This is a genomic window from Geobacillus sp. JS12, assembly GCF_001592395.1.
Lineage (GTDB): Bacteria > Bacillota > Bacilli > Bacillales > Anoxybacillaceae > Geobacillus > Geobacillus zalihae.
Map to the genome: position 1 here is coordinate 1,323,035 of NZ_CP014749.1, position 57,671 is coordinate 1,380,705.

Genomic DNA, 57,671 nt, shown 5'->3' on the forward strand with positions numbered 1-57,671 from the left:
TCAACAAATAAAATCATTATAAATAAAAAAGAGAAATCCAAAAAACCCTAGAAAATAAAAGGTAATCTGTACAGATTACCTTTTTAATTTAGAATTTATTAAGAATTTATTAAACAACTCAAACAACTTTCATACCAGACGTCAATGCAACAATCACAGACCCAATAATCAACAGGTTAATAAGAGTTTGTTTCCATTTCATAAATAAACTCCTCCCTTAATTTTTATTGACTCGCAGGAGCACCCGTTGTTTCTTCAGCATCATCTGCTCTATGCCGCGGTGCGCTGAGCATCAGATGCTGGATGAACAAGAACGCCCCTACGTTCATCACGACGTCGCCGATGCTGATGACTTGTTGGCGCGGGTACGGCGGAGACAGCGGAATGATGTCGCCGAGAAACGGCAGAAGTGTATCCGATGTGATCGCCTGGTGCTTGCCGTACAGACCGGCTTTTAACGCTTCGATGTATTCGCGGCCGAGAAATTGGGCGGCTTCGATCGATACCGGCATCCGTCCGCCGTTTACGGCCATGACGATAAAGTTGAGCAAGACGCCGGCGAAGATGACCGGAAACCCCGGCTGATGGCGGTTTAGCCATAAAAACGCAAGCCCGGTGATGTAGACGAGGAGAAAAATGCCGTTGCTCATTTTGGAGATCCATGCGACCCGCTCTTGCAGGAAAAAGACCGCAAACTGCACCGCCAATAAGATCGGGAACAACCAACCGCCGCGCAATTTCATGTTGGCCAACCCTTTCAAACTTCCGCCGCGAAACCAGCCGATCAACAACGACAAAATGATTCCATCGTAAACCATGATGCTGTCCCCTTGATAAACAGAATTTTCTTTTTTTTCTAAACTGCCGTCCTCACTTCTATTTTTACCGTTTTTTTCATTCCATGTAAATAGTCCGTTCGTCCTAACTACAAACAAATTTTGATGAATATCGTTTCTTTCTTTTCTTTTTCGTCATTCTTTGAAACAAGAAACGACAAAAACAGCGTCATGTATATCCATTGAATAGCGAAAAAGAACCTACCCTCAATGGAATGATCCCCGACTGCGCAAACACTTAGCGGCAGGAGATTCTTGGGCGCGCCTGCCCACAGCCAGCAAGCCGTACTCGTTCATCTCACCGTTTTGCTTCCGCGCTTATGCGGATTGGCTTCACGGCGCAAGATGCGCAATGAATATCCCTCATTCATTCTGCAAGACAAAGATATTTGATAAACCCACTAAATCCCCCAAGCGATAATAAAGATAGCCGTCGTTGATCCGTTCCGTGACGCGGCTGTTTCATGTTCCACTGCTTGGCGCTTCCGACCTCACTATGTCCGGCATGGCATAACACACAGACGGTATATCCGTACAAGCTCACTTTATGCGCCACTCCTCTTTCCCTTCTAACGACATCGATTCTAAAAATGCGGCATGCGTTTTTCTCGTTGAAAGACAAAAAGCCTTTTTTATTATTCCGTATTGCTTTTCGAAAGATTATTGTTATAATTGTTTATACAGTAATAATTTTATGGATAAAAACATCCTTTTTGTCCATATTATGGAAAGGAGATGGAAAGGAAATGGACGCGGAAATGTTGGGAAGCAAGGATGACAAAACGTATACACGTCGGATTAGCCAAGTCGGGAATAGTTTGTCCGTTAGCATCCCGAAAGATTTAGCCACGATGCTAAACCTAAATAAAGGCGATGAAATCGAAATATATTACGACAAGGAACGAGGGGAAATCGTGATGAAACGCGCAAACCGAATTCCAAAAGGAGTCCGTCCTGAAGTCGTGATGGCGATGAACCGCGCGATCTCCAAATATGACGAAGCGCTGCGCAACTTGAAATATAGATAAAGGAGCAGCCGGAGGAAAACATGGTTTATTATTTGACAGCGGAAGAAATCATCTTTATCCATTACACGGTCATGGAAATGTACGACGACGCAGAACAAGCGGGGATCCAATTCCCCGATAAATTCGCGTGGATGTTGGAAAGGCCGAAAACGAAATTGTTCGGGGAGGAACAGTTCCCTTCGATTATTGAAAAGGCGTGCTGCTATTACCATTCCATCGCGACAGGTCATATTTTCCACAACGGCAATAAGCGGACGGCTTTAACCGTATTCGTCACGTTCCTTGATTTGAATGGATATGAGTTCACGATGACCAATAAAGAAGCGGAAGATTTCACGGTGTACCTTGTCGAGGATGCCAAGTTCCGAGGAAATGATTGCATCCAGCATCTTGCCCACGAATTAGAGAGTTACATCCGTCCCATCCAAAAACGAAAAGAATGAGGAAAAGAGCGGGCCAAAGCCGGGTCAAGTTCAATTATTGCGTGAAATTCCATCGCCAACCCAGTAAACTTGGATGACAGGACAACAACATCGTTTTTTGCTGCTTTGTTTTTACACAACTGTGCGCACCTTGATCCAAAGCCGCCTTTTCGCTATTCGCAGCTTTTCATACTTTTACCTTGCGGCAGGTATTGGGTATTGTCAAAAGTTTATCCTCCACACTCACGGTCTTCCCTTGAGTTTCAACGGTTGAACGAAAAAAGCTTTCTACCCCCGATGTTTTCGGCCATCATTGAGGCAACAACACCCAACAGCCAAAACAAAGGGCGGCCTGATCTTTTGTCCTCCAGAGCCCGTTGAAACGAAAGTTTGCCCATTCATCCCCCTTATTTTTTGGCTATCCTACAACATGGAAGCGAAAGTCTTTCGTCGGAAAATGAAAAAACGGATTCCGATCATCGTCAGGAATCCGTTTGTCTTGAACGGATTATCTCTCCGTCCCGCAGCTGCCTCGGCAATGGTCCGCTGCATGGCATGACGCGCACGCCCCTTTGGCGCTTTTTTTCACGTGTCGGACCAGCGTCCAGCCGGCGTAGGCAAAAATCGCTCCGCCAATGATGATATTCGCCATCATCATATTCTCTCCTTTCATGGAAAACCTAATATCTTTCCAGCTTGGTAGACAAGAAGTGAAATCATATAAGCAACCGTTAAGGCGATGCCGATCGACAACAGCGTCCATTTCCGCGACCCGGTTTCTTTGCGAATCGCCGCCACCGTCGCTAGACACGGCGTATAAAGCAGGACGAACACCATAAAGCTGAACGCCGACAGCGGCGTAAACTGGGCGGCGATCACTTCCTTCAGCCCGTTTGCTTCATGAACGTGGTAAATAATATTCATCGTGGACACGACGACTTCTTTCGCCAAAAAACCGGTGATCAACGCGGCGCCTGCCTGCCAGGCGCCAAAGCCAAGCGGGGCGAGCAGCGGAGCGATGAGGCCGCCGATGGCGGCGAGAAAGCTGTCATCCATCGCGACGCCGACCCCGTGCGGCCCGATGTACGTCAACAGCCAAATGGCGACCGAACCGCCGAAAATAAACGTTCCGGCTTTGCGGATGAATCCTTTCCCTTTTTCCCATGTGCTCCGCCATAACGTGAGCGCCTGCGGCACGCGGTATGGCGGCAGTTCAATGACAAACAGCGAACTTTCGTTTTTCAAGAACGTCGATGAGAACAACTTGGCAAGCCCCAAAGCCACTACAATGCCAAGCACGTAAAGCGAAAACACGACAAGCGCCTGCTCGCGGACGAAAAACGTGCCGGCAAACAAGGCGTACACCGGCAAGCGGGCGGAACACGACATAAACGGCAGCGCCAAGATCGTCAACAGCCGTTCTTTCGGCTGCTCGATGGTGCGCGCCGCCATCACCCCGGGAACGTTGCAGCCAAAGCCGATGATCATCGGGATGAACGCCTTGCCGTTTAACCCGATCGCTTCCATCATCCGATCCATCACCATCGCCACGCGCGCCATATATCCGGAGTCTTCGAGAAGCGAGATGAAAAAAAACAAAATGAAAATTTGCGGGACAAACACAAGCACCCCGCCGACCCCGGCAACGATGCCGTCCAAGATGAGCGCCTTGATAAACGGCGACGCCCCCGCCCAGTCGAGAAGACGGGACAGCCAATCCGCAAGCGGCCCGGAGAAAAACGCATCAAGCCGATCGGCAAGCGGCGTCCCAAGCCAGTTAAACGTGAGCATAAACACCACATACATCAGCGCCAAAAAAATCGGCAGCCCGACATAACGGTTTGTCACAACCGCATCGATTTTTTCCGTTAGCGTCAGCGGTTTTTGCTCAAACTCGATGGCCGTCGCAGCGATTGTTTCACTGATCCAACGGTCACGCGTTTCATAAATATGCTTGGCTGCCTGACAGCCGAGCGCCTGTTCCGTCTCCTCACGGATCGCCAACAACGGTGACAAATCGAATCGCCCGCGCAAATAGGCGGCGATGCGTTCATTCCCCTCCAAAAACTGCAACGCCACCCATCGTTTGTTTCCAGGCACATCGTCCGGCAACTGCTCGGCAATGCGCCTGATGGCGCCCTCCACCTCGGCGCCGTAATCGATTGCGATTGCAGGGTGCGGCTTGTCTTTTGCCGCCAAAACGGCGTGAACCAATTCGTTCGTTCCTTTTCCTGTTCGGGCGATGACCGGGATAACAGGAACGCCAAGATACTTCGACAGTTTAGCGGCGTCCACTTGCACGCCCCGTTTTTCCGCCACATCGACCATGTTGAGCGCGATGACAACGGGACGGCCAAATTCCAGCAGCTGAACGGTCAAATGCAAATTGCGGCGCAACTGCGACGCGTCAACGATATTGACAATCGCTGAGCACGGCTCGGTCAATAAAAAATCGGTCGCCACTCCTTCATCACGCGACAGCGGCTGAAGCGAATACACGCCGGGCAAGTCGACCACCGAAACCCCGTGCTGGCGGAGCACTCCGATTTTTTTCTCGACCGTCACCCCGCTCCAGTTGCCCACATATTCATAAGACCCAGTTAAGCAGTTAAACAATGACGTTTTGCCGGTGTTTGGATTGCCAAATAAAGCGATGTAGGACATTTATTTCACCTCGATCGATGACGCCTCTTTGCGCCGCAAGCCGATTGCCTGCCCATCGACTTCGACCATCACCGGTCCGCCAAACGGCATCGCCGCTTTCAACCGCACCGTTTTTCCTTCTTTCACCCCTAGATGAAGAAGACGCTGTTTCAGTGCCTCCTGCTCAATGGCCAGCCGAACAACGACCGCTGTTTCCCCTTTATGCAAATCAGTCAGCACCATGATCATTTCCCCTGTTTTTCTATCCGCTCTCCTGTGGTTCAATAATGATTCTTCTTCTCAATTTCAATCATACCATAAGCTAAGAAAAAAGGAGTGACATTTTTCACGATCATTCCTCATTGTCACCATTTCTTCAAAATTCGCCACCTCATCAGTTGAATTTTTCTGAAAAGTGTATATAATCTTTTGTATATCTTTCCCATCTTTGCTCAAGGAGGAAGCTCAATGAACACACTAGGAAAAATCAGCAACTTTGTCGGCAACACCTTTGCCATCTGGGTGCTTCTGTTTGGAGCGCTCGCCTTTTTCGCTCCCAGCGCATTTACGTGGATCGCTCCGTATATCGTGCCGCTTCTAGGCATCGTGATGTTTGGCATGGGATTGACGCTGTCAGCGAACGATTTTAAAGAGGTGTTCAAGCGTCCGCTTGATGTGTTAATCGGCGTCGTTGCCCAGTTTCTCATCATGCCGCTTGTCGCGTTTTTGCTCGCTTACTTTCTGCCGGTTTCGCGTGAAGTGGCGCTCGGCATTATTTTAGTCGGCTGCTGCCCGGGCGGAACGGCGTCCAACGTCATGACGTATTTGGCGAAAGGGGACACGGCGCTGTCGGTCGCCGTCACCTCGGTTTCGACGATTTTGGCGCCGATTTTGACGCCTTCGCTCATTTTGCTTTTAGCGGGAAAATGGCTGTCGGTGTCCGCTGCCGCCTTGTTTTGGTCGATCGTTAAAGTCGTGTTGATTCCGATTCTTTTAGGGCTCATCGCCCAAGCGTTGTTCCAAAAGCAAGTAAAAGCGTGCATCCCGGCGCTGCCGCTCGTTTCGGTCATCGCCATTGTTGCCATCGTCGCCGCCGTCGTCGGGCAAAACCAAGCGGCCATTGCCAAAAGCGGGCTTCTGATTTTTCTTATTGTCGTTGTTCATAACGGATTGGGCTTGCTGCTTGGGTATTGGTTTGCCAAACTGTTTCGCCTGTCGCCGCCAAAACAAAAGGCGATTTCCATTGAAGTGGGCATGCAAAACTCTGGGCTTGGTGCGGCTTTAGCGACCGCCCATTTTTCGCCGCTCGCCGCCGTTCCAAGCGCTATTTTCAGCGTCTGGCACAATATTTCCGGTCCGATTGTCGCAACGTACTTCCGCAAACAAGCAGACCGCCAGGCAACGGATGAACAAACGATTTCCGCTTGACCTCTCTCACGCTTTGTTTAGCCGCAAAAAAGCTGTCTCCCGAAATGAAACGACCGTTTTTCGGAGACAGCTTTTCTGCCTATTATCACGCTGTTTTTCCGCTCTCGGACGATCAGGCGCTCTTTGGAAACAAAAAGCGGACATCCGCCCTCAATCTCATTTCACAACGCCCCTCAAACGGAAACACCATCCTTCCCGCTAGTTCCGGGAAATCAATGAACGGATTGCGGTTGCCTTGGATGAAGAAAATGGCGCTGTTGCGATGATGCTCATACACCGTTGGCGGAAATTGTTCGTGCCAACGGACAAGGAGCGGAATATCGATTTTGCGCCGAAACGACTTTGCGATCGCCTTCGGGTAGCGAAGCAGAAAGTAAAGCATCGCCCTTGCCGCCGTCCCTTTGCCGTATTCCGGCTCGAAATAGCCGTTATGGACGACGCCGCAGCGGTTTTGGATTTGTTCGTCGGGATCTTCCGGATTGTAAAACGGGAAATCCGCGTACGGAAAATTCGACCGCATCGTATTGCACTCCGGCTGGCAGACGAACAAATGATGCAAATCGCCTTTCATCGGCTCGCGGGCGCCAAACCACGACTGCGGGACAACATGTTCCGCATTGAATTTCCATTGCTGCTCGATCGTGTTCACCCGCTCGTGCACATCGCCCCATCCATTTTTCGTCCTTCTCAACAGTTGACGAAACTCTTCATAACGCCGCTTCATCGTTTCCACATCTTGAACGATCAGTGTTCGTGGATCTTTCCGCTCGCCGGAATACAAGCTGCGCACCGTTCCGTCCGGGTGCAAGTCGACCCATGTGTACAAATACTCATCCTTGCTGAAAAAATACGGAAGCCGCCGCTTATGGGTGTGCGCCGCCAGTTCATGATAGCGGACAAACAACATCAATCCGTCCCCTTCAAGCGGCAGATGGCGGTAATACCGTTCGCGCGCCCTCTCATCTTCTGCGGCCCGATAATACGCATCCTCCACCGCGAGCCGCTCATTCAGCTGCTCGAGCCGTTCTTTCGGATCTTCCTCCCGCCATTGGCCGAGCTCCTCAAGCCGCCGTTCCGCCTCTCCCATCAGCGTTCCCCTTTCTTTTTTCTTTTAGTGTATCACGGAAGGCGAAAGAGGGCGATAACGGCGTTAATGCAAAAGAAACGATGTCGCGCCGAACAAAACGGCGGCGATGCCGGCGGCGATCAACGACGGAATCAGCTTCGTTCGCGCGTATTCCATCACCGGCAAATCCAAAATGGTGCAAAGCGTCACCGTATTGTCGCTAAGCGGCGACGCAAACGCCCCGAACGTCCCGCTCGCAAACACCGCGCCGATGACCGGCAAAATGTTCGTTCCCGACTGGCTCGCCAGCGTCACACCAAGCGGCATCAACATCCCCCACGTCCCCATGACGAACCGATGAAGTAGGAAATAACGGCGCCAAGCAAAAACAAAATCGGGGCGACAAAAAACGGCGGAATCCATTGTTTGACATGGCCCGTAATGTATTGCGAAAACCCTAAATCCTCCGCCACAGCCGACAGCGCCCAAATGAGCGCCAGCATTAAAATGACGGAAATCAGCTCATTGCCGCCTTTGACAAAATGCGTCAACAAATCGTTCAATTTGAATCGCTGCCAAAGGAAGAAAGCAACTGTAATGATGACGGTAAACAACAGCGCCTCCAACATCGCGCCGAGCGCATCGCTTTGCAAAAACGCCTGCCAAAACGTTCTTGCCCCCGGCGGCCGTCCCACCAGCTTAAAAACAACGTCAAGACAAGCACGATCGAAAGCGGAACGATCAAATTCCACGGCTTGACCGGCGTTTCTTTTTGGTAGGCGCGCGGGCATGTCTGCATCGCGTCTCCTTCTTCCCCTTGCGCTTCATTGGGTTCATGGTCAGCCGGCCGCTGTTCTTCCGCCATTTCGAGCGCCAACCGCTCGTTCCAGCTCCGAATCGGCGCCTCTTTCCGCTTTTCACTTACTGCTGCTTGTTTTTTGCGCGAATAGACAAAAAAACTGTAGTAGAGCCCGACGGCAATGATGGCATACGAGAAAAAGTTAAACGGAATGCTTCGGACGTACACGATGTACGGCTCCGCTCCGATGCCAGCCGTATCAAGCGCCTTGTCAATGACCGACACCATATAGCCGACAAAGGCGGTGGCAATTGGGATGAGCGCGACAACCGGGTTGGATGTCACCTCAATGGCAAAGCCGATTTGCTGGGACGACAGCCCAAGCCGTTTGCGCAGCGCCTTCATGATCGGCGCGACGGTGACGATGCGAAAATCGGGGTCGCTAAACGTCACCATCGTCGACATCCACGTCAGCAGCATGGCGGTTTTGGCCGATTTCACTTTTTGGCTGACGAGATGGACGAATCCTTTGATTCCGCCGGTGTATTTGATCATGCTGACAAGACCGGCGAACACATACAAGAAAATGATGATGCGAATGTTGTTCGTCTGCATTAAGTTGTCAACAACGTAATGAAGCATCGTCCGCAACCCGCCAAGCAAGGACGGGGTCATCAAATAACTGCCAACCAACAGCCCGACAAACAGCCCGGGGATGACTTGCTTCGTCCAAATCGAAATCGGGATGACAACTAAAAATGGCAAGAGAGCTTTCCACGACGGTTCCATTGGCCATTCACTCCTTTCTTTAAAAAGTATGGCGATGGTTTCCCTTGTCTATGCAAACTGTCATTGATTTTCCCCAACAACGGGGAGACGAGTCCACACAAAAAGCGCGCCGCATGATGGCACGCGCAAGCGAAACCGCTTTCCTACCTAAAAAAATAAAAAGCTGCCAATTAGACAGCTTTCACCGCTTCTCTTCGGGACGAGAGCGCCAACAAGTGGAGCGTCACTTCCGGCTTCGAGCCAATCCGGATGTTCACCCCGGTTTGCCCAAGCCCTTCGTTGATATAAAACGGTTTTCCCTCCCATTCATGATAACCTTTGATCATGTTCCGCTCGGTGAGCGTTTTGCTCATTTTCGCCAAATGGTACGGCTTTGGCCAATGAATTTGCCCGCCGTGGAAATGGCCGGACAACAAGTAGTCAAAATGATAGTCTTTCATATGCGGCACGATGTCCGGATCGTGCGTCAACACGAGGTTGATGCCGTCTTTCACGCCCGCGTATGCCTTTTCAATGTCGCTGCGCCCCGTGTAAAAGTCATCGATGCCGATGATATTGACGGTTTGACCGTTGACGGTGATCGTTTTCGTCTCGTTTTGCAAGACGACGCAGCCGTGCGCCTCAAGCGTCGCTTTCAAGCGCGCAAACGGTTCGCCTTGAAGCACGTAATCGTGGTTGCCAAACACCGCATACATGCCGTACGTCGGTTTCAATGCATTCAGCGCGGCCAAATACGGACCGAGCTTGGCGATGCTTTCCTCACGGTCCAAAAAGTCGCCCGTCAACGCGATCAAATCGATCGCTTCCTCTTTCAGCTTTTCGTATAAATCGTCCGGGGTGATCGACAGTTTTTCAAGATGCAAATCCGATAGCTGCAAAATCCGAAGGGCTCCGTCTCCATCCTCTGAACGACCGACTTGGACTTTATGCAAAACCGCTTCATACGTATTGCGGTGGGCTTTGCGAATGACAAAAGCAAGCAATGACAAGATTGCAAGAAAAACAAAAAAGAATGTCATCGTCTTCTCTCCTCCCTCGATACCCATTATAGTGAAATGGAGGAGAGAAGAAAGAGGGAGTTAGTGGATGAGATGGCAGCCGTACAACGAAAACAATTTTCCCTTTGACATCACCAAATATTTCGGCGGACGGACAAGCGGCATGAGACGGTGTTGGGCCACTGTCATCATCGGCCAATGGGATGCCATTTTAAACCAACGGTAAAATGAATTGCCAATGTTAATGACATCAAATCCGAGTCTCTCACAACCTTTGTTTAACATCGTCACGCCGATAATCCCTTTTATGCTGGCGGACTGTTCGTGATGGTAAAGATAATGGGCAACATACGGCAAACTGGCCTTCACCTGTTCGAAAATATAACGTCCTTTTTGAATATCGCCTCGATACTGCATCAGTTCGCGAAGCAGACGAACATTATGAAGGTGAATTTTCAACAGCCAGTCATTGGCCGCAATCGTCGTTCCGTCCGAAAGGTGAATGGTTTCACCCTTGTATCGAAGCAAACGGACGCGAAAAATGGAACGACAGCCGTTCTCTTTCCCACCAGCATATTCAAGGCGGGAACATGCATAATAGAGCGGATCCATCAGTCCCCATATAGACAACAGCCACTGCGTCGCTTTGCTTCTCATTGGCGGCATCCTTCCCCTGCTCGTTCTATCCATTTACATTATGGAATCGATCGAGCGGCATTATAAATGGAGAAAAAAGGAGAAAAGATCGCTGCATAACCAGTCAGGAGACGCGCGTACTGAAGTCACATCTCTGTTTCCTCGCCCTAATCGAACACTTCCCCTGTACAAGCAGTTTTTAGCCGCCGTTCCGAATGAATCAAGCACCACAGCTGTTTCGATCAAACAAAAGATGTGTCAGAAAGCGCCTTGCCCTAGAAGGACGGTGAAAAACGGCTGCCACGAGCAAATCAGCGGCATTTCACCAAAAAAGAAGGCTGATTTCGCAAGGTTTCTCTAATTGAGAAAAAGATGGAATAGCGGCATTTTGTACTAAATCACCGGCCCTCTAGAGGACTGGTGAAAAACGACCGATTTCGCCGAACCCGTTGCTTTCGGCTGAAAGAGAAGCGTTGATGTTACAGGACTTCTCCATTTGAGAAGAGATTCCGTTTTCTGCGACTTTTCACTAAATCACCAGCTTTCTAGAAGGGTAGTGATTTCATGCAAAAGGCGGATCATTCCAACCCTATTCCAATTGGAGAAACATTGTCAGATCTGCTCTTCTTTCTGATCAACTACCACCCGAATTAAATAAAAAGATTGGTTGTCACCAACCTTTTATGAAGAAAGACAGAAAGAGCCCCCCTGAACGGCACCAAAATGCGCCTGCCTTCCCCGGATCGCGAAAGCAGGCGCCATTTAGCGGCGGGTGCTTACCGTGACGAATACGAATTTGTCATACCGATGGCGAGAAAACGAGTATTCAAACGGCTCCCCGTTGTTCAAAAAACCAACCTGCTCCAATTCCAGCACTGGATCGTCGGGCGCGCACTGCAAGTACTGGCGATCAAGCTCATTCGGTTTATCTGCGCGGATTTTCCGGTGCGACCCTGCAATCGTTAAGCCGAGCTCGTGAGTGATGTAACGATAAATCGAGCCATGAAGCACCGTTTCATTGAGCCCCGGGATCAAATGGACGGGCATATACGTCCGTTCAATGACGTACGGCTCCCCATCAACATTGCGCAGCCGAATCAAGTGGTACACCGGTGTGTTCGTGTCAATGCACAAATGGGCGGCTACTTCATCGGATGGAAACAATACTTCGAACGTAATGATTTGGCTTGTCACCTTTCGCCCTTTCAATAAACTCGTCAAGCCAAGTGTTTCGTTGCTGACGACATTCACCAATCCGTCAAGCATGGCGGATTTTACAATAAACGTGCCATGACCGCGCTTTCGATACAACAGCCCTTCGGATACGAGCACATCAAGCGCCCGCTTTACCGTCATCCGGCTGCAGCCAAACTCCTCGGCGAGCGAGATTTCGTCTGGAATCGGCGCGTCTAGGGAATACACTCCCTCTTTAATTCGTCTGCGGATCTCATTCGAAATTTGCTCATATTTCGGCATCGTTTTCATCCCTTGTCATTATCCTATTTTCATTGTACGAACAATCATCTGTTTGCACAATAGTCAATGCGGCTTTCTCCTTCACCGATTTCGCCGTCCTGGTTTCCCGACCGACAAAAAGCGCCCCGCTGTCCGGGACGCCTTTTCTTTCACTTAAAACCCATTGTTTTCCGCCACTGTTTTCAACCAGTAGCCGCTCTTTTTGATCGTCCGTTTCAAATGATTGTCCAGGTCAACAGCGACCAATCCGTACCGATTTTTGTAGGCATTCGTCCACGACCAGTTGTCCATAAATGTCCAAAGGTGGTATCCTTTCACATTGACCCCTTCTTCAATCGCGCGATGCACCCATTTTAAATGCCCGCGGATGAATTCAATCCGGTAGTCGTCATGAATCATGCCGCTTTCATCACGGAACCGTTCTTCTCCTTCAACGCCCATGCCATTTTCGGAAATAAAGCACTCAATGTTTCCATAGTTTTCCTTGATATTGATTAAAATATCATAAATGCCTTTTTCATAAATTTCCCACCCGCGATACGGATTCATCTTCCGCCCCGGCATGGCATAATAATCGAAAAACCGTTCCGGCAAAAATGGGGCGTCCGGGTTGGGCAGATGTTCTTTCGCCTTCACACGTCGCGGTTGATAGTAGTTGATCCCAAGCAAATCGATCGTATTTTCTTTGATGAGTTCGCGGTCACCGACTTCCGTCACCGGCAAAAAACGGTGTTCAGCCAACAACTCGATTAAATCTTGCGGGTATTCTCCTTTTACCGCAGGATCTAAAAAACTGCGGTTAAACAACAAATCAGCGATATGCGCTGCTTTCACATCAGCCGGATGTTGGCTGCGCGGATAAGACGGCGTTAAATTCAAAATAATGCCGATCTTTCCACCCTGTATCGCCGCCCTGCGGAAGGCGGCAACCGCTTTGGCATGGGCGATCATCGTATGGTAAGCCACCTGCACGGCGCGGCGGAAGTCAACTACATTCGGATAGTGGAAATCGTACAAATACCCGCCTTCTACAGGGACAATGGGTTCATTGTGCGTAAACCATGTTTTCACCCGATCGCCAAACAGTTGAAAGCAAAGGCTGGCATAGCGGGCATAAGCATCGATAACCTCGCGATTTTCCCATCCGCCAATGTTTTGCATCACCAGCGGCATATCAAAATGGTACAAATTCACAAACGGTTCAATCCCATTCGCCAGCAATTCATCGATGACCGCATTGTAAAACCGCACCGCCTCCGAGTTGACCTCACCAACCCCATCCGGAATCAAGCGCGACCATGAAATGGAAAACCGGAATGAATTATGGCCGATCTCCTTCATTAACGCAATATCTTCTTTGTAACGATGATAAAAATCGGATGTCACTTCTGGGCCGACGCCTTGAAAAAAGCGATGAGGCTCTCGCTCATACCAATGATCCCAAATGTTCTTTCCTTTTCCGCCTTCGTTTGCCGCCCCTTCAATTTGCGTCGCGGATGTCGCACTCCCCCACCAAAATCCGGCAGGGAAACGATATGTGATTGGTTGCTTCGATTGTTGTTCCATCGCGATTCACCTCATTTGCTGTATCGTTATGATGCACTTTTCGCGGCGTCTTGCCCCTCTTCCCGCTCTTTTTGCAAATTCATCCGGTCAATGAACTTTAAGAATGGAAACCAAATGACAAGCACAATCAAGAAGTTGACCACTTGCAGCAATCCGCCGGCCAGCGAGTTCGTCGCCATAATGCCGTTGATGAAAATCGGCACCGTCCATGGCACCGCTACGCCGTTAGGCGGCGGGACAAGGCCTGAGGACATCGCCAAATACGTCACCAACGTAACGACCATCGGCGCCAAAATCCATGGGACGATGACGAGCGGATTCATCACAACCGGCAAGCCGAAAATAATCGGTTCATTGACGTTAAAGATTCCCGGCCCAAGCCCGAGCTTCGCCACCTGCTTCATTTGCTTGCTCCTCATAAAAAGCAAGATGGCAAAAATAACAGCGAGTGTCATGCCCGTTCCGCCCATGCCGACCGTGTAAATTTCGATGAACTGCTTGCTGACGACATGCGGAACTTCCCCCGTTTTCGTATACGCATTTAAGTTTTCGAGCGACAGTGTGTTCCAAATCGGATCCATCACCGAATTGATAATGATTTGCCCGTGCAGCCCGAAAAACCACAAAATTTGCGTAACAAAAATCGCGATGAGCGTTGGAATAATGCCGCTTCCGAGCCCAACAAGCGGAGCTTGCACTGCATTGTAAATCACATCATGCATGTTAGTTTTAAAAATTTGTGTTACAATAATGTTGACGACGAGAAAAAAGGTCAGGGTGACCACCGCCGGAATCAACGCCGCAAACGATTTCGCAACCGCCGGCGGCACCCCGGCCGGCATTTTGATAGTAATATTTTTTTGCACAACTTTCCGGTAAATCTCCCCAGCGAGAAAGGCCGTAATCATGCCAAGAAACATCCCTTTTGCCCCTAGTCGGTCGAGCGGTATGACTCCTTGCACAGCCTCTTTCCCTCAACCTGCAAAACGAATGGCGTTAACAAGAGAAAAGAAGCTAACGCGATTGCACCGCCGAAAATCCCTTCGACTTCATAACTTTTCGATAAATAGTAGCCAATGCCGAATACAACGAAAATCGTCATCACACCCATTGTTGCATTTGGAGCAACGCCGAGCATCTCTTTGAGCGTATGGAGGCTGTTTTCACTCATCACCTTGTCCAAAAACGGCAAGTTGGCGATGACAACTGCGATTGAACCGAAAATCGTCAGCGGAAACGCCAACATAAAGGCATCGCGCAACACTTGTAAATAACGGCTATTGTTCAACTTTCCCGCGATCGGAACGAGAATTTTGCTTAGTTTTTCGAATAATGCTTGGTTCATGCTGCCATCCTCCCTTCACACGTTTCGTTCCTTCAACAGTGCGAGCATTTCTTTTACAATCTCTTTCATCGCCAGCGTTGACATGACATGGTCTTCCGCATGCATGAGAAGCAATGTAATATTGGGTTGCTCGCCGCCAGCTTCTTTTTGAATAAGTTGAAAATGAACATCATGAGCTATGCTTAAGTCTTGCTCTGCTTCTTGGATCAACCGTTCCGCATCTCCGACTCGTCCTGTCCGGTATTCACGGATGGCTTGGACGATTTTGCTGCGGGCATTACCGCTATGCAAAATCAACTGGAAAGCAACTTGTTCATTGGTGAGTTGATTGACATCGATTTTTTCCATCCCTTACTTGTCCCCCATCAATTTTAATGCCTGCTCATACACTTTTTTGCCATCCGCCATCCCATAAGCCACCATGTCAATGACATCGACTGGAATGCCGTATTTTTGCGCTTCTTTTTGCAATTCCCCTTTCAAGAAGCTCATTTGTGGACCAATCAGGACGACATCAGCTTTGGCCATCTCTTTTTTCGCCTGATCTTGGCCGACCGCCCAAATCTCCGCCTCCTCACCGACGGATTTGGCATACTCCTGCATTTTCGTCACTAGCAAGCTTGTCGACATTCCAGAACTGCACGCCAATAAAATCCGTTTCATGGTTCATTCCTCCTCTTTGCATTTAGTTAAACAAATGATATCGTTTTCAATTTAAATTATATACATTTATTTTTATTTGTCTAGTCATTTAATAAAAAAGATTAATATTTTTATGCCACCCTTTAATCGTGCAGCCAAAAAACAGCGCGCACAGACTTGCTATGCGCGCGAATACCTATGGATCTCTCTGCCCATTACCCCCAGCAGGCAACGCTGCTGGTTGCACCACACCGGCATGCAGCCTAGCGGTCTTCTATATGCGAAGCAACCTTTCAGGAACGCCTCCGAAAATGCGCATTCATTTGCCCTTTCAACATCCGCTCGCGCAGCTCTTTCGTCATCTCTTGACGGATTTCCCAAGTCGATACCCCTTCTTCGCGCTGATTGGCGATTTTCATCAACTGCTCCACATCGGCGAACGAATATTTGCGGATGCCTTTCGAACGGTCAGGGAACACAAGCTTCCGTTCCTCGTAATAACGAATTTGCCGCTGCGACAGCCCGGTCAGTTCGCTGACAACCCCGATCGAAATGACTTTTTTGTATTTGTAGTGATCTTCTTGCGGATGAGCTGTCATACTCCTCACCTCAATACGTTATATTTTCTAACGTAATTATACAAAAAATGATGTTAGCTCGCTAACTTTTGTAAATAAAATTAACATATTTTTTAAATTTCCTGTAAATGTGCTTAACACATTTGCTGTATGCTGAAGAAAAAGATGATATGGTAAAGGTAAAAACAGGGAGGGAATCGAATGGGGACATGGATGAGAAGCGCCGTGCGGAAGAAAAAGCAATTTTACATCGAACAGCTCATACGGTTCGGCTTAGCCGCCGACCGCGAGCGGCTTGAAGAATGGACAATGGCCGAACTGCGACGCGAATATGAACGATTCCACCCCGCCCAGACGATCGAAGGAGGACGCCACCATGGACAAACAAGCCCTCGAACTGGCCAAGCGCATCATTGAGCTCGATCTGGAGCGCGATGCGATGTTTGAACAGTTGATCGCCCTCATCGGCAACCGAGCAGATGAGCTGCTTCGATTTTTGCAAAACCGATTGTAAAACGATCGCAAATGAGAAAGTGCCCTGAATTTCTTCACGGGCACCTTTTCTCATCATCATTCTTCAATAGACAGGGTTACATCAATATTGTCGCGGACAGCTTTGGAGTACGGGCACACTTGATGAGCTGCATGCACAAGCTCTTCAGCCGTCTTTCGATCGACCCCCAAAACGCGCACCCGAAGAACAACGGCCAACTGAAAGCCGCCATCCGCCTCATCTTTTCCGAGAGTCACTTGGGCGGTCACTTCCGTTCCTTCTACCTTGGCCTTTCTTTGACGGATGACCAAATTCAACGCACTGTCAAAACAAGCGGCATACCCAGCAGCAAACAACTGTTCAGGATTCGTGGCTCCCCTGGCCCTCCAAGTTCTTTCGGCATTTTGACGTCTAACGAAAGCACCCCATCGTCAGACACCACTTTCCCATTCCGCCCACCTTGCGCCTTCACTGACGTCTGATACAGTGGTTGCATATTCTGTTTCTCCTCTCCAAAATTAAATTGTGCACAATTTAATTTTACAAAATATAATAGAAAAACACAAGATTTAATTTGACCAAGAAGAATGTTGTTCATCACTCAGCCGCACAAGCAACGACCGCAGCAACATCAACAATTCGCTCCACTCTTGATTGGAAAGCCCTACTCGTTTGACAATTTCTTCTGGTATGCATTGTGCCTTTTGTTTGATTTTCTTGCCCTGCTCTGTTAAAACAACGCGCACAACCCGTTCGTCTTCTGGCGATCTCAACCGTTGAACGAGGCCATTCTCCTCCATTCTTTTCAACATTGGCGTCAGTGTGCCGGAATCCAAATACAATCGTTTTCCAAGCTCTTTCATTGTCGTCTCCCCTTGCTCCCACAACACGAGCAAAACGAGATATTGCGGATATGTAATCCCTATTTCTTCAAGAAAAGGACGATATAACTTCGTCAACTCACGAGAACAAGCATAAATGGCAAAACAAAGCTGATGGTCTAAACGCAGCGCATGATCGTTTGACACGATTTCTTCCTCCATTTCTTTTCAAGGTTGGACACCTTCCTCCTCCCTATTATATCGATCTCTCTCTTCGCCTGAAACCCGTTGGAGGTTTTCTGAAGGAAGATCGCCCGTTTCTTTACAGACATGCGTGCAAGAAAGGAGGCTGACCCAAAAGCACGCCCAGAAGCGGACTTTTGGAGTCAGCCCTCTTTGTTTTTTTACACATTTTGTTAAACGAAGAAAAATTCGGTTCATCACCAAAAGATGTACTTGACTTTTAAAGACAAACATGATAGCAATGTTGCTCAAAGAGATGTGTGGTATAAAAAGGAAAAATGCTGTTTTGATTTTCTCTATCATAATCGTCTTTCTTTGTCAAGTACACTTTGTGGTGAAGAGCCAAAAATTCTATCTCTGTTCGCGCTCTAATTGATGATACTGCGGAGTGTCAAAGAGGTGAGAGCCTTCCGAAATCAGCGCCAAGGCTGGAAAAACTTAAGAAACGCCGCAAAACCGCCCCTCTTTGTCAACCTAAAGAAAGGACTGTTTTCCACCAGTTTTTTCGTTCAATCAAACGATTTCCTTTGAAAGTCTCCCACATCTTTTTGGGTGCACCATTCATTCTGCTGCTTTTTGAGAGAACGATTCGATCACAACCGTCGTTCCTTGAAGGCGACGAGCAGCCATTACCGCGACCATGAAAACGAAGGCAAGCATCCAAAACCCATACGCTGAAGAGCCGGTCCACTGCTTCATCACCCCGAGCACGTTCGGCAGCAAAAACCCTCCCAGTCCGCCAGCGGCGCCAATGATGCCCGTCAACAAGCCGACTTCTTTCGGAAACCATGTCGGAACAACTTGAAACAACGCGCCGTTCGCCGCGCCGAAACAAAGGAAGAGAACAAGCATCAAGCCAAATACGACAAAAAGAGGAGGCAGTGCGCCGATGCAAACGAGCAAAACCGCACCAGCGGCAAACAATAAGGAAAGAAGCCGCATTCCGCCGATTGGGCGGATGAAACTGCCCGCAAACACGACGGCGGTGACGAAATCACCGGCCGTGACTTTGCTGACGCCGTATTCATCAAAGAAGAAAATGCCCAAGTAACCCGTCAGCCCCACAAATCCGCCGAATGACAAGCTGTAGAAGAAACAAAACAGCCACGCTTCTTTTCGCCGGAGGACGGCTCGGTATTCACGCAAGGAAACGGGCTTCACCGCTGTTGGACATTCACGCGCCAGCCAAGCGAACAAAAGGAAGACGACAACAAGCGGTACGAGCGCCAGTCCAAACACCGTGTTCCATCCGTACGCTTCCGCCAGCCGCGGACCAAACAGCGTCGCCAGCACCGTCCCGCTGTTGCCGGCCCCGGCGATCCCCATGGCCAGCCCTTGATACTCTTTCGGATACCAGCGGCTCGCGAGCGGCAAGGCAACAGCGAAGCTGGCTCCGCCCACCCCTAATAAAAATCCGAGCGCATACACATCCGTCATCTGATCTGCAAACCGCCAGCCCCACACAAGCGGCATAGCCGTCACCGCCATGCCAAGCAGACCGGCCCGCTTCCCGCCCCAGCGGTCTGCCAAAAGCCCCATCGGAATGCGAAGCAGCGCCCCGCCGAGCACCGGAATGGCGACCATCAACCCTTTTTCCGCCGGCGTGAGCGCAAACTGTTCGGCGATAAACACCCCAAGCGCCCCAAGCAAGTTCCAAATCATAAAGCTGATATCAAAATACAAAAACGACGATAAAAGCGTCGGCGCATGCCCGACGCGCCAAAACGATTTCCTCGCCATCTTCCCCGACTCCCCTTGGCACAGAATGTTCGTTATGTTAAAATGGAAATGAAAGCGATTTCTCCACCTACTTCCCGTCGTATTGCCGGGAAGTTTTTTTCTTATGGCGCGTCTCGGTCCGCACGCCTCGCTGGGGATGATTCCCCGCCGCGGACGGAAAAGAGAGCGCTTTTTCCGGCGAAATGAACCACACAAGTCAATTTCTCCCTAAATCGACCACCGGCCGCACCCGAGCTGCGCACCGCTTAAACGCCGGCATCCGACAATGCGGATCGAGCTCATCGGACGTAACGTTGTTGATTTGCCCGAGGCCGCTCCAGTGGAACGGGACAAAAATGGTATCCTCGCGAATTTGATCATTGTAACGGCTGCGGACGACCGCCGCACCGCGCCGCGTTTCAATGCGCACAAGCATCCCTGGGCCGATCCCGTATCGTTTGGCCGTCCTCGGGTGGATCTCGACGGTCGCCTCCGGCTGCCGCGCCGAAAGCGCCGGGCTCCGCCGCGTTTGCGTTCCGCTCAAATAATGAGCAAGCACCCGTCCGGTCGTTAAATAAAGCGGATAACGTTCATCCGTCTCATCAGAGTAATATACGTATTTGTTGGAAATATGTAACTTTTTATAACATAAAAAAGCGGCCTTCCGCCTGATGGAGCGGAGGCCGCTTCTTGTTTGGAGGGTGCTTCATTAGGGGGATGATCAGTGAATCGGACGGGATTCCAACAGTTCATCGATGATGCGCGCGTAGTGGTCAATGCGCCGCTCCAGCTCCTCCATCTGCCGCTCAAGGCGGGTGATGTATTGACGGAAGGTCATCGGAGCGCCGTATCGCTGTTCGAGCCGTTCTTCGATTTTCTGCCGCTCGCCGTGGACAGAGACGAAGATGCGCATCTCGCGGCCGAACACTTCGCGGACGGTTTCACTGATGAGTTCGCCGTATCTTGTTTGCAGCCATTCACATTGAATGTCGTTGAGGCATTCGATGATGAGCCAATCGTCATCCACCGTCGCCGACGTCGAGGCAAACCACGTGTCAAACGACGGTCCGGACAGCTTTTGCGCAAGCTTCGTTTTCACTTGTTCCCAAAGATGATGCTCCTTCACGCACTCACCCCCTTTCGTCTACTCGCCTGGCTGCCATACATGTTCGCGCAATTTCGCCCGAATGTCATCCGGAATCGGCTCGGGCCGCCCGGTGTCAAAATTGAAATTGACATACACCGCCCGCCCTTTGGCGCACACCACACCGTTTTGGTGGATTTCTTCATAAATCGTGAGGCTTGTGTTGCCGATGCGTTCAATGCCGGTATACACGGTCACATCTTGCCCATAATACATTTGGTTGACGTAGTCAACCTCCATGCGGATGATCACCATCCGCCAACGTTTGAATGACAAGTCAGGCGTAAACAGCTTGAAAATTTCATGCCGCCCCGCTTCAAACCAAACGGGCACGGTCGTATTGTTAATATGGCCGACGCCGTCCGTCTCCGACACGCGCGGCGTAATGACAGTCGTAAACATGAACGCCCCTCCTCCACAAGAACTGGAATCGTCTTTTGTCGAATTTCGGCGGCTGATGTATATGTGTTCGCTCCACGATGTGGAAATTCCTGCTTCACCATCAAGAAAACATGAAAAACGTCGCCCCTTGAGCGGAAGGGGGATCCAACTTGAGAAGTGAGACCCTATTTCCAACAGCCAAAGAAAAAACAGGAGCCTGAACCAGCCCCTGTTTGTTTCTCCTCACCCTTTATCCGGTTCGACGATTGTCCCTGTAAACGCTGCTTGATAAATCGCGCGGATGTCGGCTTCCGAAAGCGGCATCGGGCTGCGGGCGAGCAGCCGTTTTTGCTGGACGGCGTCTTTCGTCAGACTTTCTAACGCGCTTTCCGGAATGCTAAAACCGCCGAGCGTCTTCGGGATGCCGACATCGGTGACGAGGCGCTCAAGCTCCTCGACGCAGCGGCGCGACGCCTCCTCCTCTGATAAAAAGCTTGAGTTGCCGCCAAGGGCGTTTAACATGTCCGCCATTCGTTTCGTGCAGCTTTGGCGAATGTAGCCCATCACATACGGCAAGAGCACGGCGTTCGATTCACCATGGGCGATATGAAACTGCCCGCCGAGCGGATACGCGAGCGCATGCACGCCCGCCACCCCGGCGTTGAAAAACGCCAACCCAGCCAGGTAGCTGCCGTTCGCCATATCGATGCGCGCCTGTTGGTCCGCTCCATGTTCCACCGCCTTGCGCAATGAGCGGGCAATGAGGCGCATCGCCTGAAGCGCCAAGCCGTCCGACGTCGGGCTCGCATTGACCGACACGTACGCCTCGACCGCATGGGTGAGCGCATCGATCCCAGTCGCCGCCGTCACCCGCGGCGGGACAGAAACAGTGAGTTGCGGGTCGACGATCGCCACATCGGCCAACAAATAGTCATGCGTCACGACGTCTTTCGTCGTTTCTAAGGACAATACGGAGATGTTCGTCACCTCCGACCCGGTGCCTGATGTCGTCGGAATCAATATTTTCGGCAATCCTTTTTTCTCAAGTGTTCTCGTTCCCGTCAAGTTTAAATAATCGGCGACCGAACCTTCATGCACGGCCAAAACAGCGGCCAGTTTCGCCAAATCCATCGCGCTGCCGCCGCCGACGCCGATGACAAGGTCAAACTCTCCGTCGCGGACAAACGCCACCGCCTTCTCCCCCGTTTCAAGCGGCGGCTCCGGCACAACATCCGTATATACATGCACGCTGCACCCTGCTTGCCGGAGCGGAGATGCCACTTGCTCGACGAGACCGAGTTTTTCAAGCGCTGGATCGGTGATCACCAACACGTGTTTTGCCCCAAGCCTTTTTACTTCTGGAACTAACTGGCCAAGCGCCCCCAGCCGACATAGCTGAGCGGCGGAAAGACGATGCGGGATGCGGTCATCAATACTGCCCCTTTCTTTCATTCGTAGTATCCTTCTGTGGATTTGCGAAATTGGCTAAATTGTTCTGCATCATGACCAAACCAAATTTCAGAATTAGTTTCTTGAGCAATGCGGCGAATTCGTTCGACGGTATTCACATAGCCGAGCGAATCGTAAATAATACCGGGCGGCTTAACAGGAGGACCATAATTTTCCGCTGTGTAAATCGCGTCGGAGGCAAGGATTATTTTCCCCGTTTCCGCCAGTTCAACATGAAGGCCCAACATTCCCCAAGCATGACCACTTCCAAAGTTTAACACTCTTACCCCTTCTGCCAGCAAAATCTGATCCTCATGCCGTTTTACTGTCCGCCACTGCAAGTTGTTTTTAATCCATGCATCGATATCAGCCCAAATATAAGCTCCTTCTTTTTGGTTTCTCGCATAACATTGCAATGCACCGTTAAACTCGTCTTCATGGACAACAATCGTCGCATTCGTAAACATTTCCAAACATCCAGCATGGTCTAAATGCAAATGAGAAGCAACAACATAACGAATATCCTCTGGACGGACTCTTAACTGTTCTAACCGATTGTGCAAATAACATTCTTCACTGGCATTCCATGGGAACATTTGCTGGGTCGCTTCCGCCCATCTACCTTGAGGACCCATAGAATTCGGGTTACAGGCTGTATCGAACAAAATTTTTCCTTCCGGATGATCAATAAGAACCGTATAAATAGGAAACTCCACAAACTCCGTCTGTGCATTCGGATTGTGAATCGTCGCCGGATTGTGCATCGCAATCATCCAGTTCTTGTCCATCCTCATTCGTCCATTATCCATGACATACAACTTTGGGCGAGGTTTAACTATGTTTGTCATCATCTTTTCCTCCTCTATCATTATTTGATTAGGGGGTCTTGTCACCTTCCCCTGTTTTTTCATTTACGCAAGCAGTATGCCAACCCCCATAGCTGACGACATACACAAGTTATAACAATCCTTCTCTCTCCCTCCACAGGACTGGTGGAACGCGGACACCATCGGCCATTTGGCAGTCTTTCATCCGAAAAACGAGCTAAGGCATGTCTAATAAAAAGAACATAACCAAAAAGCAGTCGACTCAAATGTTTTATGACCCTACATTCATATTTCAACGAAAAAAATCACCATTGCAGAGAAGGAAAAGATGACAACTCTGTTGAAATAAGCATATTGTTACCGTTTTCACCAGTCGGTGATTATTTTCACCAATCGAAAAAAAGGGGGATTCTTATTGAATACCACGATGAATCAGGAATGGATGCAATCTCTTCTTTCCTCGTTTCATAACGGCGTCATCGTCATTGATCGATATAACCAGATTGTCTTTCTCAATGACGCAGCAAAACAACTGCTTCACCTCGAAGGAGAAGAGTGGAAAGGCAAAGACATCTTTGCCCTGTTGCCCGAAACAAAGCTCCCACATGTAGCCAAAACAGGGGAACGAATGATCGGGACAGAAGCGATCATTCACGGACGCACCTTTCTTGTCAATCGCACTCCTTTTTATGAAAACGGTGAATTAGCCGGTGCAGTTGCTGTTTTGCAAGATTTCAATGAAATCGAACATTACCGTCAACTTTCCAAACAAATGGAAACAATTATCGAATTCTCAACAGATGGCATCTATGTCGTTGACGGCAACGGCATAACGCTTATGGTCAACTCCGCTTATGAACAAATCACTGGATTTCGGCGTGAGGAGCTGATTGGCCGGCATATGGAGGAACTCGTTCGTGAAGGCTATTTCGATCAATCCGTATCTTTGCTCGTTTTAAAGCAAAAGCAACGTATTTCCATGTTGCAGACCATTGGCGGAAAAAAAGATGTCATCGTCACTGGAAATCCAGTATTCAACGAACAAGGAGACATCGAGATGGTGGTCACGAGCGTCCGCGACATCTCGGAACTGAACAAGCTGAAGCTTGAGTTGGAAAAAGCCAAAAGTTTTTCACAGCTCAACCAGCATCGTTATACGTTCTCCGTCGACAACCGTGAGGAGGCCATGATTTGCCGCAGCCCGGCCATGAAAACACTCATCGACAAAGTAATGCAAATCGCAGCCTACCCAACAACGGTGTTATTGACCGGCCCGTCCGGCGTCGGCAAAGAAGTGATCGCTAATTTGATCCATTATCTCAGCCCACGCAAAGACGCTCCCTTCATTAAAGTCAACTGCGCGGCGATTCCTGAATCGTTGCTTGAGTCAGAGCTGTTCGGCTATGAAAAAGGGGCGTTCACCGGCGCCCAAGCCGGCGGCAAAATCGGTTTGTTTGAACTTGCCGATGGCGGCACGATTTTGCTTGATGAAATTGGAGAAATGCCGCTTTCCTTGCAAGTGAAGCTGTTGCGCGTTCTTCAGGAAAAAAGAATACAGCGCATCGGCGGCCGTAAAGCGAAAGCGCTCGATGTCCGCGTCATTGCCGCCACCAACCAAGACCTTCAAAAGCAAATGGAAGCCGGCCTGTTTCGCGCCGACTTGTACTACCGGCTTCACGTCGTTGAACTGTACGTTCCACCGCTGTCCGAGCGCCCGCAGGACATCGAGCCGCTCCTTGACCATTATTTCAGCTTTTTCTGCGAACAATACCGCATTCCAAAGAAGCTGTCGCCAGCAGCCAAAGCGGTACTGGAGCGATACCATTGGCCCGGCAATGTCCGCGAATTAAAAAACCTAATGGAAAATTTAGTCGTCTCCGTTCCGTCCCGATGCATCGAACCCGATGACTTGCCGTCCCACATCCGCCGTCAAATGGAGTCACCGTCAGCATCGACGCTGAAAGAAAAAGTGGAACAGTACGAAAAACAGCTCGTGTTCGAAACGCTCGAAGCTGCCCCATCGCTCCGCAAAGCGGCTGAACAGCTCGGCATCGATCATTCGACATTAGTGAAAAAATTGCAGCGTTGGGGAATAGCGAAACGTCCGCGGCCGTAACCGACAAGCGCGGACGTTTCACTCATTTCCGCCAAGCTTCCTCCAGCTCCCGCTTCAGCTCTTCGACAAGCTCCGCGGCCGGAAGCTCCCGCGCCAGCCGATATCCCGTCCCGGCCCAAAGCGACATTCCCTCCGGGTCGCCCGCCTTGGCGGATGCGGCGCGCAGCGGCTTCGTCATATGGTGCACATGCGGATACGCCGCCGGCGCCAAGGCGCGATACTCCGCCATAAACCGGTTCACAAGCCCGCGCGCCGGCCGGCCGGTAAACGCCCTCGTCACGGCCGTCTCCACAAACCGCGGATCGGCAAGCGCCTGTTTATGAAGCGGGTGCGCCCCGCTTTCCGGGCAGCGCAAAAACGCCGTCCCGAGCTGCACCACGCTCGCCCCGGCTTTGAGCGCCGCCGCGATGCCGCGCCCATCCATGATCCCGCCCGCCGCCACAAGCGGAATCCGAACCGCCGTCCGCACTTGGGCCAGCAGCGGAAACAACTCGAGCGCCCCATCCTTTTTCGGATCGTTGCCAAACGAAGCCCGATGCCCTCCCGCTTCCTCCCCTTGCACACAAAGCGCATTCGCCCCGGCTTCAGCAGCCATGCAGGCTTCTTCCCTTGATGTCACCGTCACCATGACAAACGACCCGGCCTTTTGCAAGGCGGCGATCACTTCCTTTGATGTCACCGTCACCATGACAAACGACCCGGCCTTTTGCAAGGCGGCGATCACTTCCTTGTCCGGGCAGCCGAACGTAAAGCTGACGACCGGCACCCGCTCCTCAAGAAGCACATCAAACTTCGCCTCCCAGTCGTCGTCCTCCCATTTCGGCTCGCCGACTGACGCCCCAAGCCGCTCCGCCTCGGATTCGAGCACGGCGCGGTAGCGTTCGAGCGCCTTTTCATCCACTGTTTTATCCCCCGGCACAAACACATTCACCCCAAACGGCCGGTCCGTCAACGTCCGCAGCTTGTGAATTTCCTTCCTCATGGCCTCCGCTGTCTTGTACCCGCCGGCCAAAAAACCAAGCCCTCCGGCGTTCGACACCGCCGCCGCCAGTTTAGGCGTCGACACTCCGCCAGCCATCGGGGCTTGGATGATCGGGATGGGAAGTGTAGAGAACATACGTATCTCCCTTCTTTCAGCTAAAACCGTTTTGCCCCTCTCCTATTTTTTCGCGCTTCGTGCTCGGATTTCCTCCCCCTTTGTCGAATCAATCTTTACGCCGACTATGTCTTTTGCACGCTCCATGAACGACAGCTGTCCGGCCAACGCGGCGCGTTTTCAACATCTCACATACATATGGTAAGAACAGGTGTTATCCGTTGTTCAATCAATCGATCGAAACATAAAGCGAACAATACGATCCATGCCTAATCGCTGTCACCTGACGTCCAATAAACAGGCTGTTTGTTCATGATTTGTCCCTTTACTCAATATCCTTTAACAAACGGCTGGCCACTTTGATAAACGTTTTGCCATCCTCAAACGAAAAATAGCGCATGCTGTTTTCATGGACAAGTTCTTCGATTTTTGCCCATGTCTCCGTATCGCTGCGATGATGGATGCGTTCGAGTTTCTCTACTTCCAACTTCAAGGCACGAACCACCCACTCCGGTTCATCCGCTAGAAATCGCAAAAACTGTTCTTCTAATTGAGCATTGTAAAACGTCTGATTGTAATACGAGTCAAAGAAATATTGAAGATGTTCGAATTCTTTTCGAATGTCCATGTTTCATCTCCACCTTTCAAGTTCTCCTTTCGACAAACGTGGCGGGTCATCCTGCCTTATTGCTTGATCAAACAAAAAACTCCCCAAACCATCCACTGGTTTAGGGAGTTTATCGTCACGGCCGAAACACCTTTAACCGTTTCGCCAGTTCTTTCGTACGCGGATATACATCGCGATAAATCGCAAACAGCTCTTTGTATTTCGCCGCCGCATCCGGCCGCGGTTCGACGACGGATTCGACTTGTTTGAACGCATCCGCGCATTGCTTGAGCGAATCGAACCAGCCGACGCCGCAGGCCGCGATCATCGCGGCGCCGAGCCCCGGCCCTTGTTCGCTTTTCAACTTCTCCACCGGCAGGCCGAAAATATCGGCTTGGATTTGCAACCACTCGGCGCTTTTCGCCCCGCCGCCGATCGAGACGACCGAGTCGATCGTTTTGCCGCTCGCTTTGATGATCTCCACCGACTCGTTGAGCGAGAACGTAATCCCTTCCATGACCGCGCGGGCGAAATCCCATTTCGTCTGCCGCGAGTCGATGCCGATAAACGACCCGCGAATATCGGCGTCCGCATAAGGCGTCCGCTCGCCGACCAAATACGGCGTAAACAACAACCCGTTCGCACCGATCGGCGACTCGGCAGCGCGCTGGACGATCTCGGCAAACGGCACGTCTTCCGCAAACGTCCGCTTCCACCAGTCAAAGCTGTAGCCCGCCGCCAGCGTCACGCCCATGATATAGTAGGCATCCGGTTCAGCATGGTTGAAGTAGTGCACGCGTCCAGCGAAGTCTTTTTCCCCGCTTTGTTCATAGGCAAGCACGACGCCTGACGTGCCGATGCTTGACATCATGCGCCCTTCTGCCAAAATGCCCGCGCCAACCGCACCGCACGCATTGTCGGCCCCACCGGCGAACACTTTCACCGATGACGGCAGCCCGGTCTGCTCGGCAATCTCCGGGCGCAGCGTCCCGACGAACGCCGTCGCTTCAACAAGCGGCGGACAAAGCGAAAGATCGACGCCGACCGCCCGGGCAATCGCCTCGCTCCACGTTTTCGTTTTGATATCCAACAGCAGCGTCCCCGCCGCATCCGATACATCCATCGCCATGTGCCCGGTCAAGCGGAAGCGGACATAATCTTTCGGCAACAAAAACACCCGCGCCTGCTCGTAAAGGTGGGGTTCATGGTTTTTCACCCACAGCAGTTTCGGCAGCGTAAACCCTTCCAGCGCCTCATTTTTGGCAATGGAAAGCAGCTGGTCGCGGCCGACCTTTTCTTCAATTTCCCGACACTCTTCCGTCGTTCGCGTATCATTCCACAAAATCGCGTTGCGCACGACATTCCCGTCGCCGTCAAGCAACACCAGCCCATGCATCTGTCCGGAAAAACTAATCCCCGCGATCGACTCGGGGGAAACGCCCGCCGTCTCCCAGACGCGGCGCAGTGCGACGATCGTTTTTTCCACCCAATCATCGGGGCGCTGCTCGCTATAACCGGAATGCGGCTGGTAAAGGGGATAGGACTCGGTCCATTCCCCTCTCACCTCACCGTGTCGGTCGACAAGCAGCACTTTGACGGCACTCGTTCCTAAATCGACGCCAATGACGTATTCCATCCTCATCCCTCTTTCACGAACGGGATACGCTCGGCACGCTGACTTCCAACAAATATTGATTGAGCAGCGTTTTCAGCCGCTCTAAGCGGCCGGACGTATTGCGAATTTCGCCGAGTTGCAAGGCATACTCCTCAAGCTTTTTGAAGTCCGCCGTCCCTTCGACAATTTCGCGGCCAATGCCTTCCGTATAGCTTTTGTACCGCTCTTCGATGAACTGTTCAAACACGCGGTCTTCCAACAATCGATGCGCGACTTTTAAGCCGATCGCAAAGCTGTCCATCCCGGCGATATGGGCGTAGAACAAGTCTTCCGGTTCAAACGAACCTCTCCGCACTTTCGCGTCAAAGTTCAAGCCGCCGCGCCCAAGGCCGCCGTTTTGCAAAATTTCGTACATCGCCAAGGTCGTCGCATACAAGTCGGTCGGGAATTCGTCCGTATCCCAGCCGAGCAGCGTATCGCCTTGGTTGGCATCGACCGAGCCCAACATGCCGTGAATGCGGGCGACGCGCAGTTCATGTTCAAACGTATGCCCGGCCAATGTCGCATGGTTCGCTTCAATATTGAATTTGAAATGATCTTTCAGCCCGTACGTTTGCAAGAACGCCAACGCCGTCGCCACATCAAAATCGTATTGATGCTTCGTCGGCTCTTTCGGCTTCGGCTCGATCAAAAACTGGCCGTCAAAGCCGATTTCTTTCGCATAGTCGACCGCCATGTGCAAGAAGCGGGCTAAGTTGTCAAGCTCCAGCTTCATGTCCGTATTCAAGAGCGTCTCATAACCTTCCCGGCCGCCCCAAAACACGTAGTTTTCCGCTCCGAGCCGTTTGGCGATCTCGAGCCCTTTTTTCACTTTCGCCGCCGCATAGGCGAATACATCGGCATTGCATGACGTTGCCGCCCCGTGAACGAAGCGTGGATGGCTGAACAAGTTCGCCGTATTCCACAGCAGCTTCGTTTTGCTTGTTTTCATGTACTCTTCAATCATATCAACGATTTCATCCAAGTTTTTATACGTCTCGCTGAGCGTTTCCCCTTCTGGCGCAATGTCGACGTCATGGAAGCAGAAAAACGGAACGTTCAGCTTTTCAAACAGCTCAAACGCCGCCTCGACGCGCGCCTTCGCCAAATCCATCCCGCTGTATTTGTCCCACGGGCGAATCATATTGCCGACGCCAAACGGATCCGATCCATCCCCCGTGAACGTATGCCAATAGGCGACCGAAAAGCGCAAATGCTCCTCCATTGTTTTGTCGCCGACTTTTTCTTCCGGATTATAAAACTTAAACGCCAACGGATTGCGCGACTCCGGTCCTTCATATGGAATGGTGCCGATATTCGGGAAGTACGCCATTTCAAGTCCTCCTTAAATAAGCGAGAATGATTTGTTTCAGTTTTATTATAACGCTTTCATGATTGTTTGTCTATCATATAAACAAAGTATTCTATAATTCTTTGTACAAAAAATAGTCAAAATCCGCATAGTTGTTTTGCCCCGAACCGTCCCGACAATGCATGCCCACAAACGCTCCGGTAAACGCAGCCCGGCTTTTGATATAGTCATCCGACAGTTTATATGATTCAAACGTGACAGGAAGATCAATCCAATTCATTCCATCGAAAGAATAAGAGTATTTGTACGTTGTCGCTTGCACGGTTACCCGTAAATACACATACTCGATGTCATCAGGAACGACAATCTCCCGTCCCCGCAACGGTTGATCAACCACGAGATGATCGCATGACATCAATTCAAGAATCCGTCCTTTTTCCTCATGCCATGTGATTTGAAGCGTCGTCCAGTTTTGCGTATTGTAATAGTTTACTAGACCAGCCGATTGCTGAAAGGTTGTGGGGCGAAAGGACACTTTCGTCTCGGCAATGAAGTAAAAATGCTGCCATCGTCTGGCGACAAACGCCTGTGTAAACCGGGAAGTAAGCGACTCTCTTCCGTACAGCCGCAAATGTCCCGGACGAGCCTTTAAGGTAGCGATGTCTTCCCCTAAAGGAATTCGTAATGTTTGAAAATGGTGGTTTAATGTATCACCATCAAAATCATCTTTTTCATCGTAGTCTTTTTCCCACGGAACTTCCTCAACGTTCGGGCCATCGATTTCCAACGAAGGTTGATTTCCTCCCACGACATAAGGCCAACCGTCTCTCCATTCAAGCCGTTGAATCGCCGTTTCACGTCCGAGCGGGCAATAGCCGCGGTGTTCCAGCAACGGCTGTCCTTCCCTTGGCAGCGGCCGACCAGTTAAATGAACAAGAAACCATTCGTCCGTATAAGTATGGACAATCGACGCATGGCCAGCCTTTTGCAACGGATTGCGCGGGTAAGGCCAAGACGTAATCAGCGGATTGTCGGGATGCACCTCATACGGGCCATAGAGAGAGCGCGACCGGGCAATCGTCGCCGCATGGTTGTATCGCGTTCCCCCTTCCGCCGTCAATAAATAATAATAACCATTGATTTTATACAAATGCGGCCCTTCTGTAATTCTTAAGTCCGTTCCTTTGAAAATAATTTTCGGCTCACCAACCAATTTTTTCTGTTCCACACTGTATTCTTGAAGCACAATCCCGTAAAACGGATGATGGCCGACGCGGTGATCCCAATACATATTCACCAAGTATTTTCTTCCATCCTCATCATGAAAAAGAGATGGATCAAATCCAGAGCTGTTTAAATAAATCGGGTCCGACCACGCTCCATCGATCGTGTCGCACGTCACAAGATAGTTATGACCATCCTTCCACTGGCCTTCGACAACTTTCACATCCGTATAAATGAGCCAAAACTTCCCATCACTGTACGACAAATGCGGCGCCCAAACGCCCCCGGAATCCGGGTTTCCGATCATATTCAATTGGCTTAACCGATTCAATGGCCGCGCCACCAAACGCCAATTCTTTAAATCTTTCGAATGATAAATTCTCACCCCCGGGAACCATTCGAACGTCGAAACGGCAATGTAATAGTCATCTCCCGCCCGGCAAATGGATGGATCGGGATGGAAGCCGGTTAAAATGGGGTTTTTGATTTTCAACACTTTCTCTCCCCTCTCTTTTCCTGCCTTTCTGCTTTCAATGAGAGAACCTGGTACCGCTTTCCGCTTGTGAACATCACATGTCTAGCAACAGCCATTTTCAGCCTAAACGAAGAATCGACGTTTTGGCGAATCCCGCTGTTCAGCGAACTAGCGCTGTGTTCCGCGGCCTTCTAGGAAACCGGTGATTTAAGGGAAAATACGGCTGTCCAGCATGGTTTCCGAAATGGAAAAACCTTGTTACACCATCCATTTATTCCTTTTGATTTCCAACAAGTCGAGCGAATCTGTTGTTTTTCATCTCCCTTCTAGCCGAAACATTGACTGATTAGATTTATTCCCCCTTCACTCCTCCCAGTGTCAATCCTTTAATAAAGTATTTTTGTAAAAACGGATAGACAAGGATGATCGGAACACTGGCGATAATGGTCATTGTGGCCCGAATGGATGATGGAGTGACAGTATTAGCATCCGCATGAGCATTCGCAAATGCATCAGCCGCTGTTTTTCCAGACATCGTTGCATTCGTGTTTTGCAAAATCTTCATTAATTCATATTGCAAGGTGCTTAAATTGGGGTTGGAAGAATTATAGAGAAAAACATCGAACCAAGAGTTCCATTGATACACGGCCACAAACAAGGAAACTGTAGCCAACACAGGCAAGGAAAGGGGCAATACAATCTGAAGAAATATCCGAAATTCCCCTGCTCCGTCAATCCGTGCCGATTCGATCAGACTGTTCGGCAGACCTTCAATAAACGAACGAATCACAATCAAATTAAAGACCCCAATGATGCCTGGGATAATATATACCCAAAACGTTCCAATTAAGTGGAGATCCCTCATCAGCAAATAGGTAGGAATTAACCCCCCATTAAAATACATGGTCAAGATAAAAGCAATCGTGACAAACTTACGAAAAACAAATTCCGGCCGGCTGATGACATAAGCCACCATCGCTGTACAGAAAACAGAAATGGCGGTGCCTAAGACGGTTCTTAAAACCGAAATGAGTAACGCATTAAGCAGCGTATTTTCCTTTAACACATATTCGTAGTTGTAAAGTGTAAACTCCCGAGGCCAAAGATAAATCCCCCCACGAATCGCGTCATTGGCATCGTTTAAAGAAATGGCCAACGTATTCAACATCGGATAAAGCATAACGACACAAAGAACGAGCATCAAGCTATAGTTGCAAACATCAAAAACCATATCTCCCCATGACGTATAACGCATCCTCCATCTTTTCACTATCTGCTTCAATCTCCTTTCCCCCTAACGAAATCGTCTTCTTAAAACAATCTAGCCTGCCCCAAACGTTTAGCAATATAATTTGCGCTAAACAGAAAGATAAAACTGACAACGGTTTTAAAAATCCCAGCAGCGGTAGCTAAAGCAAAATTCCCCATGGCGATGCCATACTTCAGCACAAAAATGTCAAGGTTTTCCGAATAATCGAGGTTCATCGGATTCCCTAACAAATATTGGGGTTCAAACCCGGTCTCCAAAATATTCCCTAAATTCATAATCAACAAAATGACAATCGTAGGCTTTAAAGAAGGAAGTGTAATATAAAAAATGCGTTGCAGGCGAGAAGCTCCGTCGATTTCCGCCGCCTCATACTGTTCTGGATCAATCATGGCGATCGCCGCTAAATAAATAATGGTGTTCCACCCTAGGTTTTTCCACACTTCTGAGGCGCCAATGATTCCCCAGAAATACTCTCCAACCCCTAGCCATAAAATCGGTTCGTCAATAACATGCAATTTTTGCAAAACAATGTTGACAATGCCATTTTCTAATGACAAAGCGTAGGAAATGATGCTCGCCGCAACGACCCACGATAAAAAGTGCGGCATATAGCTAATCGTTTGAACAATTCGCTTAAATTTTCCATTGCGCAACTCATTTAATAAAATCGCTAACGTAATAGCCGTCACAAATCCGAGAACGAGGTTGATGATGCTCATCGCTAACGTATTCCGCAACACTCGAAAAAAGGCCTCATCTTGAAAAAGAAAACGAAAGTGCTTCCATCCGACCCATTCTTGTTCACTGAACGGCAAGCCGGGGCGATAATCTTGGAAAGCGATGGTCCACCCCCACAGCGGCAAATATTTAAAAATAAATAACCAAATCAAAAACGGAAAGCTCATCAAAATCAATGTTTTTTGCTGCACTATTTTTTTCCAGATGTTTTTCCGTTTAGATAAGTGGGATTCCACTGCAGCGGGGGCCGGTGTGATAGTTTTTATATGCTTTTCAATCTCCACTTTTCCTTCCTCCCTCTAGAAATGTTGATGTATAAAGGCTTTGCGGCCTCTCAGGGGTGTCCAAAAAATATTTTTCGACAAAATCCCTTACATCCTTTTTCAGTTTTGTGGATATCTTACAGACCTAGGGTGCGCTTCGCGGTCACGGATGGGTATATTTTCCTCCTTTTTCAGAAAAGAAGGGCACGGCCAACTATATATTCACAGCCGACCGGCCCAGACGGATCCACTTTTCTCTCATTTCTTACTTTGTTCAACTTTCATTTTTACATATTTTGTGATTTCATCTTCAAATGCTTTAATATCCAATTTATTGTATTCCTTCACATATTCTTTCCAGTTTTTCTCGAACTTGCTTGGCGGATCAAGCACCAATTTTGGGAAATACTTTCTCTGTAAATCTTGTTTCTTTTGCTGATAAATTTGAGCCGGAGAACCTTGTTTGATGGGCGCACCCCACGCCGGATACCAAGGCCGCTCATCCGGTTTGGCAAATAAATCAGAAAATACTTTTGCCCCATAGGCCGCTAAGATTTTCTTATCCCCTTCTGTATAGCTAGCTTGGGCAACTTCCGGCTGCCGGCGCGGCTCCCACGCATTTCCATCCGAGAACAGCCCGTTTCCACGTGGCCAGTGCCACTCGAAATAAGGAAATCCAAACTGTTCACGGAACTGTTCATCGGACGTCTTCTTGATTTGCTCCGGTGTTCGATAGAAACGCCCTTTCTCATCTACTTCATACGTTTCCCCTTTAATTCCCCACATCATTAATTTTTGATTTTCCTCTTTAGCCATATTATCTAAGTATTTGATAATGCGAACCGGATCCTTCGCACTAACCGTAATACCGAGTCCACGATTAAACACATTGGACGGAGGATCTATATATTGATCTTTAATATTTTTATCAAACACAATCGGAAGCGGCATATAACGTAAATCGTCATCTCCTGATCGCTTAAGAGAATCTAATGCCTGCCCTACCTGCCAACCATAATCGAAAAAGCCTAGCACTCTTCCAGAAGCAATTTTTGCTAAATATTCGTCATAGTTAGAAACAAATGATTCTTTATCAAATAAACCTTTTGCATTAATCTCATTTAATTTTTTCAACCAGCGTTTCGTATACTCTCCATTTCCATACACTTTAGCCTCGTGCGTTTGCATATCAACGATAACTTCCCCATCGTTCGGGTAACCAGCTAAATGTGCTGGCGGATTGGAAATAGCGAAAAATCTCCAGTCATAAGTGAGTGCAGTAAAGCCAATGGTAGGCTTTCCATTTGTCTGCGGATACTTTTCTTTATATTTCTCAATTAAGTCGAAATACTCATCCAACGTTTTAATTTTTGGATACCCAAACTCTTTTAATACACGTCTTTGAATCCAAAACGCCCCTTGGTCAATATCAGGATTTGGAACGTATCCGTGGTTGACGCCAAAAGGTAATATATATATGTTTCCATCTTCTGTCTTCATTTGTTCCAAATATGGTTCATATAATTTTTTTAAATTTGGAGCATGTTTTTCAATAAGATCGTTTAACGGAATAAACGCTTTAGCATCAATCAATTTATCAATAGCCGCATCAGGTACTAACGTATCAGGATACTGTCCACTAGCAATCATCGTACCAATTTTCGTATTAAGATCACCTACTAAATATTCCATTTTTACATTAACACCAGTTTGCTCTTCGAAAATTTTTCCTATTCTCGTTTGATTTGCTTCAATATTTTTTAATGAGGCGCCTCCATTAAAATAAGTAAAAGTAAAAGGTGCTTTCTCATCGTTATTTGTTGAAGATGACTCACCCTCATCGCTACCGATGTTCGCTTTTTCGTTACAAGCGGTTACTAAAAGAAGCAACAAACTTAACAGTAAAGAAACAAGTACATTCCTTGTCATCCTTTTCCCCCTTTTTCGTGCAATTGTGTTTTCACTCATCTTCTCTCCCCCCTTTTTTGTAATCGCTTCCATTGTAACATCGCTGTTCTTTTTTCTTAACCTAACAAACTTAAGGCGATATTTAAAAAAGTTAAGATATGGAACGATGGCAGTTGTAATCAACAAGTTCCGATCTCCCCTGTTCCATCGTTGTCACCTAGCAGCTGTGGTGGTGACAAGAAGGGCAACCAATGAATTCCTGGCAAATCTAAACGCTGCCATACTTCCCTGAAAAGGCTGGTGAACAATAGCAAGCCCCTCACTCACGTCGTATGATATGAGACGAGCAGCCGATGCCAAAACGGCGAAGCAACTTGCTCCTTCATCACCGTCTTTCTAAAGATCCATCCTCTGGGCCTTGAACCCTCAGGGGCAGTTCGTTGCCAAAGATGGCAAAGAGCCGCTTTCGAACGAGCATGACAGATGGACACGGTTCTTTAACAGGATAAATTTTCTAGTGTCCCTCATATGAACAAAAAGGTGCCCCGTTTTGTTTTCGAGACACCTACTTCACATAGTTGCTTGACGAAGCCTGATCGATCGGGAGAGAGAAAAAAACAACGAATCCACGGTTATTGTACATTTGGAACGTAAAATGCTCACCGTAATACATTTTAAGGCGATAGTAGACGTTTCTAACTCCTACATGCTCAGTAATCTCCTCCTCTTCTTTGAGAGAACGCCAGAGCTGCAACAACTGTTGCTCATTCATGCCCGGACCGTTATCGCGAATCGTAAACGTTAACCATGGTCCTTCTGCACGCACTTGTATATCAATGTTTCCTTGTCCTGCTTTGGACTCCACCCCATGTTTACATGCATTTTCAACAAACGGGAGGATGATCATATTCGGAATCGTATGTTCTAAGACAGACTCATCGATATCGATCCTATACTGAAGCTTATCCCCAAATCGATAGCGCTGGATGGAAAGCAGCCGGGAAACAATATCCATTTCCTCCCGCACTTTGACCCAGTCACTTCCCCATGAAATGGATTTCCGCAAAATTCTTGCCATATGTTCGATCATTTCAGCAGTTTCATCTTCATGTTTCATGAGGCTTCTCATTCGAATCGTTTCGAGCACATTGAAAAGGAAGTGAGGATTCATTTGACTTTGCAAGGCATTTAATTGAGCCTGCTTTTTTTGCAGTTCCATTTCTTTCTTTTGGATGTTAGCCATATAAACATCTTGAATGAGCCGCTTGATCGTTAATGACATACGGTTAAACGCCTTAGCCAATTGCCCGATTTCATCATCATAAAGTTCCGAATGGATCGTTTCAAATTTCCCCCTCTCCACCTTTTTCATGTAACTCAAAATATTGACGATTCTTGCGTGCAATGGTTTAGAGACAAGAAAAAGAATGATGGTAGGAACAACGAAATTCACAAAAGCGATCGAAAAGATAAAAGCCATGAAATAACGAGTGTTGTTCACCAGTTTTTCCTCGGAAACGACGCCAACAATGCTCCATCCATGAAGGTAATGGGCTTTTTTATAACGGTGGGATATAACTATGCGTCCCTTCTCGGTCCGGGCAGGTGGCTTCCCCTTATTATGAACGTTGTTTTGCACACGAGTCGAATATTGAATGTTTCCTTGACGATCAACAACATAAATCTCTCCAGGAAACGCCCTAGTGCGAAGCAGATGATCGATAGCCATCGGTTCTAATTCAATTCGAACCATCCTGTTTGTCTTATTATAAAAGGAGAAATAATCCAACTTTCGGACAATACTAAGCGAACGTCCCGTGCGGACTAGGACAGGAAATGAACGTATGTCCCTGTACCAGCCGGCTTGTTGGAGCTGAGGAGTAATGGGCTGAACGGAACCAGAAAAGATAACAGTCGAATTGTCGGTAAAAAAAACGATGGAACGAATGAAAGGATGCATATAACGATACTTGTTAAATTCAGGAAATACATCATGATAATGCTGGACGTACTCCGCATCCGAAGTATACTGTCGATCAAGCATTTCGTTAATTCGGCTGTCCGTATATAACAGAGAGGAAATGCCAACAACTTGATCGATTCCTTGCTCAAAATCTTTTGCCAATTGTTCTATTACTAATGAGGCATCGTGCAGTTTCTGTGTTCTTACTTGATTCGTCACCACATAATAAAACAATCCGTTCGTGACGGTAGTGGGAATCAACACAGCAAACAAATAAAGAAAAGTCAGTTTATTTTTTAGCCTCATATGATGGAATGACTCAAGCCATTTTCTATAATATGGAATGTGTTGACTTCTTTCGGTATTCCGAAGGTGTAAGCCCTTCCATTTTTTCGAATTGTGTAACAAAGTAATCCACGCTCCCAAATCCTACTTTCTCCGCCACTTCATAGATGCGCAAATTCGTCGTCCGCAGAAGCTTCTTTGCCTGCCCAATGCGCAGCTGCAACAAAAACTCTTTAAAATAGAAACCATATGTTTTTTTGAACAGTTGGCCTAAATAAACGGGGTTCATATAAAATTGTTTAGCAATGCTTTTTAGGCTGATATTTTCCGTATAATGCTCCTCAATATATCTCTTTATTTTATGAATTTCACATAGTGAAAGCGGCTTCCTTTGTTCTTCCACTACCCAGCAACATTCCACCGCAAAATCCATCACCCTTTTCCTCAATTCTTCCAAACGGAAAGGATAGTCTTGACATTCTAGCACTCGGGGCAAAGTCGTCAGTTGTTCCTCACACGCTCCTGCTCGTTTGACGAGCTGAAGCGCTTTCTGTACGAAATAAAGAATAAACGTCTGCACAGCCTCAGCGGACAAGCGGCGAACACGAAACTGGACGAACAGATCTTTTATGGCGGTCATCAGCTGCTCCAGCCGCGCCTCTTCTATATACTCCACCAATGTTTGGCATTGTCCATCATCAACGCTAGGATAAGAAAGCGTGATTTCTTTTACCTGTTCATAAAAAACGATTCTCTCGTCGTTGACGTATTTATAACGCAACGCTTCACCTGCTTCCCGAATCCGTTCTTGAAGACAATCAGCAGGCGACGAAAAAGCGCTAACATAAATCGTCACATCAAGTGAAACGTTCACGAATTGCTCAGCGAATCGGTATAGATTATGACATATCTCCTCCTTGTCATCCCCAATAAACAACAGCCCATATCGCTGCCTTCCGTGCTCATAGATTGGGAAATGAATCGGCTGTTTGACAACGCGATGATAAATCTCCTTAATTTTAGTTTTGTAGGCGGCATCGGCAGCTAGATGAACCATATCGGCCTTGCTGTTGATCTCGATGATCGCATAACCCGAAAGTATAGATGAAGAGACTCCCCAATCTCCCATTTCCCTGAGACTTGTCCCCTTTTTTCCTGTAACCCATTCATAAAACAAAAACTCAGCTTGCTGCTTCTTTCTCGTTTCCTTCTCCTGATTCAATACTTCCGCTATTCTTGATAACGACTGTTCAAACTCTCTTTTATCAATCGGTTTTAATAAAAAGTCGCAAACCCCATATTTAATCGATTGCTGCGCGTAGAAAAAGTCATTGTATCCGCTGACTACAATAAACTTCGTTCCTGTTTGTCCGCTTCGGGATACCCTCTGAATCAATTCAAGCCCATCAATTCCTGGCATCCGAATATCTGTCACGATAAGGTCGGGACGCAACTTCGCTGCCTCACGGAGCGCCTGCTCCCCATTATCCGCCTCCCCACAAATTCGATATCCGCATCCTTCCCAATCAATCAACGTTTTCATGCCTTCCCGCACAAACATTTCATCATCGACTAACATGACTTTATGCATCCCGATCCCCCCTTTTTCCTTCCAAACGATAGTCCTTGCTTTTTTAGAAACATGTCTGTTCCTTCAAGCAGCTGGGTGTTATTTCATTTCCCCCAATCAAAGCCAATCGCCTTCAAAAACGCTCTTGCTAGAATCATATGTCCCGCAACAGACGGATGAACGCGATCCCAAGCCAATGCCGCCGGATAAAGAGTCTTTAATACCTCGTTAAAAGCAGCCTGGGTATCAACGAATATACTGTTTGTCTCTTCGGCAATTTGTTTGACAACGAGACCGTACTCGTCCATGGTCCGGCGCATCGGATCGTGCTCATTCCCTTCGATATAAAACGGGGTCATAAGGATGATTCCCGTAACGTGCGGCTTCGTCTCCATCACAAGGCTGCGGAGCGTTTCTTCGTACTCATCCACGTACACATGTTTTTCTTTAATGAATGGTAAATCGTACTGCCGCCAAACATCGTTAATCCCAATCATGATTGATACCCAGTCCGGCTTTTGGGCAATCACATCCTCCTGCCATCTTGCTTTCAAATCCCGAACCGTATTGCCGCTGATTCCTTTATTGACAACCCGAATCCCAAGTTCCGGATAAACGGCTTGCAAAAGACCGTCAATATAAGATACATATCCTGTACCTAACGCGCCGAATAATCCTTCCCCCTCTGGCTTGGCGCGATCGCAGTCCGTTATCGAGTCGCCAATAAACAACAGCTTTTGCCCTTTGCAAAGTATCATTTTTCTTTCCTCCTTCAACGATTACAAGAAATGAAAAAGTGGTTTTTCCGAGATAAAATACACAGGAATGGACGGAAACATGGCTCTTAGCTTCTCAGCCAAGTATCTCATACCGGGCTCCTCACTTTCTGCATGCCCTAACACTACCAATACGTTTTGCCTCCCTTGCTGTACGGCGTCTCGAACGTATTCCGGCGTTTCCCATTCAGGTCCTTCCCCATAAATGATGGCATCAAGCTTCTCTTTTTCAAACAACGGAATCGCCAAAGATCCGTGGCCACGATATCCGGCCAGCAGCGCCACACGCGTACAAAAGGCCGAGACATCCCCCGCAATCCTTATAATTGAAATGCCTAGTCTTTCCTTTATTTTGCTGACCATCTCCGTAGCCGCCATCCTAGGGATTGTCAAAATCGCAGCAGTCGGTTCGTATTTAGAAACATACGACTCCCACCCCAAAGCACGGACTAAACCATCCACAATCCCGTCAGGCTGGTAGCGATGCCAATAGTCATGAAAACGATAAATTGCAATGCCTGATTCACGGATTAGGCGAACTTTTTCTTGATACACCGGGTCGTTTTTTACCGTTTCATCATGGTCAACGTGACTATAAAACAACCCTTCATGAGTAATGAGAAGATTGGCCCCCATTCGGACAGCTTGCTCAATGACGCGATACGTAGGCATGAAACTGACGGCGATCCCCCTCACCTCCGTGCCCGGATCCCCATATTTAAGCGTATCTACTGTAGAGGAAAGGCGCTCTGCACCGGCTGTCAATCGTTCCATCACCGTTTGAACCGTAACAGTCATCGCTTTATTCCTTTCTGAAATTTGAATTCCTTCAATCGCTTCAGTCCACTAAGTATGTTTATCCTTTAAACTAATTTTATAAAGAATCTTTTAAATTTTCAAGAGTCCTCCCACTCTAGGCAGGACATCAATCCTTATCTTGCCAGAATTCATCCTTCCACACCCATCGACGTCATGGTTCATGTTCCTCTTCCTTCAAAGGTTGGTAGCTGAATAAGCCCTCCTCCGTCTTGACTCCTTTCTGAAAAACCGTCCTAGTAGATCCCGCTCCTTCTCCTTGGCATGAAGCGGCGGATCAACAGAGCGGATTGGACATGAAAATGGCTGCTTCTGTTTTGCCAATAATAAAAAAACTTAGTATATTTAATTGATAAACCAAGTTGGTGTTGTTAAAATAAAATCAGGTCAACCTCTCAACAACCATCGGTCTTCTCGCGCAATCCGGCATCTGTCTCGCAAAGTTGACCACTACAAAGAAAGGAAGTGGTAAGCGCTTTCTATTGTTCATGTCGTTTTGCGATGAATAATCACTATAGTAATAGTAAGGAGGAGACCCAATCGTGTGGAAACAATCACGGAAAGCGATGATCGTTGGATTCTCGTTTATGCTGCTACTTCCTTTAGGGATGACGAATGCATTGGCAAAAACGGAGCCATCGTACGCTAAAAAGCCGCGAATCAGCGCATTGCACGCCCCGCAATTGGATCAGCGCTACAAAGATTCATTCACTATTGGGGCGGCCGTTGAACCTTATCAGCTGCAAAATGAAAAAGACGTACAAATGCTAAAGCGCCACTTCAACAGCATTGTTGCCGAGAACGTAATGAAACCGATCAGCATTCAACCTGAGGAAGGAAAATTCAATTTTGAACAAGCGGATCGAATTGTGAAGTTCGCTAAGGCAAATGGCATGGATATTCGTTTCCATACACTCGTTTGGCACAGCCAAGTACCTCAATGGTTCTTTCTTGACAAGGAAGGCAAGCCAATGGTTAATGAAACAGATCCAGTGAAACGTGAACAAAATAAACAACTGCTGTTAAAACGACTTGAAACTCATATTAAAACGATCGTCGAGCGGTACAAACATGACATTAAGTACTGGGACGTTGTAAATGAGGTTGTGGGGGACGACGGAAAACTGCGCAATTCTCCATGGTATCAAATCGCCGGCATCGATTATATTAAAGTGGCATTCCAAGCAGCTAGAAAATATGGCGGAGACAACATTAAGCTTTACATGAATGATTACAATACAGAAGTCGAACCGAAGCGAACCGCTCTTTACAATTTAGTCAAACAACTGAAAGAAGAGGGTGTTCCGATCGACGGCATCGGCCATCAATCCCACATCCAAATCGGCTGGCCTTCTGAAGCAGAAATCGAGAAAACGATTAACATGTTCGCCGCTCTCGGTTTAGACAACCAAATCACTGAGCTTGATGTGAGCATGTACGGTTGGCCGCCGCGCGCTTACCCGACGTATGACGCCATTCCAAAACAAAAGTTTTTGGATCAGGCAGCGCGCTATGATCGTTTGTTCAAACTGTATGAAAAGTTGAGCGATAAAATTAGCAACGTCACCTTCTGGGGCATCGCCGACAATCATACGTGGCTCGACAGCCGTGCGGATGTGTACTATGACGCCAACGGGAATGTTGTGGTTGACCCGAACGCTCCGTACGCAAAAGTGGAAAAAGGGAAAGGAAAAGATGCGCCGTTCGTTTTTGGACCGGATTACAAAGTCAAACCCGCATATTGGGCTATTATCGACCACAAATAGACAGCCAAAAGCACATCGGTGTCTCTAGCAAGGAAGAGGATGTCTCAACAGCAACGAGGCATCCCCTTTCTATATATACCGTATTGAACGAATTCACTTCTATATCCGGTGTTTCATCGAGAGGACAGACATCCTTTTAAGCCAGCCCTTTTTGATCGCTTGTGTTGACAACTCCTTAGTCCGCTTCAGCTTCTTTTAAGCCATAATGGACCTTTTTCTATATTTACTCTTAAGGGAAAGTGTTCATATCACCCCCCTTGTTTCCTGACCTCCAGCCTTTCCTCTGTTTTGCGAAATACACGCAATGCGCCGCTCATCACCACCAAGGCGAGCGAACTGATGCTGAAAAACGGGATCAGCCCCGGAATATACATCAATAAGACGAACAAGACCCCAACACTCATCAGCATCACGAGCGTCATGAGTGGATTGGCCATTCCAATGAGAAAGGCATATTTGATATATTGCCAAAAGCGCAATTCGTAATGCACATAGATCGGAAATACATATAAAAGCGTCACTGTATAAAAAATGAAAATGATCAGCAAAGCAACAGAAAACGGAAATCTCCATTCTATTGGCACGTGGGCGAGGTATAAAAGATCGATATAGAAAATATACGCTGCCGCCATCAACAAAAGCCCAATCCGGTTCGCCCGCCAAAATTCATCTTTATACGTGAGAACGAATGTTTTCAGTACTGGAACATCGTGATCGTGAAAGAGAAGCCACTTCCTTACGATCGTAAACAGCGCCACCGTCGCCGGCGCAATGCCGAGAATGACAAGTCCAAGGACGGTAAAGACAAACCATAATAGATTGATATATGCAAGTCTTGTAATCCATTCACAAGCCCGATACAACTTTCCATCCAGCAAGCCGGTGCGCATAATTCATCCACCTTTTCTTGTTTTTTACCAGTATATCATAAGTTAAAAAAAGAGGGAGGCTTTGTTTACCCTCCCTTCAAACTCCGGCATAAGCCAAAAAGCCGCCGTCAACAGGAACAGTCGTTCCAGTGACAAATCCGCTCATTTGATCATCCACAAGCCAAAGCAGCGTCCCCAGCAAGTCTTCCGGCTTGCCGAGCCGCCGCATCGGTGTATGCATCAAAATTTTTTTCGTCCGCTCTGTATACGATCCGTCAGGATGTTTCAAAAGATGTTCATTTTGTTTCGTCAAAAAGAATCCCGGGGCAATCGCATTGACGCGAACCCCGATCTCAGCGACATGCACAGCCAGCCATTTCGTGAAGTTTTCAATTCCCGCTTTAGCCGCACTGTACGCCGGCACTTTCGTCATCGGCCGCGGAGCGCTCATCGAGGAAATATTGATGATGGTTCCCCCTCTTCCTATCATCTGTTTAAGAAAATGCTGCGTCGGGATGATCGTCCCAAGAATATTTAAATCAAAAACATAGGAAAACCCTTCTGTCGTCAAGTCGAAAAACGTTGTAATGTCTTGATTCTCTAGATCCTGCAACTCGAGTATTTCCTTTGTCGTAATGCCTTGCGGATGGTTTCCGCCTGCCCCATTAATCAGGACATCGCACGGCCCGTAAACGTCCGCTACCATTTCTGCCGCCTGTTTGACGCGTTCGACATCCAGAACATCGCACGAAATGGCCAGCGCCTCACCTCCTCGCTCTTCAATTTCATTCTTGATTCTTTCAGCTTTCTCGAGCGTTCGGTTTAAAATCGCCACTTTCATTCCTTGGCGGGCCAGTTCTTTCGCCATGCAGCTACATAATACCCCACCCCCGCCCGTTACAACCGCTACCTTGCCTTTTAAACTTGGATGGATCGGGAGCATGCCTTCTCACCTTCCTGCTTCTTTTTTTCATTCTCCAAACTATCCCAAATGCCCAGCAAGTACATAATGCCAAGCGCCCGATCGTACAACCCGTAACCAGGACGAGCTTGTTCCCCCCAAATCATTCGGCCGTGATCTGGTCGAATGTACCCTTGAAAATTAGCTTCATGCAACGCTTTCATGATCTCGCATATATTCAACGAACCGTCACAACTGCGATGAGACGTTTCCTCAAAATCGCCGTTCGCGTGAATTTCGACATTCCGTACATGAGCAAATGGCACTCGTCCCATTCGCAAAAAATGGCGGAAAATGTCCGGAACATCGTTGGCCGGATTGGCTCCAAGCGAACCGGAGCATAATGTCAACCCGTTCGCAGGGCTGTTGACCATATGAACGATTCGATCCAAATTCTCCTTATTGGTCGCAATCCGCGGCAATCCGAACACCGACCAGGGCGGATCATCAGGATGGAGAGCCATCCGAACGCCACACTCTTCCGCTACTGGAACGATTTGTTCCAAAAAGTAACGCAAATGATCAAATAGATCCTCTTCTGTTACCCCTTTATACAGCGAAAAAAGAGGCTTGATTGTTTTCAAACGTTCCGGTTCCCATCCCGGAAGCAAAAACCCGTTCGCTCCGCTTTCAATGCGGCGGATCATTTCCTCCGGATCGATTTGTTCAATCTTTTGTTTCTCATAGGCGAGCACCGTCGATCCATCAGGCCGCCTTTTGGCTAAATCGGAACGGGTCCAGTCAAAAATCGGCATAAAGTTGTAACAAATCACTTTCACTCCTGCTTTCGCCAAGTTGCGAATCGTCTGTTTATAGTTTTCAATATATCGATCTCGCGAGGGCAAACCGAGTTTAATATCTTCGTGGACGTTGACGCTCTCAATGACTTCAAGATGAAATCCTTTTTCATTTACCTGCCGTTTGAGTTCCAATATATCATCAAGCGTCCATACTTCACCGACTGGAATATGATATAGAGCTCCAACGATTCCTTCAACTCCTGGAATTTGCCGAATATGATCTAATGAAACAGTATCATGTTCCTTTCCGAACCAGCGAAACGTCATTTTCATTCTGATCTCATCCCCCACTCACGCCGACTTGAAAGTATTGTTTCGCGTTGAAGTAACATACATCTTGAACGATTTTCCCTAAAAAATCATAGTCTTGCGGCACCTCTCCTTTTTCAATCCATGAACCGATCAAATTGCATACAATTCTGCGAAAATACTCGTGGCGTACATAAGACACAAAACTCCTTGAATCGGTCAACATTCCGACAAACGTGCTGAACACACCGACATTGGCAAGATCCGTCAAGTGTCTGATGATGCCATCTTGATGATCATTGAACCACCAAGCTGAGCCAAATTGAACTTTCCCTTTTACTCCTTCTGATTGAAAATTGCCGACCGTTGAGGCGACAATATAGTTATAAGCGGGGTTTAATGTGTACACAATCGTTTTTGGCAGTTGATCGCGACGCTCTAGCTCATTAAGAAAGGCATTTAACGGCTGGGCAAGGAAAAAGTCATGAATCGAATCATATCCTGTATTCGGACCAAGACGCCGGAACATCTTTTCATTTGTATTTCGAATCGAACCGATGTGCAGCTGCATCACCCAACCAAGTGAGTGGTACAATCGGGCTAAGAAGCATAAAGTGAAAGTTTTATATTTTTCCTCCTCCTCACGGCTGAGGACAAATCCATTTTTTCGTTTTTGAAAAATATCGTTTGCTTCCTTCCAACCGCATTCTGAATACGGCATCGATTCTAAGCCGTGATCAGCCATCCGGCATCCTTTCTCGTGAAAATAACGCACTCGGCTTTCAATGGCTTGCAGCAGCTGATTGTAATCATGAATCGGCAGGCCAGCTGCTTCCCCTAGCTTTCCCACATAGTCTAAAAACGAAGGGCGGTTGATTTCAATGACTGCATCAGGACGAAAAGACGGAACAATCTTTACTAGAAATGATGGATCTTGGGCAATTGCTTGATGATCAGCTAAATCATCGAGCGGATCGTCCGTTGTCCCAATCCACTCCACATTAGATTTGACCATGAAAGAGCGGGCTGAGAATCCTTCCTGTCTCAATAAATCATTGCAATGATTCCAAATTTCACGCCACGTCCGCTCATTCAGAAGGGCATCCACTTGAAAATAGCGTTTTAACTCTAAATGCGTCCAATGATAGAGTGGATTCCCGATGCAATACGGCACCGTTTTCGCCCATGCTTGAAACTTTTCCTCAGGGGAAGCGTTTCCTGTAATATATTTTTCTTCGACTCCCAGCGCCCGCATCGCCCGCCATTTGTAATGATCCCCCTCGAGCCAAAGCTCCGTCATATCATGAAACCGCCGGTCTTCCGCAATCTCTTTTGCGCTCAAATGGCAGTGATAATCAATAATCGGCAACGATTTCGCATAGTCATGGTATAACACTTCAGCATGCTTGTTTTGCAACAAAAAATTTTCATGAATGAACGGCTGCACACTGTCTCCCTCCCGCAAAGCGAAACTTCCAACAACTTATACAAAATAATGAGGATACTGCCTTTTTAGTACGTCTTTTTCAATTTCGACAAGCCGCAAATGTTCTTCCATCACCTGACGCACTTTCTCTGCCTCTTTATTCGCAATTAACCGATAAATTTGCTTGTGATGGGAAATAATAATGTCCCAATCAAGATCGGATGATAGTCTCAGTACACGCAAACGATTGAAATGACTGTTTAAACTTTGCACCATTTTCCACGAGCGCGACATTCGGCAGCCATCGTAAATGAGCTGATGGAACTTTTCATCAAGCTCAAACAACTCAAGAAAATTTCCTTTTTCGGCACACAACTCTTGCATCGCAATATTCTTCTCCATTTCAAATAGATGATCTTGACGCAATTTCGTACAAGCTAAAACGGCCACTTCTTTCTCGACAACCTCGCGGATAAAGCGCCCTTCCTCCACATGTTCCAAGTTGATGCGCGAAACAATGGTTCCGCTTTGCGGAATAATATCAAGCAATTCTTCTTGCGCCAGTTTGAGAAATGCTTCCCGCACCGGGGTGCGGCTAATATGCAATTGCTCCGCGATTTCCTTTTCGGAAATTTTTGTTCCTGGTTCCAACTCAAGGCGCAAAATCTTTTCCTTTAGCATCTCGTACAACTGGTCGCGCGCTGAACCCCTGACAGAACTTTTAATTTGTTGGCTTTGTTGGGCAGTAAAGATCACCGTGCGATTCCCCTTTTTCTTATATACTAGTATGGCAGTGAGAAAGTACATCCATGATCATGTGTTTTCTTCCAATGTAGGAAAGAACATATTTCCTGTCAAATTTCTCAGCGATTCATTCACCCGCATTCTCTCCCCTCACCTTGTGCACAATCGACATCCATTGAGCTGCCCGTTCGGCAATAATCTTCCACTGATCGCTTTCCAATGCCCCTTCAACCTTCACTAACGAGTTCCCGACACCGATGGCATCCACTCCCGCTTTTATATACTCTCCAGCCGTTTTCAGATTGATTCCTCCAGTTGCGATGAGGGGATGTGGGGAGCGGCTCCTTTATGCTTCGAATATAGTTTGGCCCAAACACATGAGCAGGAAATACTTTCACCATATCAGCCCCGTGCTGAAAAGCATTCACAATTTCGGTCGGCGTCAATCCTCCTGCGATACTGACAACGCGATTTTGTTTTGCCGCCTGAATCACATCAATAGAAAGGAAGGGAGAAACGATAAACCGCGCCCCAGCTGAAATCGCCCTCTGTGCTGTTTCAGCGTCCAGCACCGTTCCCGCACCGATCAACATATCTTTCAGTTCCCTTGCAGCCTTTTCCAACGCGGCCAAAGCCCCAGCTGTTTCCATCGTAATTTCCATGATTGGAATGCCTCCCTGCCGCAAAGCCAATGACAGCGGAAGAACAGTATCAACCGTCGCACCGCGGACGACTGGAATGATGCCAATCTCTCGAATCATTTGGACTGCCTTCATGTAGGTTCATCTCCTTTATCGCGTAACATCTTCCCGTCGCTGATTTATCAAGCGCTCGACGTCATCGCGTTCCGGCATGCCATCAGCATCCCCCTCGACCATTGTCACAAGCGCGCCGACTGCATTCGCTCGCTGCACCGCTTCTGTTAAACGAAGTCCTTCAAGCAGTCCGGATAGCAGCCCAGCGGCAAACCCATCCCCAGCACCGACAGGGTCGATTACCCTTTCAACAGGAAACCCTGGAACATACTCATGATGCGCATTCGTAAAATAATGCGCCCCATTTGCGCCTAGTTTAATGACAACGAGCGAAGCGCCCATGCCAAGCAGCCGGCTTCCCCATTCCTCAACCGATTGTTTTCCGAATAAAAACGATGCCTCAGCTTCTCCGGGCAGAACCACATCTGATTCAGCTGCCATGTGAAGCATCACTTCCTTGGCCCGATCCGCTTCATTCCATAGTTTCAACCGCAAATTCGGATCAAAAACGATTTTCACCCCGTGACGACGAGCGATCGCCATGGCGGCAAAGATCATCTCACGACAATTCTCGCTTAACGCCGGAGTGATTCCCGTAATATGCAAATACTTTGCCTCCGCGATATATTTCTCATCCAAGTCGGCAGGCGTCAGCCTGCTCGCCGCTGATCCTTTGCGATAGTAATATACCCGCGTATCGTTTAGACGTCTTTGTTCCTTAAAGTAAATGCCGGTCGGCGCTTCCGCATCCATTTTTACCCGGCTGACATCCACTCCCTCACCTTTCAGGAAAGACAAAATCGCCTTTCCAAACTCATCGCTTCCGACCTTGCTGATCCATCCTACACGATGGCCTAATCGAGCAAGGCCGACAGCGACGTTGGATTCCGCTCCGCCAATCCGCATAGTAAAGGTGGTCGCCTGTCTCATCAAGCCGACACTTGTTGGTGTAAATACGGCCATCGATTCGCCAATGGTGACTACGTCCATCTCGTCCCTCCAAAACCATTTTGGTAATCTTTCATGAAGAATACGATGTTATTTCACCATCATCTAAGCCGACATATGTGCTTGTCTCATCTCGAACTTGCTCAATCTCGATTAATGTCACCTCGTTTTTTGATAGGACAATAGATAAATGAATCACACCGTCCGTTGCCCGTCTCTGCTCCGTCATCACATGAGGCTGCGCCACTTGACGCAACGTTTCCACCGCTTGACGGCTTGGAAAACGGGGACGCCCCATCTGTTTCCAAACTCTCCACGCGTTCCCGTACTGCTCATTGACGATTTGCCGCTTGATAAAAACAGCGGAAAATGAAACTGGAATCACCAGCTGCACTTCTTTTGTCAATCCTTCTCCTTTTTCCATCACTAAATTCCAAAGCACTGCGGCAATCGATCCATCTTTCCGCCTTGTCACAATCATCTCTCCGTCACGATACAACAGTTCGTCGCCTAGAACATTAAAGAATGTAAACGCATGAAATGTCGGTTTGGGAATCGAGTGAAGCGCAACTAGACCGAACCCACCGTGAAACAACGCCTTCGGAACGTCCATTTCTTCAAACACATCACTGAACGTCCAATACGAAAACGAGTCGACGTAATCTCCCCCTCACTTAAAATACGGGCAATGTATGCTGCATTGATCGCCGTATCATGAACCGGGTTGATGGGGCTGTACGATGTATTATATTCGGTAATATGCAATGGCAAATGCGGAAACGGAGACTGGCGAATCAAGGCGCGCACCGTTTTGAATTGCTCCAACATATCTTCTGGCGGCTCAAGCTCTTGATAGTAATATTCAAACGTTTTCTTATGCGGCGCCTTCGATGTATAGGCATGGCGGCTGACAAAATCAACAGGCACCCTCCGTTCGGCGCAAAAGTGGAGAAAATCCGTAATCCATTCATCGCTTCCTCCGCAAATGGCCGGTCCCCAACTTGCAAATGAGGATCAACGCTTTTTACCGCTCGGGCTGTCACCTCGTACAGCTTAAAATACTCCTGTTTGTTGGCATCTTTCCAGAAGTTCACTAAATTAGGTTCATTCCATACTTCAAACAGCCATGTCCGCACTTCCTCAATCCCGTATCGCTCAATGAAATGGGAAACGACCGCTACGATGAGATCACGCCACTTGTTATAATCTTTCGGGGGTGTAACGTTGCCTTTCCAATAAAAAACTGTTTGGTCTCCCGAAGCAAGCGCTTTTGGCATAAATCCAAATTCAATAAACGGCCGGATATTCAACGCTAAATACGAATCAACAATCCGGTCGATGTACGTAAAGTTATAAAACGGCTTCATTTCCCCATCGATTTCGACTTCTCGATAAATTCCGACATCATCGGAAAGCAAGCCATGACCGCGGATGTATCGAAACCCTATTTTCTCTTGCACGAGTTTCAAGTGATCCAAATACTCCTTTTGCAAAGCAAGGCCGAGCCGCCCGGTGCCAACGCAAAATTTCCAATTCTTTTTAAACTTCTCCCTCCCGTTGCTTGGCACGTTTACAACCTTCATGCTCCTCTCCCCTATTCACCGATAAATTTTCCGCCCGTATTGGTCGTCTATTCCTGACTTCCGGTAAAAGTACGTATTGATGACATCTCGCCATTCTTTAGCATGTTCCACTTGGATCGTCAATCGTTCCAATACATCATGATACCGTTTTTCGTCGATTTTCCCTTTCAGTTGTTCCCATCGTTTCCGCAGCTGTTTCGCCTGCTCAACCCCTTCAAAATGAGTATTGTAAATATGTTGAATGACCGTTTCCCCTGAATGCAGCCGATGAGTGTACGGAACGTGATGGAAAAACAAGAGCAGCTCATCCGGACAAGTGTCGAGCGACTCATACATCGCTGCATTTTCCGGAAAGTATTGCGCCGTATATCCTGTTCCCGTAGCAACCGTCCGGTCAACACCGATCCCGTCGCGGTCGGCATAATGGTACGTCCCCAATGCGAATATTCATAGCCATCCACATTAGGACCATAATGGTGCCCTGGGTTCACCATCCAGCCGACGCCAAGCGGAGAGGTGTAGTTTTCATAAATTCTCCACGAAGATAGAAGCATCCAACTGATCGTCTCGACGACTTGTGAATCGTCCCCAAACGTTTGCACAACCCATTCGTTAGCAATTTCTTCGGCAGACAAATCCGGATTCCAAGCGAGCCGCCCAAATCCATACAAGTTTGCTTGGGCCAACGTATGCCCAGTCCAGTTTGGGTCACTGCCAATATTAGATACCCCTGCGATCCCGCTGTATCGATAGTCAAATAGCGATCCATCAATTATCTTTTTTACTTCCGACCCTTTTCCCTTGGCATACGTATCAAAATCAAGCACCTCTTTCCACTGTGGAATCAAGAAGCATAAATGTTTTTGCTGTCCCGTATATTCCTGAGTGATTTGAACCTCCATCATTTGATTGGTTTTCGGCATAGCGCCAAATAACGGAGAAACCGGCTCCCTTACTTGAAAATCCATTGGACCGTTTTTAATTTGCAAGATGACATTCTCCCGAAACTGTCCATCCAATGGCTTAAAGTGATCATATGCTGCCTTTGCCCGATCGGTCGTCCGATCACGCCAATCTTGCTGGCAGTTATAGACAAAGCATCTCCAAATGACGAGCCCCCCAAACGGCGCTAACGCTTCCGCCAACATATTTGCCCCTTCCGCGTGATCGCGCCCATACGTAAAGGGGCCAGGGCGGAACTCGGAATCCGCCTTGACTACAAAGCCGCCAAAATCAGGAATATATTGATAAATGCGTTTAACCGTTTCGTTCCACCACCGTCGCACCTCGGGGTCAAGTGGATCTGCTGTTGGAAGCCCTCCTACCTCAATGGGGCTTGCGTAGTTGATGCTCAAAAACGTTTTGATTCCGTAGGTTCGGAAGATATCCGCTACTTCCGCCACGTCAGGCAAAAAGTGATCGGTGATGAGTTTCGTTTCTGTTTTGTGTACGTTGACATTGTTGATGGAGATGGCGTTAATGCCCACAGAAGCCAGCAATCGTGCATAATCTTTTATCCGTTGGTTTTGTTTCACAAATTGGCCATCGGCAAAGAAAATCGACCGTCCAGCATATCCGCGCTCAATGCTGCCATCCATATTGTCCCAATGATTGATCATGCGCAACCGGTTTTTTGGCTGCTCGATGATGGACAGTTGGGCGATGTTCTCACCCATTTGCAATAATCGGAGGAAATGAAAGACACCATACAACACACCAGCATCTGTTTTCCCAATAATGTAGATACGGAACGGTCCATCGTCGACATCCGATCGAATCACATACCCTTCCGGATGAACAAGTGTTCCCTCTAATGGCCGCTTGAACTCTTCATCTTCAAGCGTCCCAAGCCAAATCGAATTAGCTGTTTCATTTACTTCCTGCACCACTTGCGGCTCAATCTCCATCATCGAACGAAGCCCTTTTTGGAGTTCTTCCACGGCTGCTTGAAAAATGGGGGATGTTCTTTTCGCTACAATCTCCTCAAACCGCAATCGACTATATTGATCCTTCCGCTCATACCGCAGCCAACAAGGTTCGTATCCCGCCGTCATGTCAATTTCTCCTCCTGTTACTCTTTTTCCGCCCCAACACAATCCCTTTCACAAAAAACTTTTGCACAAACGGATAAACAATCAGCATCGGCAAAGCTGCGATGAAGATTTGTGCCGCCTTCACTGTCCGTTCAGATAAGTTTTTCAATGTTTCTGCATCGACGCTCATTTTCGTAAAATCCTGTTGAACAATAATCGTTTGTAAGAACGTAGATAACGGGTAATGTTTCACATCGGACATATAAATCAACCCGTCAAACCATGAGTTCCAATGAAAAACCATCGTAAAGAGCGAAATCGTCGCAATGGCAGGCACCGAAATCGGCAAATAAATTTTCCAAAAAATAGTAAAATGATTTGCGCCATCCATTAAAGCGGCCTCTTCAAGCGATTTCGGCACCGAAGTGCGGAAAAAGTTCACCAGCAAAATTAAGTTAAAGGCGCTGACAGCTGGCGGTAAAATCAACGCCCAAATCGTATCTGTCAATCCGAGCTTCGTCACCACCATATAAGTCGGAACGAGACCGCCATGGAACAACATCGTAAACACGAAAAACCACATGTAGAGCTTCCGACCGCGAAAGGCGTCATCGCTTTTGGACAGCGGATAGGCAGCGCATAACATGGCTCCCATGGAAATGACTGTTCCCAATACAACACGCAAAAACGAATTCCAAAGGGAACGCAAAAAATTTTCATTCCCAATCGTTTTCTCATAAGCGTCCAACGTAAAGTCAACGGGCCACAGTCCGACCAGATTAGCGGTCGCCGCTGCACTGCCGCTGAATGAGACAGCTAAAATATGGATGAGAGGCAAAAGGCAAAGAACGGCAATGATCGTTAAAAGAGCATAGTTAAACACCGTGAATAGTTTATAAGACAAGCTTTTTTGGTAGTGATGATGCATAGACCTCCCCTCCCTTAGAAGATTTTATAGTTGGCATACTTATAAGCGAGACGATACCCTGTGACCACGAGAATAAAACTGATGACGGATTTAAACAATCCAACGGCTGTCGCATAACTAAAATCCCCGTTCAAAAGGCCGACACGGTAAACATACGTATCGATGATATCACCCGTTTTGTAAACAAGCGGATTGTACAAGTTTAAAATTTGATCAAATCCGGCATTTAAAATGTTTCCGAGCGACAACGTTCCAACCACAATGATGATCGGCAACATGGAAGGCAATGTGATGTAAATGGTTTGTTGCCACCTGTTGGCTCCATCCACGATAGCCGCTTCATACAACGACGGGTTAATGGAAGTAAGGGCAGCTAAAAATACAATCGTGTTAAATCCGCATTCTTTCCACACATCTGTAACGACAACAACGGTACGAAACCAATCGTTATCTCCGAGGAAGAAAATAGGCTTAACACCGAATATTGATAAAAAACGGTTAACAATCCCCCCTTCAGGAGAAAGCATGTCAATCAAGATCCCGCCCAGAATCACCCATGACAAAAAGTGCGGCAAATACACGATCGTTTGAACCGTCCGCTTAAACTTCATCACGTATACTTCATTGAGAAGCAACGCAAACGCCAAAGGCACACCGAGGTTAAAGATGATTTTTAATGTTGAAATGACCAATGTGTTCCAGATTACTTGACGAGCGTCTTCATATTCAAACATCGTTCTAAAATGCTCGAGACCAACCCAAGGAGAACGCAAAAAGCCAAGCCAAGGCTCATAATCTTGAAAAGCCATGACCAGTCCGAGCATCGGAACATATTGAAAAATCAACACAATGATGAGGGCAGGAAGCAACATAACATGCAACTGCCACGTTCCTCTTCTTTTCTGAACTCTCTTTGCTTCCACCGCTGTTGTTTGTCCTTTGACATCGACGGCCGACTGCATACCCGTTTCCTCCTTTCGGCGTCATCTCTTGAAAAAACAGGTGCGGACATCGATGTAAATTCTCTTTCACGATTCACCCCTGTCCGCACCCCACCGTCGTTGAAACGTTACTTTTCTCCTTTTACCGATTGATACCATTCATTCACTTCTTTTGTAATTTCTTTGCCCCCAGATTCTTCCCATTTTTTCACAAAATCATCAAAGGCGCTCAGTGGCGCCCGTCCGTAAATGATGTTGGCAAACGTTTCACGTTCCATTTTCGTCAAAAACTCTCCGCGTTTTTGCATCGTTTTAGTGGGCGGGCCTGTAAACTCGTTTTCAATGCGGTATTGATTTTGTTGGTTGACGATTGTAGCCGCTTTCATAAACGACTCACCTAAAGATACAATTCGTGTATACTCATAGGCGTTTTTCGGCTGACGCTTCGTTGTATACAACTCCTCGACTAGATCATACAGCATGTACGGAACGGTCGGAATGGCTTCCGTAATGAAATAAGCCCCTGGATCCAATCTTCCTCCTGGAATTTCCTTGTCATCATAAACGGGCTTGCCGTTCTTCATCACATAGTCATAACCTTCCGCCAACCCGTATTTAAAATATTTCGAGTCATTATACACATAGGCGTATGCTTCATCTAAGTATTGGAAGAATTTATCCATATGTTTAAAGTCTTTGCTGAACAAAAACATGCCTGTAACCAATCCCTCGCCACGCCGGCCGATTTTGCCATCCGGACCACTCGGCAGTGGGTATGGTTCCACAACGGCTCCCGGATTATTTTTCAACGCATCTGCGATTGGCCATCCAGCAGCCCAAGGAGGAGCAGAAATGATTCCCGATTTTCCAGCGACAAAGCTTTTGATCGCCGTCTGTTCGTCTAAAATGCCAACTTCTTTGTCCAAGTATCCTTTTTGATACCATTCATTCAGCTTAGCCAACGCTTTTTTCATAGACGGCTGTACCGATCCATAGACAAGTTTCCCATCTTCGCCTTTTGACCATGAACCAGGTTCATAGTTGCCATAAGCACCGAAAATAAAGCTTCCGTCGGCCAACCAAGTCGCCAATCCGTTTTTGCTGGCCAGCGTCAAGCCAATCGTATCCTTTTTCCCATTGCCGTCAGGGTCTTTGTTGACAAACGCGTCCATGATTTTCTCGAGATCTTCGATTGTTTTAGGCGGCTGAAGACCTAACTTATCAAGCCAATCTTTGCGAATCCAAAGCAAGGAGTCAGAACCATTGCCTCCAGAGAACCGCGGAATTCCGTAGCGCTTTCCATCGACAGTCGCCGGATAAAACGCTTCCGGAAATTGCTCATAAATCTTTTTCAATCTCGGTGACGCATATTTCTCAATCGCTTCGTCGACCGGCATCACTTTTCCGGAACGAATTAAATCATTGATCAACTGCCCGTCTGACACTTTAAATACGTCAGGCAGTTTCTGTCCGGATGATAAAGCTAAGCGAATTTTATTGTGATACTGTTCATCGTTTGGAGCTGTCCACAGTGTTTTCCATTTAATCCCCAATTCTTTTTCCGACCATCGTGTGATAGGATTGTTGTTCAAATCCTCTCCCTCTCGAAATTTCGTATCATCCTTTAATGTGCGGACAGTTGTAATGGTTACAACGCCATTTTTCTCTTTTGAATCTCCAGACCCACTGGACGAAGAAGATTGACTGTCCGTACATCCCGCAAGCATTCCAACCGCCAATGCAGTTGCGGTTAAAGCCGCAAACGCTTTTTTTAGCATGTTTCTCCCTCCAATCCTATTGTCTCAAAATCCCCCTTGGTTGCCATCACATTCTTTTTGATAAAGAAAACATAACGATTCCCTGTCTCAATCCCCCTTTCAAGGTTTTATTGGGAAAGCGATTTCAGATCATTGCACCCCAACTCCTCACCGCTCTACAAACATTCTAGTATACTAGTTTGAAACGACGCATCCTACAAAATGGCTGTAATGCCGCCCTCATGATTCCAGACAAACAGAAGAATGAATTCTCGATTGACATCCCTGTTCATATAGTCAAAATGTCAATCAGCTTCATGATTTGCCGTTTGTTTTTCTTCTACTAGTATAACTAGTATACTAGTTCTACCTTCTATTATAATGAAAAGTTCACTTACATTCAATACTTTTCTGAAATCTTTTAATTATTTGCGAAGAGAGGAGCTCTTATTTTCCGCTCCCTCTTCGCCGCGACGTGAAGCAATATCATCAGACACTCACTGCCCGCC

The 57,671-nt window shown here is 47.9% G+C and carries 48 protein-coding genes and 6 pseudogenes (1 of these 54 cut by a window edge); 7 read left to right on the forward strand and 47 right to left on the reverse strand.

Features of this window, described 5'->3' with window-relative positions:
• Positions 1–224: 224 nt before the first annotated feature.
• Complete coding sequence (locus tag A0V43_RS06545; RefSeq protein WP_063192676.1) at positions 225–818, reverse strand: DUF5317 domain-containing protein; 594 nt, start codon at positions 816–818, stop codon at positions 225–227.
• Between the two features lie 764 nt (positions 819–1,582).
• On the opposite strand from A0V43_RS06545, the gene A0V43_RS06550 reads away from it, so the two are divergent.
• Together A0V43_RS06550 and A0V43_RS06555 are read left to right on the forward strand one after the other, a co-directional pair.
• On the forward strand, positions 1,583–1,864 hold the full coding sequence (locus A0V43_RS06550; protein WP_013145234.1) for an AbrB/MazE/SpoVT family DNA-binding domain-containing protein: 282 nt from the start codon (positions 1,583–1,585) through the stop codon (positions 1,862–1,864).
• Positions 1,865–1,884: 20 nt separating this feature from the next.
• Positions 1,885–2,307, forward strand: coding sequence for a type II toxin-antitoxin system death-on-curing family toxin (locus A0V43_RS06555; RefSeq protein ID WP_014195947.1), 423 nt, complete (start codon positions 1,885–1,887; stop codon positions 2,305–2,307).
• A 487-nt stretch (positions 2,308–2,794) separates the two neighbouring features.
• On the opposite strand, the gene A0V43_RS18785 is transcribed toward A0V43_RS06555, so the two are convergent.
• From A0V43_RS18785 to A0V43_RS06565, 3 genes are read right to left on the reverse strand one after another with little or no spacing between them, the layout of a single operon-like run.
• Positions 2,795–2,941, reverse strand: coding sequence for a FeoB-associated Cys-rich membrane protein (locus A0V43_RS18785; protein WP_075261408.1), 147 nt, complete (start codon positions 2,939–2,941; stop codon positions 2,795–2,797).
• Between the two features lie 14 nt (positions 2,942–2,955).
• The gene (feoB, locus tag A0V43_RS06560) at positions 2,956–4,950 is read right to left on the reverse strand and encodes a ferrous iron transport protein B (protein WP_063192677.1); all 1,995 of its coding nucleotides are present in this window, start codon (positions 4,948–4,950) and stop codon (positions 2,956–2,958) included.
• Entirely contained in the window at positions 4,951–5,172 is a 222-nt protein-coding gene (locus A0V43_RS06565; RefSeq protein WP_013523848.1) for a FeoA family protein, read from the reverse strand. It abuts the gene before it with no gap.
• A 225-nt stretch (positions 5,173–5,397) separates the two neighbouring features.
• Here A0V43_RS06565 and A0V43_RS06570 point away from each other — a divergent pair, with 225 nt between their 5' ends.
• Positions 5,398–6,357, forward strand: coding sequence for a bile acid:sodium symporter family protein (locus tag A0V43_RS06570; RefSeq protein ID WP_063192678.1), 960 nt, complete (start codon positions 5,398–5,400; stop codon positions 6,355–6,357).
• Between the two features lie 112 nt (positions 6,358–6,469).
• Here the strand turns inward: A0V43_RS06570 and A0V43_RS06575 are convergent, their stop codons facing one another.
• From A0V43_RS06575 to A0V43_RS06620, 10 genes and pseudogenes are all read right to left on the reverse strand, one after another.
• Entirely contained in the window at positions 6,470–7,444 is a 975-nt protein-coding gene (locus A0V43_RS06575; protein WP_063192679.1) for an endonuclease I family protein, read from the reverse strand.
• A gap of 63 nt (positions 7,445–7,507) precedes the next feature.
• A pseudogene (locus A0V43_RS06580) lies at positions 7,508–9,011 on the reverse strand (Na+/H+ antiporter NhaC family protein).
• A gap of 170 nt (positions 9,012–9,181) precedes the next feature.
• Entirely contained in the window at positions 9,182–10,030 is an 849-nt protein-coding gene (locus tag A0V43_RS06585; protein WP_063192680.1) for a metallophosphoesterase, read from the reverse strand.
• A gap of 60 nt (positions 10,031–10,090) precedes the next feature.
• Positions 10,091–10,666 carry a YkoP family protein gene (locus A0V43_RS06590; protein ID WP_063193825.1) on the reverse strand — a complete coding sequence of 192 codons (576 nt, stop codon included), beginning with the start codon at positions 10,664–10,666 and terminating at the stop codon, positions 10,091–10,093.
• A gap of 741 nt (positions 10,667–11,407) precedes the next feature.
• On the reverse strand, positions 11,408–12,121 hold the full coding sequence (locus A0V43_RS06595) for a GntR family transcriptional regulator (RefSeq protein ID WP_033006105.1): 714 nt from the start codon (positions 12,119–12,121) through the stop codon (positions 11,408–11,410).
• A 153-nt stretch (positions 12,122–12,274) separates the two neighbouring features.
• On the reverse strand, positions 12,275–13,687 hold the full coding sequence (locus A0V43_RS06600; RefSeq protein ID WP_063192681.1) for a glycoside hydrolase family 1 protein: 1,413 nt from the start codon (positions 13,685–13,687) through the stop codon (positions 12,275–12,277).
• A 26-nt stretch (positions 13,688–13,713) separates the two neighbouring features.
• Positions 13,714–15,032: pseudogene (gene celB / locus A0V43_RS06605) on the reverse strand (PTS cellobiose transporter subunit IIC).
• A gap of 15 nt (positions 15,033–15,047) precedes the next feature.
• Complete coding sequence (locus A0V43_RS06610; RefSeq protein WP_015374947.1) at positions 15,048–15,380, reverse strand: PTS sugar transporter subunit IIA; 333 nt, start codon at positions 15,378–15,380, stop codon at positions 15,048–15,050.
• 3 nt (positions 15,381–15,383) lie between these two features.
• The gene (locus tag A0V43_RS06615; protein ID WP_013145220.1) at positions 15,384–15,695 is read right to left on the reverse strand and encodes a PTS sugar transporter subunit IIB; all 312 of its coding nucleotides are present in this window, start codon (positions 15,693–15,695) and stop codon (positions 15,384–15,386) included.
• A gap of 272 nt (positions 15,696–15,967) precedes the next feature.
• Positions 15,968–16,273: a MerR family transcriptional regulator gene (locus A0V43_RS06620; protein WP_011231350.1), complete on the reverse strand. Its 306-nt coding sequence runs from the start codon at positions 16,271–16,273 to the stop codon at positions 15,968–15,970.
• 180 nt (positions 16,274–16,453) lie between these two features.
• On the opposite strand from A0V43_RS06620, the gene A0V43_RS18795 reads away from it, so the two are divergent.
• Both A0V43_RS18795 and A0V43_RS19740 read left to right on the forward strand, forming a co-directional pair.
• Complete coding sequence (locus A0V43_RS18795; RefSeq protein ID WP_128577992.1) at positions 16,454–16,669, forward strand: Fur-regulated basic protein FbpA; 216 nt, start codon at positions 16,454–16,456, stop codon at positions 16,667–16,669.
• On the forward strand, positions 16,629–16,766 hold the full coding sequence (locus A0V43_RS19740; protein WP_011231352.1) for a hypothetical protein: 138 nt from the start codon (positions 16,629–16,631) through the stop codon (positions 16,764–16,766). Before A0V43_RS18795 ends, A0V43_RS19740 begins: the two co-directional genes overlap by 41 nt.
• A gap of 56 nt (positions 16,767–16,822) precedes the next feature.
• Here the strand turns inward: A0V43_RS19740 and A0V43_RS06625 are convergent.
• The 8 genes and pseudogenes from A0V43_RS06625 to ahlS all read right to left on the reverse strand — a co-directional run bounded on the left by A0V43_RS06625 (position 16,823) and on the right by ahlS (position 23,350).
• A pseudogene (locus A0V43_RS06625) lies at positions 16,823–17,241 on the reverse strand (organic hydroperoxide resistance protein).
• 73 nt (positions 17,242–17,314) lie between these two features.
• Positions 17,315–17,788, reverse strand: coding sequence for a MarR family winged helix-turn-helix transcriptional regulator (locus A0V43_RS06630; protein ID WP_063192682.1), 474 nt, complete (start codon positions 17,786–17,788; stop codon positions 17,315–17,317).
• Positions 17,789–18,370: 582 nt separating this feature from the next.
• Positions 18,371–19,549, reverse strand: a complete 1,179-nt coding sequence (locus tag A0V43_RS06640; protein ID WP_063192684.1) for an MFS transporter — start codon at positions 19,547–19,549, stop codon at positions 18,371–18,373.
• A gap of 196 nt (positions 19,550–19,745) precedes the next feature.
• Positions 19,746–20,072, reverse strand: coding sequence for a molybdopterin dinucleotide binding domain-containing protein (locus A0V43_RS06645; protein ID WP_063192685.1), 327 nt, complete (start codon positions 20,070–20,072; stop codon positions 19,746–19,748).
• A 177-nt stretch (positions 20,073–20,249) separates the two neighbouring features.
• Complete coding sequence (locus tag A0V43_RS06650; RefSeq protein WP_033008775.1) at positions 20,250–20,654, reverse strand: DnaA N-terminal domain-containing protein; 405 nt, start codon at positions 20,652–20,654, stop codon at positions 20,250–20,252.
• An 18-nt stretch (positions 20,655–20,672) separates the two neighbouring features.
• On the reverse strand, positions 20,673–21,074 hold the full coding sequence (locus tag A0V43_RS06655) for an acyl-CoA thioesterase (RefSeq protein ID WP_063192686.1): 402 nt from the start codon (positions 21,072–21,074) through the stop codon (positions 20,673–20,675).
• A gap of 222 nt (positions 21,075–21,296) precedes the next feature.
• Positions 21,297–22,483 (reverse strand): annotated as a pseudogene (locus A0V43_RS06660) (iron-containing alcohol dehydrogenase).
• A gap of 18 nt (positions 22,484–22,501) precedes the next feature.
• Positions 22,502–23,350: an AhlS family quorum-quenching N-acyl homoserine lactonase gene (ahlS, locus tag A0V43_RS06665; RefSeq protein WP_033025506.1), complete on the reverse strand. Its 849-nt coding sequence runs from the start codon at positions 23,348–23,350 to the stop codon at positions 22,502–22,504.
• Positions 23,351–23,744: 394 nt separating this feature from the next.
• Here ahlS and A0V43_RS06670 point away from each other — a divergent pair, with 394 nt between their 5' ends.
• On the forward strand, positions 23,745–25,445 hold the full coding sequence (locus tag A0V43_RS06670; RefSeq protein WP_081823183.1) for a sigma-54 interaction domain-containing protein: 1,701 nt from the start codon (positions 23,745–23,747) through the stop codon (positions 25,443–25,445).
• Between the two features lie 22 nt (positions 25,446–25,467).
• Here the strand turns inward: A0V43_RS06670 and A0V43_RS06675 are convergent, their stop codons facing one another.
• The 12 genes from A0V43_RS06675 to A0V43_RS06730 all read right to left on the reverse strand — a co-directional run bounded on the left by A0V43_RS06675 (position 25,468) and on the right by A0V43_RS06730 (position 41,384).
• Complete coding sequence (locus tag A0V43_RS06675; RefSeq protein ID WP_063192687.1) at positions 25,468–26,562, reverse strand: NAD(P)H-dependent flavin oxidoreductase; 1,095 nt, start codon at positions 26,560–26,562, stop codon at positions 25,468–25,470.
• Positions 26,563–26,866: 304 nt separating this feature from the next.
• Positions 26,867–27,169 carry a hypothetical protein gene (locus tag A0V43_RS06680; RefSeq protein ID WP_033025484.1) on the reverse strand — a complete coding sequence of 101 codons (303 nt, stop codon included), beginning with the start codon at positions 27,167–27,169 and terminating at the stop codon, positions 26,867–26,869.
• 115 nt (positions 27,170–27,284) lie between these two features.
• Positions 27,285–28,784 (reverse strand): xylulokinase, encoded by a 1,500-nt coding sequence (gene xylB / locus A0V43_RS06685; RefSeq protein WP_063192688.1) that lies wholly within the window; start codon positions 28,782–28,784, stop codon positions 27,285–27,287.
• A 13-nt stretch (positions 28,785–28,797) separates the two neighbouring features.
• A complete protein-coding gene (gene xylA / locus A0V43_RS06690) occupies positions 28,798–30,135 on the reverse strand; it encodes a xylose isomerase (protein WP_063192689.1) in 1,338 nt (445 codons plus the stop codon).
• 91 nt (positions 30,136–30,226) lie between these two features.
• A complete protein-coding gene (locus A0V43_RS06695) occupies positions 30,227–31,834 on the reverse strand; it encodes a glycoside hydrolase family 43 protein (RefSeq protein WP_063192690.1) in 1,608 nt (535 codons plus the stop codon).
• Positions 31,835–32,165: 331 nt separating this feature from the next.
• A complete protein-coding gene (locus A0V43_RS06700; RefSeq protein WP_044745014.1) occupies positions 32,166–33,068 on the reverse strand; it encodes a carbohydrate ABC transporter permease in 903 nt (300 codons plus the stop codon).
• A gap of 56 nt (positions 33,069–33,124) precedes the next feature.
• Positions 33,125–34,105, reverse strand: coding sequence for an ABC transporter permease (locus tag A0V43_RS06705; protein WP_013145204.1), 981 nt, complete (start codon positions 34,103–34,105; stop codon positions 33,125–33,127).
• A gap of 237 nt (positions 34,106–34,342) precedes the next feature.
• A complete protein-coding gene (locus A0V43_RS06710) occupies positions 34,343–36,013 on the reverse strand; it encodes an ABC transporter substrate-binding protein (RefSeq protein WP_063193826.1) in 1,671 nt (556 codons plus the stop codon).
• A gap of 544 nt (positions 36,014–36,557) precedes the next feature.
• Positions 36,558–38,177, reverse strand: coding sequence for a cache domain-containing sensor histidine kinase (locus A0V43_RS06715; RefSeq protein ID WP_236930975.1), 1,620 nt, complete (start codon positions 38,175–38,177; stop codon positions 36,558–36,560).
• A gap of 109 nt (positions 38,178–38,286) precedes the next feature.
• The gene (locus A0V43_RS06720) at positions 38,287–39,831 is read right to left on the reverse strand and encodes a response regulator transcription factor (protein ID WP_063192692.1); all 1,545 of its coding nucleotides are present in this window, start codon (positions 39,829–39,831) and stop codon (positions 38,287–38,289) included.
• Positions 39,832–39,914: 83 nt separating this feature from the next.
• Positions 39,915–40,568, reverse strand: a complete 654-nt coding sequence (locus tag A0V43_RS06725; RefSeq protein WP_063192693.1) for an SGNH/GDSL hydrolase family protein — start codon at positions 40,566–40,568, stop codon at positions 39,915–39,917.
• A gap of 21 nt (positions 40,569–40,589) precedes the next feature.
• Positions 40,590–41,384 (reverse strand): Nif3-like dinuclear metal center hexameric protein, encoded by a 795-nt coding sequence (locus A0V43_RS06730; RefSeq protein WP_063192694.1) that lies wholly within the window; start codon positions 41,382–41,384, stop codon positions 40,590–40,592.
• Between the two features lie 560 nt (positions 41,385–41,944).
• On the opposite strand from A0V43_RS06730, the gene A0V43_RS06735 reads away from it, so the two are divergent.
• Complete coding sequence (locus tag A0V43_RS06735) at positions 41,945–43,168, forward strand: endo-1,4-beta-xylanase (RefSeq protein WP_063192695.1); 1,224 nt, start codon at positions 41,945–41,947, stop codon at positions 43,166–43,168.
• Between the two features lie 248 nt (positions 43,169–43,416).
• On the opposite strand, the gene A0V43_RS06740 is transcribed toward A0V43_RS06735, so the two are convergent.
• The 13 genes and pseudogenes from A0V43_RS06740 to A0V43_RS06800 form a co-directional block, all read right to left on the reverse strand.
• A complete protein-coding gene (locus tag A0V43_RS06740) occupies positions 43,417–44,058 on the reverse strand; it encodes a YesL family protein (RefSeq protein WP_063192696.1) in 642 nt (213 codons plus the stop codon).
• 76 nt (positions 44,059–44,134) lie between these two features.
• Positions 44,135–44,980: an SDR family oxidoreductase gene (locus A0V43_RS06745; RefSeq protein WP_015374970.1), complete on the reverse strand. Its 846-nt coding sequence runs from the start codon at positions 44,978–44,980 to the stop codon at positions 44,135–44,137.
• Positions 44,956–46,071: a mannonate dehydratase gene (uxuA, locus tag A0V43_RS06750; RefSeq protein WP_063192697.1), complete on the reverse strand. Its 1,116-nt coding sequence runs from the start codon at positions 46,069–46,071 to the stop codon at positions 44,956–44,958. Before uxuA ends, A0V43_RS06745 begins: the two co-directional genes overlap by 25 nt.
• 7 nt (positions 46,072–46,078) lie before the next feature.
• Positions 46,079–47,494 (reverse strand): glucuronate isomerase, encoded by a 1,416-nt coding sequence (gene uxaC / locus A0V43_RS06755; protein ID WP_063192698.1) that lies wholly within the window; start codon positions 47,492–47,494, stop codon positions 46,079–46,081.
• Between the two features lie 36 nt (positions 47,495–47,530).
• Positions 47,531–48,229: a GntR family transcriptional regulator gene (locus A0V43_RS06760; RefSeq protein WP_013145193.1), complete on the reverse strand. Its 699-nt coding sequence runs from the start codon at positions 48,227–48,229 to the stop codon at positions 47,531–47,533.
• Between the two features lie 215 nt (positions 48,230–48,444).
• On the reverse strand, positions 48,445–48,993 hold the full coding sequence (locus A0V43_RS06765; protein ID WP_335339935.1) for a bifunctional 4-hydroxy-2-oxoglutarate aldolase/2-dehydro-3-deoxy-phosphogluconate aldolase: 549 nt from the start codon (positions 48,991–48,993) through the stop codon (positions 48,445–48,447).
• 15 nt (positions 48,994–49,008) lie between these two features.
• Entirely contained in the window at positions 49,009–49,962 is a 954-nt protein-coding gene (locus tag A0V43_RS06770) for a sugar kinase (RefSeq protein ID WP_063192699.1), read from the reverse strand.
• Between the two features lie 31 nt (positions 49,963–49,993).
• Positions 49,994–51,503, reverse strand: a pseudogene (locus A0V43_RS06775) (GH39 family glycosyl hydrolase).
• Positions 51,504–51,518: 15 nt separating this feature from the next.
• Positions 51,519–53,557: pseudogene (locus A0V43_RS06780) on the reverse strand (alpha-glucuronidase family glycosyl hydrolase).
• Between the two features lies 1 nt (position 53,558).
• Complete coding sequence (locus tag A0V43_RS06785; protein WP_063192700.1) at positions 53,559–54,464, reverse strand: carbohydrate ABC transporter permease; 906 nt, start codon at positions 54,462–54,464, stop codon at positions 53,559–53,561.
• A gap of 14 nt (positions 54,465–54,478) precedes the next feature.
• Positions 54,479–55,426, reverse strand: a complete 948-nt coding sequence (locus A0V43_RS06790; protein WP_063192701.1) for an ABC transporter permease — start codon at positions 55,424–55,426, stop codon at positions 54,479–54,481.
• Between the two features lie 107 nt (positions 55,427–55,533).
• Entirely contained in the window at positions 55,534–57,183 is a 1,650-nt protein-coding gene (locus A0V43_RS06795) for an extracellular solute-binding protein (protein WP_013145186.1), read from the reverse strand.
• Between the two features lie 468 nt (positions 57,184–57,651).
• Positions 57,652–57,671, reverse strand: partial view of an endo-1,4-beta-xylanase gene (locus tag A0V43_RS06800; RefSeq protein ID WP_063192702.1) — the 3' portion only. The gene runs 976 nt beyond the window's last position; the window shows 20 of its 996 coding nt (coding positions 977–996); its start codon lies beyond the right edge, outside the window; its stop codon occupies positions 57,652–57,654.

Coding starts and splice junctions, on each gene's coding strand:
- A0V43_RS06545 (WP_063192676.1), bottom strand. CDS start 818: ATGGTTTACGATGGAATCATTTTGTCGTTGTTGATCGGCTGGTTTCGC.
- A0V43_RS06550 (WP_013145234.1), top strand. CDS start 1,583: ATGGACGCGGAAATGTTGGGAAGCAAGGATGACAAAACGTATACACGT.
- A0V43_RS06555 (WP_014195947.1), top strand. CDS start 1,885: ATGGTTTATTATTTGACAGCGGAAGAAATCATCTTTATCCATTACACG.
- A0V43_RS18785 (WP_075261408.1), bottom strand. CDS start 2,941: ATGATGGCGAATATCATCATTGGCGGAGCGATTTTTGCCTACGCCGGC.
- feoB (WP_063192677.1), bottom strand. CDS start 4,950: ATGTCCTACATCGCTTTATTTGGCAATCCAAACACCGGCAAAACGTCA.
- A0V43_RS06565 (WP_013523848.1), bottom strand. CDS start 5,172: ATGGTGCTGACTGATTTGCATAAAGGGGAAACAGCGGTCGTTGTTCGG.
- A0V43_RS06570 (WP_063192678.1), top strand. CDS start 5,398: ATGAACACACTAGGAAAAATCAGCAACTTTGTCGGCAACACCTTTGCC.
- A0V43_RS06575 (WP_063192679.1), bottom strand. CDS start 7,444: ATGGGAGAGGCGGAACGGCGGCTTGAGGAGCTCGGCCAATGGCGGGAG.
- A0V43_RS06585 (WP_063192680.1), bottom strand. CDS start 10,030: ATGACATTCTTTTTTGTTTTTCTTGCAATCTTGTCATTGCTTGCTTTT.
- A0V43_RS06590 (WP_063193825.1), bottom strand. CDS start 10,666: ATGAGAAGCAAAGCGACGCAGTGGCTGTTGTCTATATGGGGACTGATG.
- A0V43_RS06595 (WP_033006105.1), bottom strand. CDS start 12,121: ATGCCGAAATATGAGCAAATTTCGAATGAGATCCGCAGACGAATTAAA.
- A0V43_RS06600 (WP_063192681.1), bottom strand. CDS start 13,687: ATGGAACAACAATCGAAGCAACCAATCACATATCGTTTCCCTGCCGGA.
- A0V43_RS06610 (WP_015374947.1), bottom strand. CDS start 15,380: ATGGAAAAAATCGATGTCAATCAACTCACCAATGAACAAGTTGCTTTC.
- A0V43_RS06615 (WP_013145220.1), bottom strand. CDS start 15,695: ATGAAACGGATTTTATTGGCGTGCAGTTCTGGAATGTCGACAAGCTTG.
- A0V43_RS06620 (WP_011231350.1), bottom strand. CDS start 16,273: ATGACAGCTCATCCGCAAGAAGATCACTACAAATACAAAAAAGTCATT.
- A0V43_RS18795 (WP_128577992.1), top strand. CDS start 16,454: ATGGGGACATGGATGAGAAGCGCCGTGCGGAAGAAAAAGCAATTTTAC.
- A0V43_RS19740 (WP_011231352.1), top strand. CDS start 16,629: ATGGACAAACAAGCCCTCGAACTGGCCAAGCGCATCATTGAGCTCGAT.
- A0V43_RS06630 (WP_063192682.1), bottom strand. CDS start 17,788: ATGGAGGAAGAAATCGTGTCAAACGATCATGCGCTGCGTTTAGACCAT.
- A0V43_RS06640 (WP_063192684.1), bottom strand. CDS start 19,549: ATGGCGAGGAAATCGTTTTGGCGCGTCGGGCATGCGCCGACGCTTTTA.
- A0V43_RS06655 (WP_063192686.1), bottom strand. CDS start 21,074: ATGTTTACGACTGTCATTACGCCGCGCGTGTCGGAGACGGACGGCGTC.
- ahlS (WP_033025506.1), bottom strand. CDS start 23,350: ATGACAAACATAGTTAAACCTCGCCCAAAGTTGTATGTCATGGATAAT.
- A0V43_RS06675 (WP_063192687.1), bottom strand. CDS start 26,562: ATGTTCTCTACACTTCCCATCCCGATCATCCAAGCCCCGATGGCTGGC.
- A0V43_RS06680 (WP_033025484.1), bottom strand. CDS start 27,169: ATGGACATTCGAAAAGAATTCGAACATCTTCAATATTTCTTTGACTCG.
- xylB (WP_063192688.1), bottom strand. CDS start 28,784: ATGGAATACGTCATTGGCGTCGATTTAGGAACGAGTGCCGTCAAAGTG.
- xylA (WP_063192689.1), bottom strand. CDS start 30,135: ATGGCGTACTTCCCGAATATCGGCACCATTCCATATGAAGGACCGGAG.
- A0V43_RS06700 (WP_044745014.1), bottom strand. CDS start 33,068: ATGCGTTATACGTCATGGGGAGATATGGTTTTTGATGTTTGCAACTAT.
- A0V43_RS06710 (WP_063193826.1), bottom strand. CDS start 36,013: ATGACAAGGAATGTACTTGTTTCTTTACTGTTAAGTTTGTTGCTTCTT.
- A0V43_RS06720 (WP_063192692.1), bottom strand. CDS start 39,831: ATGCATAAAGTCATGTTAGTCGATGATGAAATGTTTGTGCGGGAAGGC.
- A0V43_RS06725 (WP_063192693.1), bottom strand. CDS start 40,568: ATGATACTTTGCAAAGGGCAAAAGCTGTTGTTTATTGGCGACTCGATA.
- A0V43_RS06730 (WP_063192694.1), bottom strand. CDS start 41,384: ATGACTGTTACGGTTCAAACGGTGATGGAACGATTGACAGCCGGTGCA.
- A0V43_RS06740 (WP_063192696.1), bottom strand. CDS start 44,058: ATGCGCACCGGCTTGCTGGATGGAAAGTTGTATCGGGCTTGTGAATGG.
- A0V43_RS06745 (WP_015374970.1), bottom strand. CDS start 44,980: ATGCTCCCGATCCATCCAAGTTTAAAAGGCAAGGTAGCGGTTGTAACG.
- uxuA (WP_063192697.1), bottom strand. CDS start 46,071: ATGAAAATGACGTTTCGCTGGTTCGGAAAGGAACATGATACTGTTTCA.
- A0V43_RS06765 (WP_335339935.1), bottom strand. CDS start 48,993: ATGAAGGCAGTCCAAATGATTCGAGAGATTGGCATCATTCCAGTCGTC.
- A0V43_RS06770 (WP_063192699.1), bottom strand. CDS start 49,962: ATGGACGTAGTCACCATTGGCGAATCGATGGCCGTATTTACACCAACA.
- A0V43_RS06785 (WP_063192700.1), bottom strand. CDS start 54,464: ATGCATCATCACTACCAAAAAAGCTTGTCTTATAAACTATTCACGGTG.
- A0V43_RS06790 (WP_063192701.1), bottom strand. CDS start 55,426: ATGCAGTCGGCCGTCGATGTCAAAGGACAAACAACAGCGGTGGAAGCA.
- A0V43_RS06795 (WP_013145186.1), bottom strand. CDS start 57,183: ATGCTAAAAAAAGCGTTTGCGGCTTTAACCGCAACTGCATTGGCGGTT.